A 57009-nucleotide genomic window follows, 5' to 3' on the forward strand; every position below is an offset into this window, starting at 1 on the left:
CACCCGGTAGGAGGCGGCGTCCTGTCCCTGGGGCTGCACGATCTCGAAATGGTCCCCGGGCACGGTCGCGCCCTCCGGGAACACGCCCCGGGCCTCACGCGCGGGCACCACCGCGTCCTCGGTGCCGCCGTACGCCTGGATGGGGATGCGCCACTGACTGTCGTTGTTGACCCCGGCCTGCACCACCGCCCGCAGGACGTTCCGCTGGGTCTCCAGCACCTCGCGCTGGTAAGGGCGCAGTTGCCGTTCCTGCGGACTGCGCGCGAAGAACATCAGGCGGCGCAGGGCGAGCAGGAAGTCGGAGCCGTTGTTGGGACAGCCGAACATGACGACGTGGTCGATCCGTGCGAGCGTCCTGCCGCGGGCCTCGCGCAGGGTCCGTACGAGGTAGCGCTGCACGATGAGACCGCCCTGGCTGTGCGTGACCAGAACGACGGGTCCCGCCTGGGGGATCTGCACCCGCAGGAAGGTGGCGAGCGAGTCGGCGATGTCGTCGTACTCGGCGATGGCCCGGTCCGGGCGCAGGCGTACTTTGCGGCTCTTGTAGCCGAAGCAGTGCGCCACCACTCCCTGGAGCTGCCGGTCGCCCGCCAGCAGTTTTCGAAACCTGTCCCACACGTCTGTATTCGAGTACAGCCCGTGCACGAAGACCACATGGACCGGCGTGCCGGTTCGCACGTCGACTGGTGCCGCCATCGAAGAGATCTCCCACCCGATCACATCACGCGCCGGGCCCGCGGCCCCGCTCGTGGTCGACGTGTACGGGCCTCCCTTTCGGCGCGGGCGACGGTCCGGCTCTGTCCCCTGTCACCGGCCGCTCCCGTCAACTTCCCTCAGCGGAACGGCCGTGAGGGCGGCAACCCTACCGGCAGATCAGGCAGGGTATGTGGTGGATAGCCTTTTCTGAGCGATTTCGTCCTGGATCACCCGCTGCCGCCAACTAGCGACCGGTTACGGGCCGATTCCTTCACCTGAACGCGCCGATTTGTCGGGAGGAGTGCGCTTGCCAGCGGTGTTTCATCGACGCTCGGCTGTTCACAGCTGCTTGCGGGAGGTGGCACCGAGCTTGCCGAAGACGTTCCGCAGGTGCCACTCGACGGTGCGTGGGCTGAGAAAGAGCCGCGCACCGATGTCGGGGTTGGTGAGCCCCTCACGTACCAGCCTGACGATCTGGAGTTCTTTGGGTGTCAGATCGCTCCTGGCACGGTCGGAGTCCTCCGTGACATCTTCTCCCAGAGTCGTCAGTTCACGGGCGGCCCGGTGCGCGAAGCCCCGCATGTCCATCGACGTGAACAGGGCATGGGCGGTGCGCAGTTGGTCCCGGGCGTCCTGGCGGCGTCCGCCGCGGCTCAGCCACTCGCCGTAGACGAGGTGGGCGCGGGCCGACTCGCCACGCAAGCGGGTACGGCCGAGCGCTTCGAGTGCTTGCCGGTAATGCCTTTCGGCCTGCGCGTCGTCACTGAGCAGCGCGCGTGAGCGGGACTCGATGCCCGAAGCCCAGTCGGTTCCGCTCGCCCGGGTGGACTCGGCGAGGCGGTCGAACGCGTCGGCGGCCTGTTCGGCGGATCCGCTCCGGGCGGTGGCCTCCACGTATTCCGCGAGGGCCCACACCGGGATGCCCATCTCCAGTTGGCTGTACTCACGGCTGGCCATGTCGGCCGCCTCCGCCGCTTCCCCGTGCCGCCCGAGGCCGTTGTAGAGCAGGGCCCGAGCCCATCGGCTGACCACCGGTCCCACGCCCTCGCCGCGCAGTTCCGCGCCCTCGTCGGCCCGTGCGCTCAGTTCGACGCACTCCGTTTCCCGGCCCCGCCACGCGGCGACGAAGAGAGCGCCGTAGATCGGCGCGGCCGTGCCGACGGCCTCGGCGACGGTCTGCACCTCCTCCGCCAGTGAGTCGGCCTCGGCGAGTTCACCGTCGAGGACGTGCACCACGCACCGCATCGTCAGCGCGAAGGGCAGTGCCGTCGCCTGCCCGGCGTCGCGGGCGAGCTTGAGATGACGAGCGGCGAGCAGGGACATCGTTTCGTGGTCCCACAGCCCGACGGCGGTCACGCAGATCAGCCACAGCCAGCGCAGTCCCTCCTCCGGGGAGAGGCCGGGGTCCGCGAAGGCCCGCAGCGCCCGCCGCAGGCTGGGTACGGCAGTGGTGTGCCCGTCGAGGATGCGTACCGCGAGGCCGTCGAGCAACAGGTCGGCGGGGCGGGGCGGTTGCGGGGCCGGGAGGAGGCGGGCCGCCTTCGCCGCTTGCTGCTGACCCTCGTCATGGGCTTGCGGGCCGGCGAAGATGGCCGCGTTGACGACCTCCAGATAGGCGTCCCGCGCGAGGGCGGCATCGTGCGCCGCGAGCCTGGCGCCGGCTCGGAGCAGGAGGCCGGGAGCCTCGCTGCCCCGGTCGGAGATGAAGGCGATCCGGGCACGGGCCAGCTCCACTTCACCGCGCCGGAGGTCGTCGAGGACTCCGGCCTCGGCGAGGGACAGCAGCTTCAGGGCAAGTTCGGCGTTGCCTGCCTCGTGGGCGGCATGGGCGGCGGCCAGTGCCCGGTCCTGACGGCGGGCGGGGTCAGCGGTCAACTCAACGGCTCGGGCGAGGAGCGCCGCCGTCGCCGCGACCCCGCCGCGTGCCTCCGCCCGCCCTGCCGTGCGTTCGAGTTCGGCTGCGACGGACTCGTCGGGACCGGCCGCACCGTGCGCGGCGTGCCAGGCCCGGCGGTCGGGGTCGGCGGCGGGATCGGTGACGTCCGCCAGCACGCGGTGTGTCCTGCGCCGTTCCTCCGCCGAGGCCGCCCAGTAGACGGCCGAGCGGACCATCGGATGGAAGAACCGCACCCGGTCACCGATCTTGACCAGACCGGCCGCCTCCGCTTCCCCGGCGGCGTCGCCGTCGAGGCCGAGACGGTCCGTGGCGTGCCGGAGGAGCGCCGGATCACCGGTGGGTTCCACCGCGGCGGCGAGCAGGAACTCCCGGGCCCGGCGCGGCAGTCCACCGACTCTGCGCACATAGGCGCGCTCGATGCGCTCCTCAAGGGGTGAGGTGCTCGGCAGACCGAAGCCGCCCGCCAGGTCGACGGACCCGGCTGTCTTCGGCAGCTCAAGCAGGGCGAGCGGATTGCCCCTGGACTCGGCGACGAACCGTCTGATCACGCGCTCGTCCCACAGGCCCGGCAGTACGGAGCGCAACAAGGTTCGTGATTCCCGCTCGGGCAGCCCTTTGACGAGCAGCTCCGGGAGGCCGGCGAGTTCGGCGTCGCTCGACGCGTCCTCCTCCGGCGCCCGGACCGCGAAGACGAGGGCCACCGACTCGGCGTGCAGGCGCCGCGCCGCGAACGCCAGAGCCTGGATCGACGCGCGGTCCATCCACTGCGCGTCGTCCACCACACACAACAGGGGCCGGTCACGGGCGACTTCGGACAGCAGCCCGAGGACACCGAGCGCGACCAGGAAGCCGTTGGGCGTGTGCGTCGACCCCGGTCCCAGGGCTCCACCGACGGCGTCGTGCTGCCCGGGCGGAAGCCGGTCGAGCCGGTCCGTCATGGGCGCGCACAACTGATGCAGCCCCGCATACGGGAGTTCCATCCCGGACTGGACACTGGCGGCAAGGGCCACCCGGAACCCGCGCGCCCGGGATGTCACGTACTCCAGCAGCCTGGTCTTGCCCACTCCCGGTTCGCCGCGGAGCACCAACACCCGGCTCTCACCGCCGCGCGCGGCGTCCACCAGTGCGTCCAACGCCTCGCACTCGCGGCTTCGCCCCAGAATCAGTTCCCCAGTCATGAGCTGGCCGGCCCTTCCCTTCGGTCCCCCGCCGAACCGGCGCCGTGTTCGCCGGGCAGTCGCTGTCCGCGCCCACCCCTCCGAGGCACGGGGGACTCCATCCACGTACGCCACCGGTCGGTGCCGCCCGTGTGCACAGTGCCGTCCCGGCCGTCCCCCTGGCGCCTGAGGAACCCCGGGGCCACCCCCGGGTGTCCCGGGGGAACGGCCGGTGGCGCGGTGAACCGGTGGCGCGGTGAAGGGGCGCGGCGCGTCACATGGGGGACAGCGCGGCGCGGAGCTTGTTCCGCGACTTGACGTCGAGCTTGGTGAACACCTTGCTCAGGTGCCACTCGACGGTGCGGGGGCTGATGAACAGCGCGGCGCCGATCTCGGAGTTCGTCATTCCGTCGGCTGCCAGACGGGCGATCTGTCCTTCCTGGGCCGTGAGGACCTCACGCACGCCACCGACGTCGACAGGACGGGGCCGTAGCGTCTCGCCCGTCGCCACAAGCTCGCGCCGGGCGCGCTCGGCGAAGGCGACCGCTCCGAAACCCTGGAGCATCTCGTGGGCGGTGCGCAGGTGTTCCCGGGCGTCGACACGCCTGCCCTCGCGGCGAAGCCACTCGCCGTACAGGAGGTGGGTACGGGCGAGTTGGACAGCTATCCGGCTGCGTTCGAGCCGCTCGATGGCCTCGCGGTACAGCCGGTCGGCCGCCGGGCCCTCGCACAGCAGCGCTCTTGACCGGGCCAGCACGCCAAGTGCCCACTCCGTACCGCTCGCGCCGGCCCGTTCCTCCAGCCTGCGCAGTGCCGCCACGGCCGCCGCAGGGACACCGCTGCGAGTGGCGGACTCGACGACCTCGGCGAAAGCGAACCCGACGACCGACATGTCCTCGTACTCCATGGCCAGTTCACCGTGCGTCAGAGCGCTCTGGTACTGGCCCACGCCGTTGTAGAGGACCGTGAGCAGGTAGTGTCCGAGACCGATGGCCCGGCCCTCGCCCCAGGAACTCGCCTCCCCGATGCCTCCCTGGATCACCGCCTCCGCCCGGGGATCGCCACTCCACGCCATGAGCAGCAGCGCGGGGTACGACATCGGCGAGTAGCCGGTCACCTCGATGATGGAGTCGGCCTCGCCGATGAGCATCGACGCGAGGCCGAAGTCACCGGCGTGCACGTACATGGCGGCGCGGTAACCGAGTGCCACCGGAAGGAAGTTGAGGGCTCCGGTTTCGCGAGCCGAGCGCACGGCGTGCGTGGTCAGCTCATGCCATGTCTCGTCGTCCCACATGTCACCGGCGGCCAGCCACGTCAACCACAGCCAACGCATGGCATCGTCGCCGTCCGCGGAGACCCGCGTGAAAGCCTCCAACGCGGCTCTCAGCCGCGGCGCACCTTCCGCGCAGCCGTCGGCGAACCAGGTCACCAGACCGTCGAGAAGAAGATCCGAGGGCCGTGGAGGCCCCGCCGCGGGCGGTGCCGTGCGGGCGGCTTCGGCGACTTCCCGCACGTCGGCGTGTTCAGGCAGGCGCCCGGCGAAGACCGCCGATCCGATGGCATCGAGATAGGCCTCGCGCGCCTGCGTCCCGTCGACCTTCGCCAGCCGGTCGGCCGCGTCGAGCAACAGGGGAAGTGCCTCGCCGCCGCGTCTGCGGGCGAACACGATCTGGGCACGGAGCCAGGCCTGCCGGGCTCGCTGCACTTCGTCCAGCCGGCTCAACTGCGCGGCGGCGAGGAGTTCGAGCGCCGCGTCGGGAGAGCCGGCGGCGAACGCGGCCTGCGCGGCGGCCGCGGCCCGCGTCGCGCGCCGCTCGGAATCAGGTGTCAGCTCCGTCGCGCGTCGCAGGAACGCTGCCGCCGCCGCGATCCCCCCGCGGGCCTGGGCCCGGCCGGCCGATCGCTCCAACTCCTCTGCCAGCGCCTCGTCCGGGTCGACCGCCGCATGAGCCCGGTGCCACGCCTGACGGTCGGAGTCGAAGACGGAGTCGGTCGCCTCGGCCAACGCGCGATGCACGTCCCGGCGCACCGTCGGGTCGGCCCCGCGATAGGCGGCCGAGCGCACCAGCGGATGCCGGAACCGCACCCGCGTACCGAACTCGACGAGTCCCGCCGCCTCCACCGCGGCCGCGGCGTCGGAGGCGATGTCCAGCCGCTCGGCCACCCGCCTGAGCAGCGGCGCGTCACCCAGCGGCTCCGCGGCCGCCGCCAGCAGCAGCCGCTGCGCCGCTGCCGGAAGCGCCCCGATGCGCCGCAGATAGCTCTCCTCGATCTGGCTCGCAAGCGGACGCGCGTCCGGACGCCCGAACCCGCCGGCGAGTTCCGCCGCGCTCAGCCCCCGCGTCAGTTCCAGCAGCGCCAGCGGGTTGCCCCGGGTCTCGGAGACGATGCGGTCCCGGACGTTCTCGTCCAGCCGCCCGGGAACCACCGACTCCAGCAGTGCCCGCGCATCGTCGTCGTGCAGCCCGTGGACCACGAGCTCGCGCAGCCCCCCGAAGTGGTCACCGGCCTCGGCGGACGTGGCCGTACGCACCACGAACACGAGCGCCACCCGCTCCGCCAGCAGTCGGCGTGCGACGAAGGCCAGCGTCTGGGCGGAGACCTGGTCGAGCCACTGGGCGTCGTCCACGACGCACACGGTCGGCTGCTCCTCGGACGCGTCCGCCAGCAGGCTGAGCACCGCCAGCCCGACGAGAAAACGATCCGGCGCGCTCCCCGCGCTCAGACCGAACGCGACCGACAGCGCAGCACGCTGCGGGCCGGGAATGCGGTCGAGGTTTCCCATCAGCGGCGCACACAGCTGATGAAGCCCGGCGAACGCCAGCTCCATCTCCGACTCGACGCCGACAGCCCGCAGGACCTGACACCCTGCCGCGCTCTCCACCAGATACTCCACCAGGGCGGACTTGCCGACCCCGGCCTCGCCGCGCAGCACGAGCACCTGCCCCTGGCCCGCCAGAGCGCCGGCAATCACCTGGTCCAGCGCTCCACGCTCACCACGCCGACCACGCAGCCCGCGCCGAGGAGCGCTGCTCGCCATCCACCACCACCATGCAGTTCAGGGTGCAGACCCTGATCAGCTCAGGTCGTGCCCATCATGCATCAATATGCGTGGGCTGAACAAATATTTGCAGGTCAGCGATCGATGGCCCCTCCGGGGTCTCGTCATCCGGCGGAACGCGCTGCCCGGTGCGCGGTCCGGCCCCCGCGCTACGCGTCGCCGAGGCCGGTACGCCTCATCCGGCCGGCGGGCCGTCTCCGCCGTCGTTCCGCAGGTAGCGGAGCAGCACCTGGTCGGCGCCCTCATCGGCGAGTGCCTCGACCGTGTGCCGGACGGTCTCGTGGATCAGCGGCATCCCTCGACGCAACGTTTCCCGCGCCGCGGGAGTGAGATGTACGTCGACGCTGCGCCGGTCATGGGCCGCGGCTGAGGTGGTGATCAGTGCGCGAGTCTCCAGCCGGGCCACCAGCCGACTCGTGGCCGACTGGCTCAGCCCGATCTCGGCGGCCAGGTCCTGCAGGTACAGCCAGCCGTGCGCCGTGGCGGTGCCCGCTTGCAGCACCGTCAGCGCCTGGAACTCGCGCAGGCTCAGCCCGAAGTCCTCATGGAGCCGTCGCTCCACGGCGTTCTCGATCCGGCCGTGGAGGCGGTCCAGCGCTCTCCAGCGTGCGATCAAGGTCGAACCCCGGTTCATCATCGCTCCTGGTTGCCTCACCGGGCCGGCACGTCCGCGGACCGTTCGCCGCGACGGGGGTTTCCATGAGCGACGAAGGCATCTCGTGGCCGCTGGACCGAGGCAAGGGAGACCACGTCTCTGCCGTACAGCGCGGCGGTGGCCCATACGGCGAGCACCCGGACCTTGCGCTCCCACGTGGGTATCGCCAGCACGTGGTAGCCACGGTGCATGAGCCAGGCCGGGAAGCCCTTGATCACCAGCCGCCGGTACTGGAAGATACCGCGCCCCAGGCCGAGGGTGGCGACCACGCCCAGACCGTGGTGCACGTAGTCCTTGGCGGCTCGCCCCCGCAGCGTCGCCAGGATGTTCCTCGCGAGCAGCTTGCCCTGGCGTACCGCGTGCTGGGCGTTGGGGACCGTGTGTGCTCCAGGCCGGTGCGCCGCGAGGTCGGGGACGGCGGCGTCGTCGCCCGCGGCCCATACGTCCTCCAGCGAGGCGTCCTCGGTACCCACCCGCAGATCAGCCCGCACGATCAGCGCACCGCGCTCGTCGACGGGGAGGTCCGTGTGGTTGTGCACGATGGGGTTGGCGGCGTTTCCGGCGGTCCACACGAGCAGGTGGGAGTCGAACTCCTCGCCGTCCGACAGCACGATGTGGCCGTGCTCCGCGGATACGAGCTGGGTGTTCAGGTGCACCTCGGCTCCGCGTTTCCGCAGCGCGCGCACCACCCAGTCGCCGGGCCCGTCGCCGACTTCCGGCAGGATGCGGCCCCGCGCTTCGACAAGGTGGAACCGCAGCTCCTCGGCTGAGAGTTCGGGGTAGTGCCGGAGGAGGGCGGTCGCCAGGGAGAGCAGTTCCCCGAACCCCTCCACGCCGGAGAAACCACCGCCGACGAACGTGACGGTGAGGAGCTTGCGACGCTCGGGCCCCGGCGGCAGCGTCGCCGCGTGGTCGAACGAGGTGAGCAGCCGGTCGCGGATGGCGACGGCCTCCTCGACGTGCTTGAGCCCGAACGCCTCCTCGTCGACGCCGGGTGTCGCGAACGTGCGGGTGACGGCCCCGGCCGTCACCACCAGGATGTCGTAGGACAGTTCGCGGTCCGGGCCGCTTTCCGGGCGGACGGTGACGGTGCGGTCCTGGTGGCGGATGTCCGTCACCGTTCCGGCGATCAGCCGCGTGTGATGCAGGTGTCGTCGTAGGGACACCGCCGCGTGGCGCGCCTCGATCGAGCCTGCCACGACCTCCGGCAGGAAGGGCTGGTACGTCATGTAGGGACGCGGGTCGACGACGGTGACCCGTGCCTCGCCCCGGCGCAGCTTTTTCTCCAGGCCCCACGCGGTATAGAAGCCCGCGTAACCGCCACCCACGATCAGGATCTCCCGCACAGCGTCCTCTGTTCTCTCGGATTCATCCTCAAGACCGGACGGGCGCCGCGGTTGTGACACCGGCCGGTGCGCAGTCGAGCAGTGCCTCGAGGGCGGCGATGACGGGATCCCGAGAACCGGTGCGACGGTGTCACAGCAAACGTGTGCGGGCTGTCTGCTAAGGGTGCGCATCGCCGGTGCCCGGTGGGTCATCGCTTCCGGGAGCCGACGGTCGCATGCCAGGCATACCGGCGCTCGGAGAGGGCATCGGATGCAAGCCCGATTGTCGATCACCAGCAGGACCACGACCCATGTCCTGAACTGTCCGAGCAGTTTCTGAAGTGTCTGAGCAGTTACCAGCCACCAGCGTTCGGCAGCAACGTCGCATGTGCTTGAGGACGCCTCGATCGCGGAGGCTCCCCGCCGGCGGCGTTGCCGGCCCGAGGAGTTTCACGTGACCAGCACAGTGCCCGACAAGTCAGGAGCCGGAGCGGCTCATCCCGAGCATCTCGGGCATGTCATCTTCATCGCGGCGGCGGCCGCGATGGGCGGGTTCCTCTTCGGCTACGACAGTGCCGTGATCAACGGGACCGTCGAAGCGATCCGGAGCCGGTACGACATCGGTTCGGCGGCGCTGGCCCAGGTCATCGCCATCGCGTTGATCGGCTGCGCGATCGGTGCGGCGACCGCGGGGCGGATCGCGGACCGTATCGGCCGTATCCGCTGCATGCAGATCTCGGCGGTCCTGTTCACGATCAGTGCGGTGGGGTCCTCGCTGCCCTTCGCCCTGTATGACCTGGCGTTCTGGCGGGTCATCGGCGGTTTCGCGATCGGTATGGCCTCCGTGATCGGCCCCGCCTACATCGCCGAGGTCGCGCCGCCCGCCTACCGCGGGCGTCTGGGCTCCTTCCAGCAGGCGGCGATCGTGGTCGGTATCGCGGTCTCGCAGCTGGTCAACTGGGGCATCCTGAACGCCGCGGACGGCGACCAGCGCGGGCAGCTGATGGGCCTGGAGGCCTGGCAGGTCATGCTCGGTGTGATGGTTATCCCGGCCGTTCTGTACGGTCTGCTCTCCTTCGCGATCCCCGAGTCGCCGCGTTTCCTGATCTCCGCGGGCCGTGACAAGCGCGCGCGTGAGGTGCTCAAGGAGGTCGAGGGCGACAGGATCGACCTTGATGCCCGGGTCGCCGAGATCGAGCACGCGATGAAGAGCGAGCACAAGTCGACCTTCAAGGACCTGCTCGGTGGCAGCTTCTTCTTCAAGCCGATCGTGTGGATCGGTATCGGTCTGTCGGTGTTCCAGCAGTTCGTCGGTATCAACGTCGCGTTCTACTACTCCTCGACGCTGTGGCAGTCGGTGGGTGTGGACCCGACGGAGTCGTTCTTCTACTCGTTCACCACGTCGATCATCAACATCATCGGCACCGTGATCGCGATGATCTTCGTCGACCGGATCGGGCGCCGTCCGCTGGCCCTGATCGGTTCGGTGGGTATGGTCATCGGTCTCGGTTTCGAGGCGTGGGCGTTCTCCTTCGACCTCGTCGACGGCAAGCTGCCGGCCACCCAGGGCTGGATCGCCCTGATCGCCGCCCACGTCTTCGTCCTCTTCTTCGCCCTGTCCTGGGGTGTCGTGGTGTGGGTCTTCCTCGGCGAGATGTTCCCCAACCGGATCCGCGCCGCCGCCCTGGGCGTCGCCGCCTCCGCGCAGTGGATCGCCAACTGGGCCATCACGGCGAGCTTCCCGTCCCTGGCCGACTGGAACCTCTCCGCGACCTACGTCATCTACACGGTCTTCGCCGCCCTCTCCATCCCCTTCGTCCTCAAGTACGTCAAGGAGACCAAGGGCAAAACACTGGAAGAGATGGGCTAGACCCCAACAGCCCGGGAGGAAGGGCCAAGTCCCCGCTGCCCTTCCTCCCGCTTCGTACCGTCGCCGCCATGGAGAGGTACTCGTATGAAGGTGATCGTCCTCGACGACGGCGGGCCCACTGCCGCGGAGACCGCGTGGCGGGTGAAGGACCACGGGCACGAGGTCGCCGTGTTCCCCCTGTCCACGGGCGCCGACGCTTCCACCGGTGTCGGACTGGCGGACGCGCTCATCGGCTGCTCGGTCGTGATCGACCTTTCGGGGCCGCCGTCCCTCGACGACGGCACCCTGACCGAGGAAGACGGCCTGGTGGTCGATGAGGACGCCGTGCTGGCACGGGTGAGCCGATCCACGGCCGGTCTCCTCGCCGCCGAAGCCGCGGCCGGCGTCGAGCACCATGTCTCGCTCTCCGTGGTGGGTGTGGACCGCGTGCGGGAGGAGGGAGCCTTTCGGGCGCTGCGGGCACAGGAAGAGATGATCAGGCGCTCCGGTATCTCGTACTCGATCGTCCGTGCCACGCAACTGTTCGAGTCGGTGGGGGAGATCGCGACCGCGGCTACCGAGGACTGGATCGTGTGGGTGCCGCCCGTCGAGGTACGGCCGGTCGCGGGTGCCGAAGTGGCCACGCTTCTCGCCCACACGGCGGCCTTCAGACCATTGAACGGTGTCCAGGAGATCGCCGGTCCCGACCAGTTCAGACTGGACACGTTCGTGCGCAAGGCCCTGGCCGCGGACCGGGACCAACGCCGTGTCTTCACCGACACGCGCAGCACTCTTTTCGGCACTCGCGTCCGGCACACGGAACTGCTGCCCGGCCCTGGCGCGCACATCGCGCGGCGGCGCTACGGGGACTGGCTGGCGAACCCCTGAGTATCCGGCCGGTGTCATCGTTCAGGTCGGAGAGTGTCAAACACTGGTACGCTGATCACAGTGTTGTGGGGCAACGTGGGATACCGACGGCCGTCCCGGAACGCACCCGCACCCGCACAGGGTGCGATGCCTCGGACGCCATCCGATCCCCCGCGGGTCGCGTCCGAGGCATGTCACATGTTCCCGGCCGGGCATGAGAAGGGCGCAACCCTGCCGCCCCGCACGTCACTTGGCGCGGTAGAGGCCCCGGCCGGCCCTGCGGATCCGTGAAGTGCCGACAAGCCGGTCGAGCGTGCTGCGGACGGCGTTGATGCTCCCGCTGTCGGTGTCACGGCCGAGCGCCGCGGCCACGTCGCGGGCCCGCATCTCCGCGTCGGGGGCTTGCTCGAAGTACTCGATGATCTGCTCGGTGAGCTGTCCGTACTTCTGCGGCTCGGGCGCCTTGGGCCGAGACGTACGAGAAGAGCGCTTCTCCCGGTCGCCCGTCGATCGGGCGGAGACAGAGCCCTCCACCGGCGGTTCCGCGACGGGGGAGGCACCGGCCTCCCGCACCGTCTCCCCAGCGGGGCGCCGATCGGTGTCGCCCGTCGCCGCGGACCGTGCCGCTTCGGCGGAGTCGGACATCAGGGCCGACAGGGCACTCAGAGCACGCTGGATCGAGTTGAGGTGCGCGACGACGGCGGCCAGTTCCCGCTCCAGCGACCGCTTCTGCACTTCCAGGCGGGCCAGATCCTCCTGGAGGCTCTCAGCGGTGGTTTCGACGTTGTGCGCCGCGCGAGTTGACGGGACCATGGCTTCCTCTCACCCTCACCCCGTTCGGCTCGGACACCGGGATGGGTACCTCATGACATCGTGTGGAGGAGCATACTCTTCACCGCAGACGCACCACCACGCCATGAATCGGAAGATGCAGTCATCGGTGCCACTGTCTTCCACGAGTCGCGGGGGAGAGACGCCGGAATGCCGTGCGGTCAGGGCCGGCAGGGAGTGACACGCTCCCGCTGCTCCTGGCATCGCCCGTTCCGACGGTGCCTGAGGGCGTCGGCCGCGGGCAGGCCGTCGGACTTCTCGTGCTCGTCGCCGACAGCCGTCCTGGGCGATTCCAGGCGACGCAGTTTCTCGGCCGTTTCCTGAATGCGCGCATCGACGTCGGTCAACTGCTGCCGAAGCATGCGCACCCGCTCCGTGAGCACGGCCGCTTCCGCCGCCAGGAACACGGTGGCGGCCGCGGGATCGTCGTCGTGATCGAAGTCGTGGCTCATCGGGTGTCCTTCCTCGCGGGCCGGGTCGGCTGGAGGGTTCGTGACATCAGTGCTTCCTTTCGCGCATGCGGGGAGGGCCACCGGATGCGCCCACCGCTCTGACCGAGCAGCAAGGGCCTCTGTGACAGACACCGTGAAGCCGGCCCTCCTAGCTAGCCAAGGGTGCTGTCCTGCGGTCCCGGCCTGCCGAGCGCGAGTTCGGTCCGGTTCCAGACGCGGAGCTTGTCGGGGTTGAGGACGGCCCAGATCTGGACCACGTGGGAGCCGGCGATGTCGAGGCTGATCACGGCCGCGACCTGGGTCCGGTGACGCACGACGAGGCCCGTTCGCCCGTTCACGGAGTGAGGGGTCGTCGTCGTGTGCGGGTGCCGGGCGAGCAGCGTGAGCAGAGCGCGGGCGACCTGCAGGTGGCCCTGGACCGGTCGGGCCAGGGCCCGTACCATCCCGCCGCCGTCGAAGAAGGCGCTGACGTCGGCCGCCAGCAGGGACGTCAGCCGGCCGGTGTCCTCGACGGCACACGCCTCACCCACCGCGCGGACCACGAGGTCGTGCTGCCGGGGCGTTGTGGGACGGGCTCGTCGGGCGCGCAGGCTGTGCCGGGCCCGCTCGGCGAGTTCGGCGCACTCCCGCTCGGTCTGTCCCCCGACGTCGGCGACCGCTCCGGGCGCCATACCGAACACGTCCCTGAGGACGAAGGCTGCCCGCTCGGCCGGTGAGAGGGCGTTCAGCGCGTCGGGAAGGACCTGACTCACCTCGTCATCGGGGGAGTCGGGAGGCGGGGACCGGACGCCGTGCCGCCGCGGGTCCGCGCCAGGGCGCCGCGGATCCGTGCCAAGGCGCTCGGGCAGTGCCAGGCGGGCCAGACAGACGGCCACCGCAGTTCCCGCGAGCCAGGACCGGGGTTCGGTCAGCCGCGCCCTGTCCGGCTCGGAGAGGGCGTACCACTGCCTATAGGTCTCGGTGACGACGCTCTCGGCCGCACGGCCCCTGCCCAGCATCCAGCAGGCGATATCCATAAGGTGGCGTCGCTCGTCGAGCAGTTCCGCGATCGGTATCGCGCCGCCGGCCTGATCCATCCTGATCCCTCCCTCGCGCGGGGAGTTCCGGCAACCGGGACCGCGATCGCTCGTCCGCCGGTGAGCCGGCCTCGGACGGCCCGGCCGTCCGGGTCCGAGGCGCCTCGACTTCCCCGTCGGCGCTCCTGACAGAGCTGACCGGACAGGCGGCGATGGTGTGACACGCCTCTCACCGTGCCGGTGACGCGTCCGTCGGGCACGGTCGACGGCACAAGGATCAGGGCAGCAGACTTCGCAGGGGAACCCCGGGGTCGGCCAGGTCGCTGTCGTCCGTCACGACCTCGGATTCGATCAACGCGCGGACGTCGTCGATGACGTCCCACACATTGACGCTCATCCCGGCCACGACGCGGCTGCCGGACATCCAGAAGGCGATGAAGCGCCGCTCGTCGGGTGCCCCGCGGAAGACGACGCGGTCGTAACCACCCGGCTCGGTGTAGCCGGTGTACTCCATTCCGAGGTCGTACTGATCCGTGTAGAAGTACGGCAGCCGGTCGTGGACCGCGTCCTCGCCGAGCATGCCCAGTGCCGCGACGCGCGGTTGACGCAGGGCGTTGGCCCAGTGCTCGACGCGCAGGTGCCGGCCGAACCTGGGGTGGTAGGCATTGGCGACGTCGCCGGCGGCGAAGACATCGGGGTCCGAGGTCCGCAGATGCGCGTCGGTGACGATGCCGTTGCTCACTTCGAGGCCAGCTGCTTCGGCGAGGCCGACATTGGGCGTGATGCCGACGCTCACCACGACGGCGTCCGCGGGCAGGTGACGGCCGTCGGCCAGGAGCACGCCGTCCGCCAGTGAGCCGCTGCCGGTGATGCGCTCGATCACCGCCCGGGGGTACAGCTCGACCCCGTGGTCGCGGTGCAAGGCGGCGAACACCTCGGCGGCCTCGCGGCCCAGTACCTTCAGCAGGGGCAGCTCGGAGTGTTCCAGGACCGTCACGTGTGCCCCCGCCGTGCGCGCGGCCGCGGCTGTCTCCAGGCCGATCCAGCCACCGCCGATGACGACGATCCGCGCGCCTTCGGTGAAGGCGGCCCTGAGCCGCTCGCTGTCGCCGACGCGCCTCAGGTACAGGACGTTGCCGAGGTCCGCACCGGGCACCGGCAACCGGCGCGGGGACGAACCGGTGGCCAGGAGGAGCTTGGCGTACCGCACTCGCCGTCCGTCGCTGAGCGCGATCTCCTTGGCCCGCACGTCGAGCGCCGTGACGGTCGTGCCGAGGATCAGCTCCACTCCATGGTCCTGATACCAGCCCTCGGGGTGTACGTGGATGGACTCGCGGTCCTCCTTGCCCAGCAGGTACCCCTTGGACAGCGGAGGGCGGATGTACGGCCGCTCGGGTTCGTCGCCGATGACCAGGACGGGGCCCTGGTGACCGGCCCGGCGCAGCTCCTCCGCGGTCTTGCCGGCGGCCAGGCCACCTCCGACGATCACGAGTGTGTTCTCACGTGACATGGTGTTCCCGTTTCAGCTCGTCAGCCGCGCACAGCGAAGTGTGTGTGCGGTCGTGCGACAGATCGCGTGGCGACGATCGGTGTGACATCGCCGGTCGAGGGGCGCCGGCACCTTCCCGGCGGGGGGAGTCTCAGGATTCCTGGCGCAGCGTCATCGCCAGGACGGCCGGGTCCTGGCGTGCGGATGACACGGTGAGTCCGTACCGCTCCAGGTCGGCGACGAGGTCCGAGCGCGTGGCGGGCCACATCCAGAACGTCTCGGTGTGCTGTCTCAGCAGCCCGTGCGTCCCGCGTACCCAGTAGTCGACGCGCGTACGGATTCGGGGCCCGGCCGCCGACATCACCATGCGTCCGCCGTATTCGTGCCGGCCTATCCGCTGCACCGGAAAGTCCCGATGACGTTCCCCGGAAGGCAGTTGGGCCGGAGGCAGCTGGAACAGCAACCTGCCTCCGGGGACGAGGGCGTCGTTGACGGACGCCCAGAGCGCCAGTCGGGCGCTCGGAGACAGGCATGCGACCGTGTTGTGGCAGACGACCAGGTCCGCGACGTTGTGCAGGGCCGCCTCGCCGAGTGAGTACGGGTGTACCGACACGCGCGCTCGCTGTGTCGCGGGCAGAGCGGCGAGACGGGTCATCAGTGCCGCGCGCATGGCGCGAGCGGGCTCGACGGCGTGCACGCCGACCTCGGACCGGGCCAGGCTCATCAAGGTCACCCGCCCTGTCCCGGCACCGACGTCGACCACACCCAGACGTGCCTCCGCCACCGCGGCTCCGTAAAGGCGCCGGACGCGCCTGTCGTCGTCGTGAGCCTGTAGGACGTCGTAGAACTCGGCGCTAACCGCATAGGGATCAGGCTGGGTGCGGGGGTTGGCGATGACGGAGTGCATGTCCAGCAAGACAGAACGTGCGTCACACATGTGACAACACCGGAGGTACCGGTCCGCCCGCCCGCGTCAGGGGGACGCATCGCGGGACCGGCAGCTTCGCTGCGGGGCGGGCGTCCGGGCTGCGGCATCTGGCGCCTGGGCCGGATCGCGCCGGGGACGTTCCCGGCGGTACGGCGCACGTCACATCTCGTTCGCCCACTCGGTCTCTACGCAGCAGCAGGGCCCGGAACCCGGCGGTGACCGGGGTGGCACATCGCCCGCCCGCGTCCCATGCCGTCGCACGCGTTCCGACCGCTGATGCCCTGTCACCAGGGTCCCGCGGACCGCGGTACAGCCCGCTTCCCGCCGTACAGGAGGAGTCATGACCCACGCAACGAACACCGACCGCAAGCCACCTGCCACCGTGTTGTCGGCACGGCCCGCGTACACCGACGGCTACGGCGAGGTACTGGCCGGTCTGGGGAGCGCCGCGCTGGCGGATGCCATGGGGCGCACCCACCGACACCGGGCGCACACGCTGCCGTTGGTCAGCCCCGACCCCACCCGCCCCCTCTTCGGACCGGCCGTGACGATGGCTTACACGCCGTGGCGCGACGATGTGCCGCAGGGGTCGGAGACCTTCGCCGACTTCTTCTACGAGGCGGTCGGCCCCGATCCGGCGGGCAAGGTACTCGTGCTCTCCAGCGGCGGGTACGCCCAGGCGTCCCACGCGGGCGGTACGAAACTCTCCAGGGTCGCCAACCACCGGATGGCCGGAGTGCTGGCCGATGGCCGACTGCGCGACTTCGACCAACTGCGGGGCCAGGACTTCGCCACGTGGTGCCAGGGAGAAACCGCTCGGTGGGGCGGGGACACGGTGATGCCGTACGCGGCGAACACCACCGTCGAGTTCGCGGGCGTCACCATCGTCCCGGGGGACTACATCTTCTGTGATGCCGCCGGTGCCCTGGTCATACCGGCCCGGAGTCTGTCCAGGGTGCTGGAGACCGCTTGGGCGGTCGACGCCGAAGACGCCCGGTTCGTTCAGCAGATCCGTGCCGAGGCCAACCCCTTGGCGGTACGGGCGATGTGACCGCACTCCGCCGCGGGATCGAGCGGCACAGCTCGGCCCGCCAGGGCCACAGGCCGCCTCCCCCTGTGACTCGTGTCATGGAATGTCACTCTTCACCACGCTTCTCGGTCTTACAGGGAGAAGGCGGTGAGTGAGACCGCCGCACCGGGCGCCCACGGCCCCCGGGTCCACAGACAGCCCGCGCATGCGACTCCGTTGGCCGTTCCCACTGACACACCCCTGTCGGCGACGACGACGCCACTCAGACCCGTGGGGCAGCGCCTCACCCACCGCCACGACGTAGCCCGACCGCTACACACCTCGAAAGGCACCCATCATGAACCCTTCGTCCCTCACACGCCGTGCCCGGACCCCGCTCACAGTCCTGGCCGGAGCCAGCATCGCCGCGGCCCTCATAGCCACGACCGTCGCCCCGGCGTCCGCGCACAAGGACACCGCCACTCAGCGGCCCAAGCCGACCGTCGTGCTGGTGCACGGCGCGTTCGCCGACTCCACCAGCTGGAACGGCGTCATCGAGGAGCTCCGGCACGACGGCTATCCCGTCGTCGCCGTCGCCAACCCCCTGCGGTCCCTCAGCGGGGACTCCGCCTACCTGAAGAGCGTCCTGGCGGGCATCGACGGCCCCGTGGTGCTCGCCGGCCACTCCTACGGCGGCTCCGTCATCAGCAGCGCCGCCACGGGCAACAAGAACGTCAAGGCGCTGGTGTACCTCGCCGCCTTCCTTCCGGAGAAGGGGGAGAGCGCGGTCGACCTGTCGGGCAAGTTCCCCGGCAGCACCCTCGGTGATGCCCTGCGCCCCGTGCCGTTCACCAACCCCGACGGCTCCCAGGGCACCGACCTCTACATCCAGGACGACAAGTTCCGGCATCAGTTCGCCGCCGACGTGCCCCGGAACCAGACCGACCTGATGGCTGTCACCCAGCGACCGGTGACCAACGCCGCCCTGGCCGAGGGTGCGGCCGAGCCCGCCTGGAAGACCATCCCGTCCTGGGTGCTGATCGCCACGCAGGACCTCAACATTCCGCCGAAGGCACAGCAGTTCATGGCCCAGCGGGCGGGCGCGCACACCACGAAGGTCCGCGCGTCCCACGCCGTGAGCGTCTCGCAACCCGGAAAGGTCACCGACGTCATCGAGGACGCCGCCCACTCGGTGCGTTGACGTCAGCAGGGTCCCGGAGCACACACGCTCTGGGACCCTCCCCGCGGGGCACAGAGCGTCAAGTGGGCGAGCACACTCTCCCCACAGTCGAAGCCGCGCTGCTCGTGGAGGACACCTGGCAGGACCGCGGGCTCGGAACCCGATTGCTGCGTCGCATGGGACCAGCCCCGCCCCTCGCCCGCGACGCGCCCTGTGGCGCACCGCCGGACGCGCCAGGGCCGATGATTCGAGGCCGAAAGCACTACGATGATCGATCTTTTCGAGCCGTCGGACGACGGCTCCCTTCATGAAGACAGCAGACGCGACGTCACACCGCGGAAGGAGTACGCCCTCCGCCACGACCTCACCGTACTGCTGCTGTCGGGAGACGAACGCGAGGCCTCCGAAGTCCGGCGGCTGCTGGCACCCCATCCGCTGACACAGCGCCTGAGCCGTCAGCACGGCCTCTCCGAGAGCCAACAGCTGCCATTCGTACCGAGCACACCCGTCTGCGTCATAGTCGGAAGGGCCCTCGGCGGACGATCCGCACTCGACATCGCCGCCCGGGTGCGCCACCGCGCCCCTCACGCGGCCGTCGTCCTCCTCTCGGGCGCGCCCGTCCGTGCGGCACGGGCCGGCGACTTCCCGGCACAGGTGGATCACCGTCGGACGACTCCCGACGAGTTCAGGCGCGAGATATGGCTGGCGCTGCGCCGCGCCCAACGGGACACGCGCCTGGCGACCGTGCGGGCGAACGTGGCGATCGCCCAGGACAACGCCTCCCTGGAAAGAGGACTGTTGCCTGACCTCGCGCTCGACGACGAAGGCTTCACCAGTGCCTCCTACTACGCCCCCAGTCGCTCCCACGCCCTGCTGGGCGGCGACTTCTGCGACATCGTCCAGAGCGAGGACCGCACCGTCCACGTCGTGATGGGGGACGTCTCGGGACACGGCGCGGCCGAGGCCGCCCTCGCCGTACATCTCCGGCTGGCCTGGCGCACCGCCGTGCTCTGCGGCCGGCCCGCCATGGAGAGACTGCGGTTGCTGGAACGCGTCCTGGTCGACCAGCGGCCGCACGAGGACACGTACGCGACGGTCGTCTCCGTGATCTTCCCGCCCCACGGGCGGTCCGTGCGGGTGATCAGCGCCGGTCACCCCGGCATGCTGCACCGGCACGCCGGGGGCGTCCGCCTGGTCGAGCACCGGCCGGGACTCGCGTTGGGGCTCTTCCCCGGACGGGGACAGTGGACGGAGAGCGAGCATGCCCTGGCCGATCAGGACAGCGTGGTGCTCTTCACCGACGGACTGTACGAGGGCCGGACTCCCTGCGGACGTCTGGGCGAAGAGGGACTGATGCGCCTCGCGGCTCGACACGCTCACCTGCCGGCCCAGCGTTTCGTCGACGCCCTGGTGCGAGGGGCCTCTGCGTCGGCCACGCCCGACGGCCGGCCGACGGATGACGTGACGGTCCTGCACCTGGGATGGACCCGGCATGGACCCGGGTGAGGCCGATGACGACGGCTGCCGACCGCGATCCCGCCGTCCGCGGTGCGGAGGCATGCGATGGTCCACTCCGCGGTAGATGTTGCGCCGCCCGCCGCCCGCCGCCCGCCGCCCGCCGCCCGCCGCCCGCCGCCCGACACCGGGCAGCGGGCGGCGGGCGGCGGGCGGGGGCCGGGCGGGTCAATGATCGAGCCCGTAGCGCCTGCGCGCCTGCGCGGTCGTCTCCGGGGTGACCTGACCGGATCGGGCCAGCCGGTCCAGGGCGGTCACGACGATCGACTCGGCGTCCACCCCGAAGTAACGGCGCACGGCCTCCCGGGTGTCGGACAGCCCGAAACCGTCGGTGCCCAGGGAGTAGTAGTCCTGCTCGACCCATTGGCTGATCTGGTCCGGTACCTGACGCATCCAGTCGCTGACCGCGAGCACCGGACCCGGCGCGTCCGCCAGCGCCTCGGTGACGTACGGCAGGCGGTGTTCGCCGCGCACGCGGGCGGCGTCGGCGTTCATCGCGTCCCGGCGCAGCTCCGTCCAGGACGTCACCGACCAGACGTCGGCGTGCACGTTCCACTCGGCGGCGAGAAGTTCCTGCGCCCGGAGCGCCCAGTGGATGGCCGTGCCGGAGGACAGCAGCTGGATGCGGGGTCCTGTCTCGGCGGAGTCGGCGGGCCGGAAACGGTAGATGCCCCGGACGATGCCCTTCTCGATGCCGGGGACCGACGGCATCGCCGGCTGGAGCTTCGGCTCGTTGTAGACCGTCAGGTAGTAGAAGACGTTCTCGGGTCGCTCGCCGTACATACGGCGCAGCCCGTCCCGCACGATGACCGCGATCTCGTAGGCGAAGGCCGGGTCGTAGCTGATCGCCGCCGGGTTGGTGGCGGCCAGCAGGTGCGAGTGTCCGTCTCCGTGCTGCAGTCCCTCACCGGTCATGCTGGTCCGCCCGGCGGTGCCGCCCACGACGAAGCCGCGGCCCATCTGGTCGGCGAGCGCCCAGAACTGGTCGCCGGTCCGCTGAAAACCGAACATGGAGTAGAAGATGTAGAACGGGATCATGGGTTCGCCGTGTGTGGCGTACGAGGTTGCCGCAGCGGCGAACTCCGCCACGGAACCGGCTTCCGTGATGCCCTCGATGATCAGCTGGCCTGTCCTGCTCTCCTTGTAGAAGAGCAGTTGGTCGGCGTCGACCGGATCGTAGGTCTGTCCGTGAGGCGAGTAGATGCCGGCCGTGGGGAACATCGACTCCATGCCGAAGGTGCGCGCCTCGTCGGGGATGATCGGGACCCAGCGTGCGCCGGTGTCCTTGTCCCGCATCAGCTCCTTGACCAGGCGGACCAACGCCATGGTGGTGGCCACCTCCTGACGGCCGAACCCCTTCTCAAGTGCCTCGAACGGCTTCGCGGCCGGCTGCGCCAACGGCCGGTCGACGACCCGTCGGGCGGGAACCGGGCCGCCCAGCGCGGCTCGTCGCTCGCGCAGGTACCGAACCTCGGGCGCGTCCTGCCCGGGATGCCAGTAGGGCACCTGGTCACCGGTGAGCGCGCTGTCGGGTATGGGCACCTCCAGCAGGTCGCGCATGTCACGGAACTGCCCCAGGGTGAGCTTCTTCATCTGGTGGTTGGCGTTGCGGGATTCGAACGCCGAGCCGAGGGTGTGCCCCTTGACCGTCTGCGCGAGGACCACCGTGGGTGCGCCCCTGTGCTCCACGGCGGCCCGGTAGGCGGCGTGGACCTTCAACGGTTCATGGCCCCCGCGGGAGTTCTCGAAGAGCTCGACCACCTGGGTGTCGCTCAGGGAGGCGGACACGGCGGAGAGCGCGTCGCCGGTGAAGAAGCTCTTGCGGATGTAGGCCGCGTCCCGTGCCGCCAGGGTCTGCAGCTGCGCGTCCGGTATCTCGCCCAGGCGCCGTACCAGGTCCCCGGTGGTGTCCTTGAGCAGCAGCGGGTCCCAGGCCTCGCCCCACAGCGTCTTGACCACATTCCAGCCGGCGCCCCGGAACCGGGCCTCCAGCTCCTGGACGATCTTGGAGTTGGAGCGCACCGGGCCGTCGAGCCGCTGGAGATTGCAGTTGACGACGAAGGTGAGGTTGTCGAGGTTCTCGCGGGACGCCAAGGTCAGCGCGGTCGTCGACTCCGGCTCGTCGATCTCGCCGTCGCCGAGGAACGCCCAGACCCGCGAGGCGGAGGTGTCCTTGATGCCGCGGGCTCGCAGGTACCGGTTGAACCGGGCCTGATAGATCGCGCCGAGGGGACCCAGGCCCATGGACACGGTGGGGAACTCCCACAGCCAGGGCAGGCGGCGGGGGTGAGGGTAGGACGGCAGGCCGTGACCCGTGGCCTCGCGCCGGAAGCCGTCCAGGTCCCGCGCGCTCAGCCGCCCTTCGAGGAACAACCGGGCGTAGATGCCCGGCGAGGCATGGCCCTGCACGAACAGCTGGTCGCCCGAGCCGTCCCCGTCCTTGCCGTGGAAGAAGTGGTGGAACCCGATCTCGTAGAGCCAGGCAGCCGAGGCGTACGTGGATATGTGGCCGCCCAGTCCCAGGGGCGCCGCACGGGTGACCATGGCCGCGGCGTTCCACCGGTTGAGCGCGGTGATTCTGGTCTCCATCGCCAGGTCGCCGTCGAACGCCGGCTGGGCCGGGGCGGGGACGGTGTTGATGTAGTCCGAGTTCAGCAGGCCGGGCAAGGACATTCCGGACCGGGCCGCGTGTGCGTGCACCCGTCGCATGAGGTACACCGCCCGGTCCGGCCCGGCGTTGCGCACGACCGCGTCGAGAGAGGCCAGCCACTCGGCGGTCTCCTCGCGGTCGCGGTCGGGCAGCTGGTCGAGCTCACTGATCTCGGGGGACTCAGCGGGCCGGGACGGGTCGTTCATGGCGGCCTTCCTGTCGCGGTCGGGGAAGAAGGGGCGGGCGCGGTGGCGAAGTCGTCGGCGGTCGGGGTACGGCCTGGGTCTCGCGGGTCGGCGAGGTGACCGGTCAGCGTTCCTTGAGCCACTGGGCGAAGGTGTGGTGGCCCAGGTGGGCGCCGGATCCGGGAAGCAGAGCCGTTTCGGAGAGCCGGGCGCCGAAGAACGGCGCACGCGCGTCGGCGATGACCTGTCCGGGCCGGTCGAGGGTGGCCATGAGATCGGAGACGAGGTCCGTGAGCCTGCGCTCCTCGGGCCCCGCGATCTCCAGGACTCCGAACTCGGGCACCCCGACGGCGACATGCGCGACCGTCGTGGTGACGTCGTCGACCGAGGCCGGCCGGAGCAGCAGGGGCGGCACGTGCACACCGTCGGGCCCGGTGCCGGCGGCGGCGACGGACTGGACGGTCTCGAAGAAGGGGGCGGCCCGCACGACCGAATACGGGATGGTGGAGCGGCGGACCAGTTGCTCCTGGACCGCCTTCGCCCGGAAGTAGCCCGAGTCGACCCGGTCGGCTCCCACCAGGGACAGCAGCACATAGTGCTCGACGCCGGCCGCGCCGGCCGCCCGCAGGAGGTTGCCGGTCGCGGCGGTGAAGAACTCCGTGCTCACCCGCTGATCGCGTGAGGGCGCGTCGGTGACGTCCACGATCACTTCGGCACCGCGCAGCGCCTGTTCGACGCCGTCCCCGGTGCTGAGGTCGACTCCCTCCGCACGAGAGACCGGCACGACCTCCACGCCGTGGTCCCGGAGCCGGGCGACGGTTCTCGACCCTGTGAGGCCGGTGGCACCTGCTACGACAACTCGCATGTGAATGTTCCTCCGTGAGGGGCGTCGGCCTGTCGGCCGTTCGTGACACCGCACGGCCGTCCGCACCGTGCTCACGCCACCTAGACAGGACGAACCGACTTGCTGTGACAACGTGCCTGTCGCCGACCACCGTGCGCTCGCAGTGTGACCAGTTGTCACAGATACGCCAACCACCCGGTCAGGAAGGCGTATCGGTCGCTCACGACCGGACCTTGCGAAGACGTGCCCGGCGGGGGAGTTGCCCCCACGGCACCGACAGGACTCACGGAAGGATCGACTCAGTGTCGGACAACACACAGGGTGCACACGCTCATGGACACGCCGGCCACGGCCACGGGGGCGGCACCGAGGACGGACCGAGTTGGACACGGGCCGCCACGATGCTCCAGGACGCCGCGCCGATCACCGTTCCCGAAGGTGCTTCGGCGATGACCATCCACGTCGCCTGGGAGCCCGGCGACCCCGGAACGCCGCCGCACCGGCACTCCGGCCCGGCCTTCGGCTACGTCATCGAGGGCGCCGTCCGTTTCGAACTGGAAGGTGAGCCGGAGCGCGTCGTCGAAGCCGGCGGAACGTTCTGGGAGCCGGGCGGCGACGCCATCCACTACCAGGACGGCAACGCCCTGAGCGATGCCAGGACCGAGTTCGTGGTCACCATGATGTGCGCTCCCGGCAAGCCCATGCTCGAACTGGTCGACGACGAGGAGCTGAAGCAGCGCGCCCACCTGCGTGCGCCGAGGCCCACTGTCTGACCGTGCCGGAGGCCCGGATGTCGGCCGCATCGACACTTTTCACAACGAACGCTCGACAGCCGGACGTGGAGCCGGCCGAGCCGAACACGGGAGAGCACCCATGGGTATTCCCAAGAACCCTCTGGCCAGCGTCACCGCGTGTCTCGCACTGACGGTCGGTGCCATAGGCGCCTTCACCGGCACCGCGTCCGCCTCCACCGGCGACGCGGGAACACTGGCCGACCGGATCACCGTCTGCCGGGACGCGTACGGACAGAACTGCGCACCCGGCGTCCCGACCACGGTGTCGGACGCTCTCAAGCAGGTCCGTCCCGAGATGCAGGACAGCATCTCGTCCATCCAGAACCCCACCTCCGTGACGATCTGCTTCTACGAACACAACAACTTCACCGGCCGCGCCGTGGCGATCCCGGGCTACACGAACGTCAACCACCTCGGGGGTGTCTACGTGGGCGGCTCAAGCATGAACGACGTGATCTCCTCCTGGCGGCCTCTCGGTGGAGGCGGCGGTACCCCGCCGGGCGTCTGCTGAGGAAGGTTCAAGGGGAATGACCATACGACAGGACCGCTGCCTCCTCGGAGGCAGCGGTCCTGTCGTATGTGGCGACGATGCGACGTCGCCGGACAGCCGGTGTGTCTACTCCACGAAGTAGGAGTCATGCCTGTCGAAGAACGCGGCCCGCTCCTCCTCCGAGGCGTGCGCGAGCTGGGACACCTGCTCGAAGTACTCCTCGCGGGGCGCACCGGGGGTGAACAGCAGGAGCATGTCGGCCGGGGCGTCGGAGTCGTTGCGGAAGGCGTGCAGGCCGCCCTGCGGCACATGCAGGAAGTCTCCCTTGCGTGCGTCGACCCACTGCACGCCGTCGAACACCCGGACCGTTCCGTCCAGGATGTAGAACGACTCCGAGATCCGCTTGTGGAAGTGGATCTTGGGACCGCCCGCCTTCGGCTCCATCTCCATCCGGTACAGCCCGAACTCTCCCCGGGTCGTCCCGGTGGTCGCCAGATAGTGGGTGGCGCTCTGCCCTGAGCCGCTGACGCCGAAGGCCGGCGGTGTGGCCGCGGGCCGGTAGACGGCGCTGGCCTCACCCTTCTCGCCCCAGTACTTCTGCTCGGGATAGGGATAGGACATGGCTGTGTTCCTTTCAATGCGGCTTGCGCTGGGCGGTGGAGGGGCCGAAGTGGCGGCCCCTCCACCTTCAGAAGACCGGTGGGCGCGCGTCGGTGTGACACCGGCCGAGACACCGGACGGGTCAGTCGGCGGTGCGGTGATGGGCGTAACGGGACAGCAACGGCGGCTCCATCAGCCAGCCGTGCGCCCGGCCGTACGAGCGGTGGGTGGCCACCGTGGTCCGCGGCAACAGTGTGAAAGCCACCAGGGCACCGGCGACCAGCAGCCCGGCACACAGTGGCATGGCCCGGCCGAACGACACGTCGAAGGCCGCGGCCGAACGGTAGGCGTCCGGACCCATACCGACCAGCAGGGGCAGTCCGGCGACGGCCACCAGCCCGGCGACCCGCGCGGCCGCGTTGTTGACACCGCTGGCCAGCCCGGCGTGCTCGGCGTCCACCGAGGAAAGCAGGGTCACGGTCAGCGGAGCGACCATGACGACCATGCCGCAGCCCATCACCACCAGGGCGGGCAGTACGTCGCGGAAGTAGGAGGCGGCGGGGCCGACGCGAAGCATCATCATCATGCCCGCGCCGCACACCAACGGGCCCAGCGTGAGCGGTGTGCGTGGCCCGAGCCGCTCGACCAGCGTGGCCGAGCGGGAGGAGAACAGCAGCATCAGCACCGTGTTCGGCAACATGGCCGCCCCTGCCGCGAGTGCCGAGTACCCGACGACGATCTGCAGTTCCAGCGCGGTGAGGAAGAAGAATCCCCCGGTTCCGGCGTAGACGCACAGGGTGATCACGTTGACGGCGCTGAACTGCCGGGACGAGAAGATCGACAACGGCACCATCGGATCGACGCCGCGCCGCTCGACGACCAGGAACGCCCAGCACGCCAGGACACTGCCGACGGCCGCGCCGAGGACCACCGGCACGCCGGCACGGGCCTCGGTCAGCGCGTACGTGGCCAGGGCGAGCGACAGAGCGCCCAGAGCGGCCCCGGTGACGTCGAATCCCGGCAGCCGGCGTCTCTCCTCGCCGAGTCGAGCGGTCTCAGGTCGGGATGCGCCCACCGACTCCGGCACGTGGCGCAGAGCCAGAGGTACGCACAGCAGAGCGGGCGCGATCGTCAGGAAGAAGGTCCAGCGCCAGCCCGGGCCGTCGACCAGCCAGCCGCCCACGAAGGGCCCGAGCCCCGCGCCGATGCCTCCGAAACCCGACCACAGGCCGATCGCGCGGGGCCGGTCGTCCGGATGGAACGAGGCTTCGATGATCGCCAGTGATCCCGGGGTGAGCAGTGCACCCCCGACTCCTTGCAGCGCTCGGGCAGCGATCAGCGTGTGGGGGTCGGGCGCGATCCCGCACAGCAGTGAGGCCGCCGCGAACCACAGGACGCCCAGAACGAAGACACGGCGTCTGCCGAATCGGTCGCCCAGCGCTCCGCCCAGGAGGATCAGCCCCGCCAGGGTGAGCATGTAGGCGTTCACGGTCCACTGGAGCACCGCGAGGTCGGCGTCGAAGTCGTCGCCGATCCGGGGCAGGGCCACGTTGGTGACGGTCGAGCCGAGCAGTACCACGCTGGAACCCATGACGGTGACCAGCAGGGTCCACCTGCCGCGGGCGTCGGCAAGGCGCAGGGCCGGTGAGGTGTCGTACGAGGGGGTGGGGTGCATGTGGGGTCCTGGTGTCAGCCGGTGTCGAGCGGCGCGTGTTCCCGCCGGAGTGCTCGCACGTCGCGTACGGCCTCGGCGAAGGCGTGCGGGCGTTCCTGCGGAAGGTTGTGGCCGGCACCGGCGACGTGCCGGTGCAGTCGGGGGCCGGTGAAGTGGTGGGCGCTCGACGCAGCGTCCGTCGCTGGGAAGTTCCCGTCGGCCGTGCCGTCCAGGGTGATCGCCGGGACCGCTATGCCGGGCAGCTCGGCCAGGCGGGCTTCCAGCTCCGCGTAGGGCTCGGCGCCCGGCGCGAAGCCCAGCCGGTGGCGGTAGGAGTGGATGACGACATCGGTGTAGTCGGGGTTGGTGAAGGCCCCCGCGGTGCGGGCCAGGTCGTCCCGGGTGAAGGGCCACTCGGGGGAGTTCCGTCTCCAGATGACCCGGGCGATGCCTTGGGGGTCGGCGGCGAGACCGGCCCGCCCCCGTTCGGTGAGGAAGTAGTAGAAGTACCAGAAGCCCGCTTCCAGTTCGGCTGCCACGGGCTTCGCCGCCGCGCCGATGTCCTGGATGAGATAGCTGTTGACCGAGACCAGCCCGAGGATTCGTTCGGACCACAGGGCCGCGGCGACGTTGGCGGCGCGGCCGCCCCAGTCGTATCCGGCGACGTAGGCCCGCTCGACACCGAGTGCGTCCAGGAGCGCGATGACGTCCGCCCCGAGAGCGGCCTGCTGCCCCGAGCGCGGGTGCGACGCGGACAGGAAGGTGGTGGGTCCGTGTCCGCGCAGGTAGGGAACGACGACACGGAACCCCTGCTCGGCCAGGAGCGGGGCCACGGCGTCGTACGCGTGGATGTCGTAGGGGAAGCCGTGCAGGAGCAGCACGGTGTCACCGTCGGCGGGGCCGGTCTCGTGGTAGCCGATGTCCAGCACATCGGTTCTCACCTGCCGCAGCTCGGCGGGATCGGAACGGTTCGTCATGTCGGTTCCTTCGGGTTCCGGGCCGGTCCCGCCCCCGGGGTGGACCACGGCGGCGAGGTGGCTGTGCCCGACATGACCGGTCCGTGCCGCGGTCTGTGACAGGCCGGACATGCCGACCCGGGTGGTGCACATGTGGGTCCATGATGGAAGCTGCTCACACGGTGAACGGGGCAACGCCCACTCAGGGAGATCCGGGCGACTGTGACACCGAATCCACACTGTTCTCAGCGGATACCATCGAAAGTGTGGACACGCAGGTCGGTCCTAGAAGCCGCGATTTCGTCGCGACGAACCTGGCAAGCAAACAAATCAGCGAACGAACCAAGGTGACCACCATGGCAGTCGAGAGCGTTCTGCATCCCAGCCTGATCGTGCCGGTCGGACACGTCGAGCCCGTACCGCGCCGCGTCCGGGGCCTGATCGGCGGCCGTGTCGCGTTCGACACCCGCCGCGCCCTGTACGTCTGGGAATGGCAGGCCTACCCGCAGTTCAGCATCCCCGTCGCGGACCTGGTCGACGGTGTGCTGCACGACGACAAGCACACGGAGCAGCTCGGCGCGGGACCCGCACACCGTCACACTCTTCAGGTCGGCGACGAGGTGCGTGCGGGGACGGCATGGGTGTGGGGTGAAGGCGCTCCGGGACCGCTGCACGACACCGTGCGCTTCGAATGGGACGCGCTGGACGCCTGGTTCGAGGAGGACGAGCCGGTCTTCGTCCATCCCAGAAGCCCGTACTCCCGTGTGGACGCCCTGCGTTCCTCCAGCGGCGTGCGGGTGGAGGTGGACGGCGAGGTGCTCGCGGAGGCTCCCGACTGCGTGAAGCTGTTCGAGACCGGTCTGCCCACCCGCTACTACCTCGACCGCACCCACATCGACTGGACCCGGCTGCGGCACTCGGACACCGTGAGCCGATGTCCCTACAAAGGCACGACAAGCAGCTACTGGTCGTTCGACGGAGCCACCGGACCGCATTCCGACATCGCCTGGACGTACGACTTCCCCACGATTCACGCCAACCGGATCGCGGGAATGACCGCGTTCTACAACGAACACGTGGATCTTTATGTCGACGGCGAATTGCTGCCGAGTCACTGAGACGCGGTGTGAACTCGAACAACTGACTCGGAAGGACGGCGCGGACGTCTTTTCAGGACGTCGTGTCACATACCGGCTCCCGGCCCGGTCTCATGAGGTGAACACCCCAGTTCCGCCTCTGCCGAAGGAGCACGCCGTGAGCGACATTGTTCTGGAACCCGCCGCCCAGGATTTCGCCGACGCGACCGCCAAGCCGCCGTTGCTGTACGAACTCGGAGTCGAGGGAGCGCGAAAGCTCCTCGACGACGTGCAGGCGCAGCCCGTCGAGAAGCCGGACGTGGACGAGAAGTGGATCACCCTTCCGGTCGGCGTCGGTGACGTGCGGGTGCGCATCGTGAAGCCGGCCGGTGCCACCGGAGTCCTGCCGGTGATCCTCTACATCCACGGCGGCGGCTGGATCCTCGGCAACGCGGGTACGCACGACCGTCTGGTCCGCGAGTTGTCCGTCGGTGCCAGGGCTGCCGTGGTCTTCGTGGAGTACGACCGCTCCCCTGAGGCCAAGTACCCCGTCGCCATCGAGCAGGCCTACGCCACCGCCCAGTGGATCACCACCGCGGGTGCCGTGGAGGGCCTGGACGGCTCTCGCCTCGTCGTCGCCGGGGACTCGGTCGGCGGCAACATGACCGCGGCCCTGACCCACATGGCCAAGCAGCGTGGTGACGTGAACTTCCTGCACCAGTCGCTGTACTACCCCGTGACCGACGCCGCCCAGGACACCGAGAGCTACCGGACCTTCGCGCACGGTCCCCACCTGACGGCGAAGGCGATGGAGTGGTTCTGGGACGCGTACACGAGCGACCCCGCCGAGCGCGCGCAGATCACCGCGTCCCCGCTGCAGGCCACGCTCGAAGACCTCCAGGGTCTGCCGCCGGCGCTGCTCATCGTCGACGAGAACGACGTGCTGCGCGACGAGGGTGAGGCCTATGCCCGCAAGCTGATCCAGGCGGGTGTGGCCACCACCAGCATCCGCTACAACGCGAGCCTGCACGACTTCATGATGCTGAACCCCGTCCGCGGAACGCAGGCATCGAGCGCGGCCGTCGAACAGGCCGTCCATGTCCTGCGCAAGGCGCTGGGCACCGACTGACGGGCTCCGCCTCCGTCTCCGCCTCCCCCTCCGCGGAGCACGCGCAGAGACCGGGCAGATTCTCGGACTTTGCGGCGACGGGTTCCCAGTGCGAGGAAGTCATCTTTCCAAAGCTCGAATGCGAGCTGATTCTCCGGCATGTCGAAAGGCCGATTCCATGAGTGAAAAGAAGCCCACTGTCGTCCTCGTCCACGGCGCGTTCGCGGATTCCTCCAGCTGGAACGGAGTCGTGGAAAAACTTCAGGCGCACGAATACCCGGTGGTGGCCGCGAGCAATCCGCTGCGGACACTCAGCGGGGACGCCGAGTACGTCCGACAGCTCGTCACCTCCATCGAGGGTCCGGTGGTACTCGTCGGGCACTCCTACGGCGGCTCCGTCATCAGCAACGCCGCAAAGGGACTCGGCAACGTCAAGGCGCTCGTGTTCGTCGCGGCCTTCCTGCCGGACGAGGGCGAGAGCGCCGTCACGCTGTCGGGCAAGTTCCCGGGCAGCACCCTCGGCGAGGCCCTTCGGCCGGTGCCCGTCACGCTCCCCGACGGCGGACGGGTCGCCGACCTGTACATCGACAAGGTGAAGTTCCACCAGCAGTTCGCCGCCGATGTCGCCGAGGAGACCACGGCCGTCATGGCGGCCACCCAGCGTCCCGTGACCGATGCCGCGCTGGGCGAGGGTGCCTCAGCACCGGCCTGGAGGGACATTCCCTCGTGGGTCCTGGTGGCACTGGAGGACAAGAACATCCCGGCGCAGGCGCAGACCTTCATGGCCGAGCGGGCGAACGCCACCGCGGTGAGCGTCTCCGCCTCGCACGCCGTCAGTGTCTCGCGCCCCGGTGATGTCGCTCGTCTGATCAACGAGGCGGCGCAGGCCGCCCGCTGAGATGCCGCGGCCGGGGACAACCGTGTACCGGTCGGCCGATCACGCGGGAGATCGGCCGGCCGGTCCCGGTGCCCGACGCCGCGCCACCCCTGGACCGGTGTCCGGGCCTGCGGACGGTGAGCGCGTCAGGGGGACCCTGCCGAAACGTCAACTTCGGAGACACGATGGATACGGACAAGCAGTCGACGGCCCGCGGCCTGATCGACATAGAGGCGTACCTGTACCGGGAGGCCCACCTCAGCGCGGCACGTCGGCGCCTGGCCGAATTCACGGCGCGGGCCACGGAGTTCAGCCCTGGCCAGAAGCGTGCCCTGGAGCGGTGGTACCTCGATGAGCAGCGGTACGTGGCGCGTATGGTCACCGATCATATTGCCGACAGCATCAGCGCGGTGGAGAAGGTGCACCGCGTCCGGTTCGGGCGGTGGCTGCGCGGAACACTGGTGGCGATGACACTGATAAGCGTGGTTCTGTTCGTGTGCGCGGCCCTGGTGGTGGGCGCGGTGGCCTGACCATCGGCCCGGCCGGTGAGAAGGCCGCCTGGTGGGCCCGACCTGGCGTGGGTGTCGCTGAAGCGTGCGACGGTGGTTTTCGGACACCGGGGGTGGGCGCGCCCAGTATCGTGGCAGCCGGGAGGCTGTCATGGTGCGGGACGGAGCGAGGACCGAACTCATCGGGCGGCGGTACGAGCGCCAGGTGCTGGACGGCCTCCTGGCCGCCGTAAGAACCGGGCGGAGCGAGGTCCTGGTCCTGCGGGGCGAGGCGGGCATCGGCAAGAGCGAACTCCTGAGATACCTGTTGGAACGGGCCGACGGATGCCGGGTGGTCCGGGCCGCCGGTGTGCAGTCGGAGATCGAACTCTCCTATGCCGGCCTGCACCAGCTGTGCGCGCCGTTGCTGGAGCACGTGGACGCTCTGCCGGAGCCACAGCGCAACGCACTGCGCACGGCGTTCGGGCTCCAGCTCGGCGACGTCCCCGACCGGTTCCTGGTCGGCCTGTCCGCTCTGAGTCTGCTCGCCGGTCATGTGGGCGACCAACCACTGTTGTGCATCGTCGACGACGCACAGTGGCTGGACAGTGTCTCTGCTCAGACACTGCAGTTCGTGGCGCGTCGACTGGCCGCGGAGTCGATCCTGCTCGTTCTGGCCGTGCGGGAGCCCAGTGCCCGCGAGGTCCTCCCGGGTCTGCCCGAGCTGGTGCTGAGAGGTCTGACGGAACGCGAGTCCCGCCGGCTGCTCGGCTCTGTGGTCACCGGTCCGATCGACCAGGGAGTCCGGGACCGCATCGTCGCCGAGACGCGGGGCAATCCGCTGGCCCTTCTGGAACTCCCGCGCGGACTGACCGATGCCGAACTGGCCGGAGGGTTCGCGGAGCCCGACGTCCGGCCGCTGTCCAGCCAGATCGAGAGCGGCTTCGTCCGTCGTATCGCCTCACTTCCCGAGGAGACCCGGCAGTTGCTCGTCCTCGCCGCTGTCGAGCCCGTGGGCGATGTGACCTTGATCCGGCGGGCGGGCGAACGACTGGACATCTCGGTGGACGACGCCGTCATGAACGCCGAAGCCGCTGGACTGATCACGTTCGGCACCTGGGCGCGCTTTCGGCATCCACTGGTCCGTTCCGCCGCGTATCGCGCGGTCGATGCGGCGGACCGACGGCGCGTGCACCAGGCCCTCGCGGACGTGATCGACGCGGAGGTGGATCCGGACCGCCGCGCATGGCATCTGGCAGGTGCGGTGGCGGGCCCGGATGAGGACGTGGCCGCCGAACTGGAGCGTTCGGCGGCTCGGGCACGGGCGCGTGGTGGCATCGCGGCCGCGGCGGCGTTCCTGGAGCGCTCCACGGAACTGACGTCCGACCCCGTGCGCCGCGGCGGCAGAGCTCTCGCCGCGGCGCGGGCCAAGTTCCAGGCAGGAGCCTTCGAGACAGCACGCGAACTGGTCGAGACGGCCGAGCTGAGCTGCCTCGACGAAGTCAGCGCCGCGCAGGCCACCCTGCTGCGCGGGCAGATCATGTCCGCGTCGAGGAGCGCAGGCGCCGGCCTGCCGCTGCTGCTGGAGGCGGCCAAGCGCCTGCAGCCCTTCGATCCCGGTCTTGCCCGCCAGACCCACCGTGACGCGATCTACGCGGCGCTCACCGCGGGCCGACTGGCCAACGGCGGGGTCCGTGACGTGGCGGAAGCCGTACTGAGCGCACCGAGTCACGCGGTCGCCACCACGCGGGAGGACGGTCTTCTGCTGGGCCTGTCACGGGTGATCACCGAGGGCTACGCGCAGGGGGCGCCGGCGCTCCGCCAGGCCGTGACCGCCTTCCGTACCGAGGAGCTCTCCCGGGAAGCCGGTCTGGGCTGGCTGCCACTGGTGTGCCGCATGGCGCACAACGTCTGGGACTTCGAGGCGTGGACCGTGCTGTCCGAGCGCCTGGTCGGTCTCGCACGGGAGGCGGGTGCACTCGCCGTCCTGTCCTCGGCCCTGCTTCTGCGCCTGTCCAACCGGGTGTTCGCCGGTGACCTTCAGGCCGCCGACTCTCTGGTGGCCGAGGCGCAGGCCATCGGAGAGGCGACCGGCAGCAGCTTCTTCGCCCACTACGGGGCACTGGTCGTGGAGCCGTTCAGGGGACGGGAGTCCGCGACCCGGGCAGCCATCGAGGCTGTCACCAAGGACCGGCTTCTTCGGGGCGAGGGGAAGGTTCTGACGGCCACGCAGTGGGCCGCGGCGGTTCTCTACAACGGACTGGGCCGCTACGAAGAGGCGTACGGGGCGGCCGTCCGCGGCTGTGAGAATCCCCAGGAACTCGGGCTCTCCCTGCAGTCGAGGGTGGAACTCGTCGAGGCGGCCGTCAGGCTCGGACGCCGGGCGGACGTGGTCCACGAGGCGCGGACGATCGCCGAGATGGCCCAGTCGAGCGGAACCCCCTGGGCCCTCGGTGTCGCCGCCAGTGTCCGTGCCCTGATGAGCGACGACCGACTCGCCGACGGCCGGCACCGAACGGCCATCGAACTGCTGGACACCACGCAGGTCCGTATGGACAGCGCCCGTGCCCGGCTCCGCTACGGCGAATGGCTGCGTGTCCGGGATCAGCCGGCGGACGCCCGTACCCAACTGAGCCAGGCACACGAGATGTTCACCGCTGCCGGAGCCGAGGCCTTCGCGGAACGGGCGCGCCGTGAACTCGAGGCGGCGGGCGCGAAGGTCGCCAGTCAGAGCGCGTCGGTGCCCAAGGTCCTGACCGCTCAGGAGGCGGAGATCGCGCGGCTCGCCCACGCTGGGCTCACCAACCCCGAGATCGGCGCTCGTCTGCTTCTGAGCCCGCACACGGTGGAGTGGCATCTGCGAAAGGTGTTCGCGAAGTTGGGCATCTCCTCCCGCAAGGAGATCAGCCTCGAACGGCTCGGTGAGGGAGCTCTCCCGTAGCCGCCCACCGCGTCCCGCCACCCCCGCACCCCGCGCTGGGCTCGGTTCGCACCGTGTGGCTCTCGATGCCGGCCCGGCCCGGCGGGCGGGCCGGGCCGGCGGGCGGGCCGGGCCGGCGGGCGGCGTCAGCGTGACTGGTCGGTGGGTCGTACGAGGATCTCGTTGACGGCGACATGAGCCGGCTGGGTGACCGCGTAGAGCACTGCCTCGGCGATGTCCTCGGGGTTCAGGGTGCGCATGGACGCGGCCATCTCCTTCGCCATGGTCTGTATGGCCGGGTCGGTGATGTGGCTGGTGAGCTCGGTCGAGACGAAGCCGGGCTCGATGACGACGACGCGTACGCCCTGCTCGGTGACCTCCTGGCGCAGTGCCTCGGAGAACGCGTTGATGCCGAACTTGGTGGCCGCGTACACCCCGCTCGCGGCGGACGCGGTGCGTCCCGAGGTGGAGGAGATCTGCACCACGGCTCCCTTGGACTCCAGCAGGTGCGGCAGCGCGGCGTGGACCGTGTACATCGAGCCCAGCAGGTTGGTGTCGATCATGCGGGTCCACTCGGTGGTGTCCGCGCCCAGGATGAAGCCGCTGAGCATGAGGCCCGCGTTGTTCACCACGATGTCGAGCGCACCGAACTGTTCGACCGTGCGGGCGACTGCGTTCTGTACGGACTCACGGTCGGTGACGTCCATCTCGACGATCAGTATCTCGCCGGGTGCCTCCTGTGCCACAGCCTGGAGCCGGTCCGTCCTGCGGGCGGCGACGGCGACCTTGGCTCCCGCCCTGGAGAGAGCGAGTGCCGTCGCCCGGCCTATGCCCGACGAAGCGCCGGTGACCAGGGCGACCTGCTGGTCGAGGGTGTTCATGAGTCCTCCAGGGTGCGGTACCGCCTGGCTCAGCGAGCCACAGCGCGAAGAAGAGCGCCGGTCATAAAAGTGACCGGCGGGTCATGTTAGGAGCCTAGCACCGAAGATGACCGGCGAGTCATCTTCGGTGCTAGGCTCCCGGTCACGGGAGGTGTCCATGACCGAGAGAGCGATCGCGCCCGGCGCCAGAGCCGACATGATCCGCAACCGCCGTCTGCTGCTCGCCGCCGCGACCGAGGCCTTCGCGGAAGGCGGCGTCGATGTCTCCATGGGTGAGATCGCCCAGCGGGCCGGGGTGGCCAAAGGAACCGTGTTCCGGCACTTCCCGACGAAGGACGACCTGCTCGCGGCGATCACCTTGCAACTGGTCGCTCAGCTCACCGGCGCCGCGGAGCGACTCCGCACCGCTGACGACCCCGTGACGGCTCTGCGGACCTTCATGACCAACGGCGTCGAGGTGCTCGCCGCCGATCGCGCCTTCTGCGAGGTCATCGGGCGGCCCTCGATGCAGCACGCGGAGGTCCGCGGTGCCATCGACCGGCTCTGCGGTGTCGTGGAAGTCCTCACGGTCCGGGCCAAGGAACAAGGAACCATCCGGACCGACGTCACCGGCACCGACATCGTGTTGCTGCTGGGCGGCATCCACCAGACGGCACTCCCGCTGCTGGAGCAGGATCCGCAGGCCTGGCGCCGCTACCTGGCTCTCGCGTTCGACGGGTTGTGCAGCACCGAAGCCGCCGTACTGCCTCGTCCGCCCTCCGCGCCGCTACGCGATGAACGCGACGTGCGTCGGTGAGAGAGCGTCGTCAGTTGGCGTCCGCGAGAAGGATGCGCTCCAGGTGGGTCAGGTCGCCGGTGCGTGCGGCACCGAGAAATGCCTGCACGAGGCGGCGGTGCGTGAAGGCGTCGACCTCCTGGCGCTGACGCCGGGTGCCCAGTCGTTGCTGCGCGCGTGCGACCTGCTGCCGTGAATTGACGATGCTGAGCTGGAGAAGCGCGGCGATCCGGTCGTACGAATAGCCGAAACCCTCTCGCAGTATGTAAGCCGCGCGCTGCTTGGGCGTCAGAGTCGCCAGCAGCAGGCCCACCGCCCCCTCGACGGCGTCCTGCCTCTCGGCGACCGCCTCCGGTGTCGCGTCGAGGTCGGCCGATTCGGGAAGCCAGGTGGTGGCGCTGAACTCCCGGCGCCGACGGGCCGACTGCACCACGTTCATCGCCAGCCGAGCGGTGATCGTCCGTAGCAGAGCGGACGGGTTGTGCACGACCGCCCGGTCGGTGCGCTGCAGCCGTAGCCACACCTCCTGGACGACGTCCTCGGCCTCGGCCGGGTTGCCGACGATGCGGTGGGCGATGTGCAGCAGGGAAGGGCGGGCCTGCGTGAACATGGTCGCGGCGTCGTGCAGGTTTCCGATGTCCGGGATCGTCTGCGTGCCGTGCTCGGTGGGCGGGCGTCTTGCGTCGATCAGGCTGGTGTCCACGATCTGCTCCTGCGATGGGTGGGCCGGTGGTTGTGAAACCAACCTCCCGCCCGGACAGGGGTGACCGCGCCTGTGGGAGTCCGTGGCAAGTACGTGGTGAACCCGTGGCCACGCACCGCGTGGTGGACGCGAGGAACCCGGGGGTCGGCGTCCTGGAGACCCGGGGGTCGGGGGTCGCACGTGGTCGGTCCGTAGGTGTGCGAGTGCCTACGGACCGACCACGCAGTGGCCCCGCCGCCGCCCACCCGGTGCCCCGGGTGAGCTGTCCGGAGCCGCCCGCGGGGGTGCGGGGGAGCACCGTGGCCGCTACGGGGGCCATCCCCGGGGGCTGCGCGGACCCGGTCCGTGGGCAGCCACGTCGCGCGGGAGTCAGAGTGACGTGTGCAGCTGGCGCCGGGAGGTGATGCCGAGCTTCGCGTACACCTTCCGCAGGTGCCACTCCACGGTGTGCGGGCTGAGGAACAGCTGCGCACCGATCTCTGAGTTCGTCAGCCCGTCACGGGCGAGCTGCGCGATCTGCTTCTCCTGAGCGGTCAGTGATGTCGGGGCGGCACCCGCGCGGGAGGCCACGGTCTCACCCGCCGCCCGCAGCTCACGGACGGCGCGTTCGGTGAACCCGTCGGCGCCGAACATGCCGAACATCGCGTGCGCGGTACGCAGGTGATGACGGGCGTCACCGCGCCGGTTCTCGCGGCGCAGCCATTCCCCGTACAGGAGATGCGCACGGGCGAGCTCCGAGTGGACCAGAGTGCGTTCGAGCCGCTCGACAGCCTCGCGGTACAGAGCCTCGGCTTCGGCGCCCTCGGCGAGCAGGGCGCGCGAGCGTGCCTGTACGCCGAGCGCCCAGTCCGTGCCGGCGGCGTCCGTGACCCGCGTCAGCAGGGTGAGTGCCGGCCCGGCGACCTCGCGGCGGCCGAGTCGTGCCGCGGCTTCCACGATCTCGACCCGCGCCCAGTTCGCCGCGATCAGGTTCTGTGGATCGCGGCTCGCCTCAAGAGCGGCGGCCAGAGCCTCCTCGTACATGCCCAGGCTGTTGTGGAGGACGGCCAGCGCTCGCTGCGCGATGGCCACGCCGAATCCCGTCTCCTCGCGGCCCGCGGCGCCGTCCATGCCGGCGCGGATCAGGTCGGCGGCGCCACGGTCACGGCCCTGCCACGCGGAGAGGGTCAGCGTGCCGTACGCCGTGAAGCTGCTGTCGGCCGCCTCCTCGATCGCGGCGATCTCCGCGGTGAGCATGGCGGCGGCCTCCAGTTCGCCCGCGCTCACGTGCACGAGGACCCGGGAGTTCAGCGCGAGCGGCAGCTCGGCCAGTGCGCCGACGGCACGGGCGGTCCGCACGTGCCGCGCCGACAGTTCGGTCCAGGCCCGGTCGTCCCACATCTCCGCCGCGAGTACGGAGGCCAACCACGACCAGCGCAGCACTTCCTCCGACCTGGTCTCCTGGCGGAGAGCCCGTACGGCGGCGCGTGAGATGTCGGCCGCGGCGCCGTACCCGTCGGTGGAACGGGTGGAAAGGGCGTCCAGCAGCAGATCGACGTGACGGGGCGGGTCCGACGCGGAGGGTTTCGTCTGCCGGGCGGCTGCCGCGACTTCGCGGACGTCGGTCCCGGAGGCGGGTCGTCCCGCGAACATGGCGGCCGAGATGGTGTCGAGAAATGTCTCCCGGGCCAGGTCCACATCCAGCGGGACCAGTCGCCGCGCGGCGGCGAGCAGTGCGGTCAGCGCCTGGGCGCCGTGACTGGAGGCGAAGGCGATGCGCGCGCGCAGGAGCGCCGCCTGGGCGCGACCTCGTTCGTCCGCGGCGGTGTTCTCGGCCAGAGCCAGCAGCTCGCGAGCCGCGGTGGGCGCACCGGCACGGAGCTTGGCCTCCGCGGCGGCGAGGGCCCGGGCGGCCTTGCGACGTGGCTGGGGAGTCAGGACCGCCGAGTGCGCGAGGAAGGCAGCCGCCGCGGCGACCCCGCCCCGCGACATCGCTCGTCCGGCCGCTGCCTCCAGGTCGGCCGCGATGGTCTCGTCGGGGCGTACGGTCGCCCGCGCCAGGTGCCATGCCCGGCGGTCCGGGTCGAGGGCGCGGTCGGTCACCTCCGCGAGTACGCGATGGGTCTCCCGTACGTCGGACAGTGAGGCCGAGCGGTAGATCGCCGAACGCAGTAGCGGATGCCGGAAGCGCACCAGCGCACCGATGTCGAGCAGCCCGGCGGCCACCGCCGGGCCGAACGCACCGGGGTCGATGTCACACTGCTCCGTCGCGCGACGGAGCAGTGTGACATCGCCGATCGGTTCAGCGGCGGCGATCAGCAGGAGGCGCTGGGTGTCGGCGGGGAGCGCGCGGACCCGGGCGAGATAGCTCCGCTCGATCCGGCCGGTCACCGGTCCCGGGTCGGGCAGGTCAAGCGCGCCGGCGGGCTCCGGGTCCCTACGGTCATGGGGCAGCTCCAGCAGAGCGAGCGGGTTGCCGCGTGCCTCGGCGAGGATCCGCTCGCGGATCTGTTCGTCCACCGGGTTGCCCGGCACCGAAGCCAGCAGGGCGCGGGCGTCGACGTTCGCGAGACCTTCAAGTGTCAGTTCGGGCAGGTCGGCGAATTCGTCCCGTCCCAGGGGCTCCCGGGTGGCGAACACCATCGCCAGAGGTTCGGCGAGCATGCGCCGCGCCACGAACGACATGGTCTGTGCGGAGACCTTGTCGAGCCATTGCGCATCGTCCACGAGGCAGAACAAGGGCTTCTCGGCAGCCGCGTCGGTCAGAAGTCCCAGTACGGCCAGACCGACCAGGAACCGGTCCGGAGGGGGTCCCGTACTGAGCCCGAAGGCCGTGGCGAGTGCTTCTCTCTGCGGGGCGGGGAGGTTGCTGGAGTGTTCGAGGAAGGGGGCGCAGAGCTGGTGCAACCCCGCGTACGGCAGCTCCATCTCCGATTCGGCGCCGGCCCCACGGGCGACTCGGTGGCCGGCCGCGCGGGCCGCCAAGTGGTCCAGGAGAGCGGACTTCCCTATCCCGGCCTCGCCGCGCAGGACGAGGACGGCGCTGCGGCCCGCCTCGACGGCGCGGACGACCGCGTCGAGCGCGCCACGCTCGCGCAGTCTGCCGCGCAGTGGCCTGCGGCCGTCGTCGTTCGTCCCGAGCCCGCGCACGCCGGGAGCATAACAACACGCGGGGGGTCCGAATCCGCGACGACGCATGGTGGACGTGGCTGTGTGCAGGGACGATGCGCACTCCATGCCGCAGTCGGGCGATGGCCGATGCGGGGCGGAGGGGGACGACGCACCGTGTCCCACTGTCTTCGCGGCCTCGGGGCCGATGTCACACCTCCGTCGATCGTTTGGTCTCAGGGGCATGAGACAGACACCGTATCCGCTCGTATCGCAGGAGGTGCTCCATGGACTGGCGTGAGCGGGCGCTCTGTCGGTACGGGGACCCTGACCTCTTCTTCCCGATCGGCACCGTCGACAGAGGCCTGGCGCTCCTCCAGGCGGACGAGGCGAAAGCCGTCTGCCGTCGGTGCCCCGTGACGCGGCGCTGTCTGGACTGGGCCCTGAAGGCCGGTCCCGTGGACGGCGTCTGGGGTGCCACCACGGAAGCGGAACGCCGTGCCCTGCGACGACGTGAGGCACGGAGCTCCGAATCCAGCGGGATGTCCGCGGCGTAGTCGCTTTCTTCGTCGGAGATCGGGCGGTTTCCCAGCCCGTCCGAAAACACCAGGTGTCACAAGGTGACGTGCCGACTGGTCGTCATGGAGGGAGCGACGCCGTCGACAGGACCGGGAAAGCCGGGCGACGCCGGTCAAGGACGCGTGCTGCCCACAGCGCTGGAACGAGTGAGGGACATGGACAACGACAAGCGGCCGACCGAAACGCGTCAGGCAGGCAGAGGCGAGCGGCTGGCCCACTGGGCCGATACCCGCCTGGGCACCCGGGGCCGTACCAGGGCTGTACTGCGCAAAGCGTTCCCGGACCACTGGTCCTTCATGCTGGGAGAGATCTGCCTGTACAGCTTCGTCGTCCTCGTCCTCACCGGCATCTACCTCACCTTCTACTTCCATCCCTCCTCCGCGCAGGTGGTGTACGACGGCAGCTACGGGCCGCTGCGAGGCCAACTGGTGTCCGAGGCGTTCGACTCCACCATGAACATCTCCTTCGACGTCAGGGGCGGACTGCTCATCAGGCAGGCCCACCACTGGGCGGCGCTGGTCTTCGTGGCCGCCATCCTGGCGCACCTGATGCGGGTCTTCTTCACCGGCGCGTTCCGCAAACCGCGCGAGCTCAACTGGGTGGTCGGCTTCCTGTTGTTGGTCCTCGGCATGTTCGCCGGCCTGACCGGCTACGACCTGCCGGACGACCTGCTGTCGGGGACCGGGCTCGCCGTCGTCAACGGGACGCTGCTGTCGGTTCCGATCGTCGGCACCTATCTGTCCATGTTCCTCTTCGGCGGGGCGTATCCGGGCGAGGACCTGATCGCCCGGTTCCACGTGCTCCACGTGCTACTCATCCCCGCCGTCATGCTCGCGCTGATCGTCGTCCACGCGGTCCTGTCCCTGGCGCACCGGCATACGCAGTTCCCGGGCCCTGGACGGACGGAGGGCAACGTGGTCGGGCGGCCGCTCGGGGTGCGCTTGGTGAAGTCGGCCGGCTACTTCTTCCTGGTCTCCGGGACCATTCTCGTCATGGCGGCCGTCGCCCAGATCAATCCGGTGTGGCGGTACGGCCCTTACCGGGCCGATCAGGTGTCCGCCGGTTCCCAGCCCGACTGGTACATGGGCGTGGCCGACGGCCTGCTGCGTGTGATGCCGGGCTGGGAGGTCTCCGCCTGGGGGCATACGCTCGCCCTTGACAACCTCATCCCTCTCACGATGGGTGTGGTCCTCTTCCTCGCCCTGGGCGCGTATCCGTTCCTTGAGGCGTGGGCCACGGGTGACCGGCGTCCGCACCACATCCTGGACCGGCCGCGCAACCGGCCGGTGCGGACCGCCCTGGGTGCCGCCTGGCTCAGCCTCTACACGGTGGCACTCGTCGGCGCCGCGAACGATGTGATCGCCCTGCGGTTCCACGTCTCCGTCAACGCGGTCACCTGGGCGGTGCGTGTCGGCCTGTTCGTCGTACCGGCCGTCGTCTTCGTCGTCGTCAAAAGGTGGGCGCTGGCCCTGCAGAGGCGCGACCGCGACGAAGTGCTTCACGGGCGGGAGACAGGCGTCATCAAGCGGCTGCCTCACGGGGAGTACGTAGAGGTCCACGAGCCGCTCGGCCAGGATCGGCTCCACGCGCTCGTCGCCCACGAACAGTACGAGCCCCTGGCGCTCACCGGGGCGGATGACGGCGAGGGCGGGGCCGAGGGCGTGGGACGGCTGCGGGCCATGCTGAGCCGGGGCCTGTACGGCCGGGGAACGCAGATACGGAAGCCCACGCCCGAGGAGTACAAGGAGATCAGTGGGAGGCAGCGGCACTGACCCATGGGACGGCGGCGTGACGGATGCCGGGGAGGGCGGGTGATCGAAGGATCACCCGCCCTCCCCGGCATCCGTCACGCCGCCAGAGCCTCGTCGAGCCTTACCGCCGAGATGTCCAGGGACAGCGTGACCTTGTCACTGATGAGGACGCCTCCGGTCTCCAGCGCCGTGTTCCAGGTCAGCCCCCAGTCCGAGCGCCGGAGTGCGGCCGTGCCTTCGAAGCCGATCCGATACTGGCCGAAGGCGTCCTCGCCGGCCCCTCCGAACGCGATGTCGAGGGCGAGAGGGAGCTCGATGTCCTTGATGCGCAGACGGCCGTCGAGCCGGAAGGTGCCGTCGCCGAGCGGGACGATGCCGGTACTGCGGAAAGCCATCAGCGGGAAGGTCGCCGAGTCGATGAATTCGGGTCCTTTCAGATGCGCGTCGCGTTCCTGGATTCCCGTGTCAAGACTGTCTGTCTGCACACTCACATAGGCCTCGGACCTGGCAGGGCTTGACCCGTCGATTTTGAAGAGGCCTTCATAGCGGGTGAACCTCCCTCGGACATTCGAGATCATCGCGTGCCTGACGGAGAAACCGATCGTGCTGTGGACCGGATCGATGGTGTAGGCGCCGGTCAGTTCCGCGTGGGAACTTGTTCCCTGGGACGCGGCCCGGCCGCTTCGTACGAACATGGTGGATGCCTTTCTGAGCTTTCTGAGCGCCTGTCGCTAAATGGAAGGGGCCCGCCGTTCCGCGGTGCGGAACGGCGGGCCCCGGCGCGGGTGAGGGCCGCAGCAGGCCCGTCACCCGACGATCACTGCTGCTTCGCGAGCCAGTCCGTGAAGCGGGTCTCCGCGATGTGGGCGTCCGGGCCGGGCAGCAGGGTGTCCTCCTGCAACTCCGCGCCGAAGTAGGGGGCGTGCACGTCCGTCACGACCTCACGGGGGTCGTTCTTGGCGGCGAGGCCCTTGCGGATCAGTTCGTCCAGCTGGAACGTGTCCGGGCCCGCCACCTCCACCACACCGGAGACCGGCGTGCCGACGGCCGTACGTCCCACGGTGGCGGCGACGTCGGCGGAGTGGACCGGGCGGATCCTGACCGGGGCCAGGCGCACGGTGCCGCCGTCGGTCGCCGCCTCGGCGATGCCCTTCATGAACTCGAAGAACTGCGTGGCATGGACGATGGAGTACGGGATCCCCGACGCCCGGATCAGCTCTTCCTGGGCCTGCTTGGCGCGGAAGTAACCGCTCTGCTGGAGCCGCTCGGTGCCCACCACCGAGAGGGCCACGTGATGGGTCACCCCGGCGTTCGCCTCCGCCTTGAGGAGGTTGGCGGTCGACGTACGGAAGAACTCCATGACCGCGTCGTCCTCGAACGAGGGGGAGTTGGACACGTCGACCACGACCGACGCTCCGGTCAGAACCTCGGCCAGCCCCTCGCCCGTGAGCGTGTTGACGCCGGTGTTGGGAGCGGCCGGCACCGCCTCATGGCCGTGCTCATTGAGCTTGGCGACCAGCTTCGAGCCTATGAGTCCGGTACCGCCGATGATGACGACCTTCATAATGGCAATCCTTTCGGGATGGTGTTGTCGGCTACAGAAAGAAGACCGGTTGCACGCGCTCTTTGTGACATTCGGTGGTCACATTCGGTGGCTGCTCTGTCCGCTGTCGGGTCAGGTCTGAGCGAGGGTTATTCGACGAGCTTTCCGTCGGTCGTCACGTCCTCCATGAGGGAGGCGATCTCGTCCGGAATATCGGCGATGCCCTCGCGTGTGATTCCGGTCCGGGGTGACCACACGAGGTTGACGCGCAGCGCGGGGTCCATGTCCGGGTAATCGCCGCGGTTGTGGCATCCGCGGGTCTCCCGGCGTTCCAGGGCCGCTTCCAGGGTGGCCCTGGCCGCCAGCGCCGCCGACTTCAGGTCGAAGGCGTGTGCGAGGTCCTGGAAACCGGCGATGTCCGGGTGCACCCCGACGTTGTCCATCCGCTTCTCGATCGTCTCCAGTTCGGCCAGTCCGGTACGCAGGCCCTCTTCGTCACGGACGACACCGGCGTACGCGGTCATGGTGTCGCGGACGGCTCGTTGCAGCGCGCGTACGTTCTCGGGTCCGTCCGCGGCCAGCAGGTCATCGACCTCCGCCCGAGCCTCGGCGACCGCGGAGGACGAGCGCGGCTGCGCGGTGAGCGACTCGGAGTAGGCGGCTGCCGCCTGCCCTGTGAGGCGGCCGTAGACCAGCAGCTCGATGAGGCTGTTGCCGCCGAGTCGGTTGGCGCCGTGCAGGCCGCTGGCCGCCTCCCCGATGGCGTACAGGCCGCGTACGTCCGTGCTGTGGTCCTCCGGTCGCACCCACACCCCGCCCATCGAGTAGTGCGCCGTGGGAGCGACCTCGATCGGGTCACGGGTGATGTCCAGCATCTGCAGGTCCAGAAGGGTCTGGTACACCCGGGGGAGCCGCTGCATGATCGTCTGCCGGGGGAGGTGCGACACGTCCAGCCACACCCCGCCGTTCGCGGTGCCGCGGCCCTCCTTGATCTCCGTGTAGGAGGCCAGGGCGACCCGGTCCCGGGTGGACAACTCCATGCGCGCCGGGTCGTAGCGGCTCATGTACCTCTCGCCCAGGGCGTTGCGCAGGACGCCGCCTTCGCCGCGGGCCGCCTCGCTGACGAGCGTGCCCGCGGCGTTCTCGGGCTCGATGATCCCCGACGGGTGGAACTGGACGAGTTCGGGGTCGCGCAGCCGGGCTCCGGCCTCCACGGCCAGCCGGAAGGAGTCGCCGGTGTTCTCGTCCCGCCGGGAAGAGGTGCGTCGCCAGATCCGTGTGTGGCCGCCGGCGGCGAGGATCACGGCATCGGCGTGGATGAGGTACCGCGTGCCGTTGGCCGGGTCGAATCCGTAGGCGCCGAAAACGGCTCCGTCATGGGTCAGGAGGCGGGTGATGTAGACGCTGTCGAGCACGGGTGTGTTCAGCTGCGTAGCGCGTCGGATGAGGGTCCGCTGGATCTCCAGGCCGGTGTAGTCGCCGGCGAAGGCGGTGCGGCGGAACTTGTGGGCGCCGAAGAAGCGCTGGGAGATGCGGCCGTCCTCCTCCCGGGCGAAGGCCATGCCGTAGCGCTCCAGGTCGTCGATGCCGAGTGCGGCGCCCTGGGTGACGATCTCCGCGGTGCGGGGGTCGCCGAGCAGGTAGCTCTCCTTGAGGGTGTCGGCGGCGTGCTGCTGCCAGCTGTCCTCGGGGTCCATCGTCGCCAGGGCGGCGTTGATCCCGCCGGCGGCGAGCGAGGTGTGGGTGTCCTCCTTGGGGCGTTTGCCCACGGCGATGACGTCGACGCCGGCTTCCGCCAGTTCGATCGCCGCACGCAGCCCCGCGCCGCCGGTACCGATCACCAGCACCATGGTGGAAAGACGTTGTTCGGTGACAACCACGACTGCTCCGATCGCTTGGGTGGGTCACTGGAAATGACCGGAGCGTGAGCCGGTTTGTGACATGAGCCCGCGTGTACGCGGGGAACTCACAGGTGAGGACAGATAGGCGCAGGTGAGGACAGATAGGCACGACAAGCGCCACGGTGTGCCGGCTCGGGTGCGCACGGCACACCCGTCGACTCGTACCCGTCCGGACGCGCATAGCATGGCTGACAGACAGGCCAGAAGGGACGATTCCAATGCGTGCTGGCGCCCCGTCCGACACGGACGACCGGAAGACCCGGGATTTCCTCGCGGTACGTCCGCAGCTCTTCGGCATCGCCTATCGCGTGCTCGGCAGCAGGACGGAGGCCGAGGACGTCGTGCAGGAGGCGTGGCTGCGCTGGCAGAACACCGATCACACGACGGTCAACGAACCCGCCGCCTTCCTGACCACGGTCGCCACCCGCCTGGCGATCAATGTCGCGCAGTCCGCACGGGTGCGCCGCGAGTCCTATGTCGGGCCCTGGCTTCCCGAGCCCGTGGACACCAGCCAGGATCCCCAACTGGGCGCCGAGCGCGCCGAGGCCGTTCAGATGGCGGTTCTGCTGCTCCTGGAGAAGCTGAATCCGGTCGAGCGTGCCGCCTATGTGCTGCGGGAGGCTTTCGACTACCCCTACCCGCGCATCGCCGACATCCTGGAGACCAGCGACGCCAACGGCCGGCAGCTGGTCAGCCGTGCTCGGCGGCATCTCGCCACCGAGCACAGGGAGAGCGTCAGCCCGGCCACTCACCGACGTCTGCTGGAGGTCTTCCTCTCCGCGGCGCGCACGGGTGACATGGCGGTTCTGGAGGACGTCCTGACAGCCGACGTCGTCAGCTACACGGACGGTGGCGGTATCCGGGGCGCGTCCAGGATCCCGGTCGACGGCCGTGCGCACGTCTCCCGCTACCTCGCGGCCTTCGCGCCCCGCTTCTGGCCGGGGACGGATGTCCGCTGGGTGGAGGCCAACGGGCGGCCGGCCGTTCTGGTCGAATCCGGTGGGAACCAGATCGCTCTGCTCTGCCTCGACGTCTCCTCGGAGGGCATCGAGCGGATCATGTGGGTGATGAATCCGGCGAAGCTCGCGTCCTACGTCGCGTCGCTGACGGCCGCCTGACCGGTTGCCGCCCGGCACGCACGAGGGGAACCACCGGCACCGGTGAGCGTCGGCAGTGACGGTCCACCGGGCACTCGATCACCCACGCTCGGTCCTCGATGTCGACGCGGGGCGGACGGGAACAGTCAGTCGGACAGGCAGGTTCCAGGGCGGCGGACAGCGGTGGCCGCCACGCGTCGTACGACCGTGACCGCGGCGCCTGTCACAGATGCTCCGGTAGCTCGGTCACCAGGACATGACGCTCACCGGAGAACGCACCACCGTGTCGGTCAGGACGACGCGCTTCGAGGCAACGGCGACGTGCGCGAGTGACCGGCTCCCGCGGGCTCGCGCCGGGCGGCGCGGCCCGGCAGCGCGCGTGCCCGGGGCGGCTCCGTCGCACGCGGCCTGAGGTGATCGACATGGACACCGCCGTTCTCGTCCCGCGCTGCCTGCTGACGCTGCTGTTCACGGTCGTGGCCGTCCATGGTCTGTGGCATGGACCGCGGCCGGCGGACTCGGGGTGGCGTGGCCGGGGCGATCGCCTCTTGCACGCTGCCATGGCCGTGGCGATGGCCGTCATGCCCTGGGGCTGGGGCCGGAGACTGCCCGTGGCGGCGATGACGGTCTTCTTCGTCGCGGCGGCGCTGTGGTTTCCGCTGGTCGCGATCGGGCGGAGTGGCGTCCGTGTGACCGCGATCGTCGGCCGGTCGCCGCACGCGGTCGGCATGGCGGCGATGGTGTGGATGCTGCATGCTCCCCATGCCGCTACGGGGCGGGTGCACGAGAACCCGGCCGGCGCCTCTCCGCCCACCGCGGGCCATTTCGCGGCGTCCGGGCACATGACAGGTTCCGCGGTGACAGGACAGGCGGTCACCGCTTCGCTGACGGCGTTTCTGCTGGGGTGTGCGTTGTGGTCGTTGACGCGGTCCATGCCACCTCTACGGCTGTCACCTCTACGACCGGTTGTCGGTGGCGCCGGGGCCGCCGCGGAGCCCTACCGTCAGGTCCGGGAGGGCGCGATGGCCCTGGGCACGGCCGTCATGCTAGTGATGCCGCACTGAACGCCGTACGCGTGAGGTGACCACAGTCGGTGGCCCGACGGTGACTTCGCCCCGAGCTCGCGGCTGTCCGAGTGGGATCAGGAGTTCCTGGCCCGCTCGGTGACATGGGCGCCGACATCTTCGCTGACGGCGGCGTCGAGGAGGGCCGAGAGCAAGCCGGGGAACCGGGTGTCGAGGGCGTCACGGCGTAGCGTGACGTAGCACCGTGTGCCTTCCTGGCGGGTCACTGTCACGCCTGCCTCGCGCAGCATCTTCAGATGGTGGCTGAGGGTGGATTTGGCGACGGGCGCGCACAGTTGCCCCCAGCCGCGCTCCGCGCCGTCCGAGAGTACGCGCACGATGCCGAGCCGTGTCGGGTCGCTGAGGATGCCGAGCAGTCGAGGCAGTGTCACCTCTGCGTCGGCCCGTGCCGGATGGTGGTCGGACATGTGGCCAGGTTAGGGCACGCGGTGACCAGGGCGAGCGGACGGATGACAATGTTGTGACTGTACTCTCGCGTGGCCCCCATGAATGGGCTCACGTTTGACTTAGTGGCACACGTTTGCACATCATGTTCGATGTTCAACGAACTTCGAACGATGAGGGCCTCATGACCATGAACTCGACCAGCCGAACCTTCTCCGGACACGTTGCGATCGTGACCGGGGCGGGATCGGGCATCGGACGCGCCACCGCCGTCGCGTTCGCGGAAGCCGGAGCACACGTGCTCGGCGTGGGCCGCCGCGAGGAACCGCTGAAGGAGACAGCGTCGATGAACCGTGGCATCGAGGTGCTGGCCGTCGATGTCTGCGAGGACGGGGCACCCGCCGAGATCGTCAGCACCGCCGTCCAGCGGTGGGGACGCCTCGACCATCTGATCAACAACGCCGGAGCGACAGCGGTCATGCCGCTGGCCGAGACGGACAAGCAGGTCGTCCTCAACCTCCTCGCGCTCAACGTCGTGGCTCCCAGCCTGCTCGCGCAGGCGGCCCTGCCGCACCTGCGGGAGACCTCCGGAACAATCATCAACCTCTCCAGTACCTACGGGCACCGCCCCATGGCCGGCGGCGCGCACTACGCGGCGACCAAGGCCGCCATCGAGCAGATGACACGCAGCTGGGCACTGGAGCTCGCGGGCGAAGGCGTCCGCGTCAACTCGGTCGCTCCCGGCCCGACCCGGACCGACGTCATGCTGCACGCCGGCCTCAGCCCCGAAGCCGCCAACGACATGTACGCCTACGAGCGTGAGCGCATCCCGACGCACCACGTCGCCGGCGCGGACGAGATGGCCCACTGGGTGCTGCGGCTTGCCGAACCCGCCGGACGGCACGCGACCGGCCAGGTGATCACGGTCGACGGCGGTCTCGAACTGATCTGACGCCACGCCGACTTCGCGACCGTTTGCCGTGATCGGAACGGACGGACGGAAGTGGGGCTCACCGCTCGTCACAAATCCCGCCGCATCCCGGTCAACCTGTTGAACCGGCCCGACCAACGCACCACCAGCACCGCGAGGATGGACAAACGCGCAGTTCACCAGGGTTCTCCGCCCCACACCCATGGGCCCCACCCCACGTCGTCCAGCGATCGTCCCGACAACCGCCGGGGCAGCGTCCGCCAAGTCTCCAGGAGTCGTGTCCCATGACCGCCAGCCCGCGTCTCGACCTGGTCGGCCGGCACCGTGAATGTGCGGCGCTCGACGAACTTCTGGTCGCCCTGCGCGCAGGTGAGTCCCGCGTACTGGTGTTCCGCGGCGAAGCGGGCATCGGGAAGTCGGTGCTTCTGGAGTACGCGGTGGCCCAGGCGGCCCAGGTGACGGTCACTCGGGCACAAGGCGTCGAAGCCGACATGGAGTTGCCCTACGCCAGCCTGCACCAGCTGTGCGCACCGTTCATGGGCCAGGTGGAAGGACTGCCCGGCCCACAGCGCGACGCGCTTCGCGTGGCCTTCGGGATGGCGGCCGGAGACCCGCCCGACCGGTTCCTGGTCGGCCTGGCCGTACTGACATTGCTCACCCGGGCTTCCGAGACGCGACCGGTGCTCGTCGTGGTCGACGACGCCCAGTGGCTGGACCAGGTGTCACTGCAGACCCTTGAGTTCGTGGCACGACGGTTGCTCGCCGAAGCGGTCGCGATGGTGTTCGCGGTACGCGACCCCGAGGGGCAGGCGGCACTCGTCGGTCTGCCGGAGACGCGGATCGACGGACTCGACGCCGCCGCGGCCGCGGAGCTTCTGGGGGCCACGATCGGCGGGCGGCTGGACAAGCGGGTCAGGGACCGCTTCGTGGCCGAGATGCACGGCAACCCGCTCGCGCTTCTCGAGTTCTCCCGCGGCCGCAGTGCCGCGGAGCTTGCCTATGGCCTGGACTCCTCCGCGTACAGCAGTGCCCAGGGAACGGTGTCGAGCCGTGTCGAACGGGATTTCGCCGATCGGCTCGGTTCGCTGCCGGGGCCGATCCGGACACTGCTGCTGATCGCCGCCGCGGAACCGGTCGGCGACGCCGGCCTGTTGGTGCGCGCGGCCGCCGCACTGGACATCACTCCCGACGTCGAGCCCGCCAAGGCGGCCGGCCTGATCGATTTCCGCGGGTCCATCCGATTCCGGCACCCGCTGGTCCGTTCGGCGGTCTATCACCAGGCCGACCCCGAGGAACGCCGGGCGGTGCACCGGGCACTGGCCGCGGCCACGGACCCGGCCGCGGACCCCGACCGGCGTGCCTGGCACGAGGCCCAAGCCGCCTCGGGACCCGACGAGGACGTGGCCGCGGGCCTGGAACAGGCGGCCGACCGTGCGCGGCAGCGCGGCGGTATCGCCGCCGAAGCGGTACTGCTGGAGCGGGCGGCCCAGTTGACGCCGGACGCCTGGGCGCGCGGGCGCCGAGCCGTCGCGGCGGCCGAGGCACACTTCTCCGCGGCCGCACCCGACCGCGCGACGGAGCAGGCGACGCTGGCCGAGCTGTGTCCCCTCAGCTCGCTCGACCGTGCGCGCCTGGCACGCCTGCGGGCCAGGATTCTCTTCGCCCGCAGCCGCAGTGACGAGGCCGCGCCGTTGCTCCTTGAGGCCGCCGCACAGTTCGCCGCCGTCCAATCGCCCCTGGCGCGCGAGACCTACCTCGAAGCGATCAGCGCGACGATCTTCGCGGGCAGGCTCCACGGTCCGACAGGTGCTCGCGCCGCGGCCGTCGCCGCCCGCGGCTCCGGAGCGCCTCCCTCGGGATCGCAGGCCGCCGACCTCCTCCTGGACGGCGTGGCCGCACTCCTCACCGACGGCTACGACACCGGCCTCACGGCGTTGCGTGGCGCCCTGGAACTCCTCGCGAACGAGGAACTCCCCACGCGCGAAGCCACGATGCGCTGGCTCCTGCTGGTGCCGGTCGCGCTGGAGGCCTTCATCCACTACGCGTGGGACCTGCGGGCGTGGGACATCCTGGCGACGCGCGCGGTGCGCCTGGCCCGCGATGTGGGAGCGCTCGGCGCGCTGCCGCCTGCGCTCATCTACGCCGGCGGAGTCCACATCCACTACGGCGACTTCGCCGAGGCCGCCCGGATGATCGACGAGGCCGACGCGATCGCCGCCGCGACGGGCCACGCCCCGCACAAGTACGCCACGCTCGTCCTGGCCGCGTGGCGGGGCGACACGGATGTCGCCGCGGCCATCATCGAAGACGCCAGGGCCAGTGCCGTGGAACGCGGCGAGGTGTCTCTGCTGGGCGCCATGGGCTATATCCAGGGCGTGCTGTTCAACGGGCTCGCACGCTATGAAGAGGCGCTGGTCGCCGCCCGCTCCGGCATCGAGCACGACGGATTCAACTTCACCGGCCTGTCCCTGGTCGAACACGTCGAGGCCGCGACCCGGTGCGGCAGGCTCGACCAGGCCCGTGCCTCGCTCGCCCGGCTGGTCGAACTGACCCGCGCCGCCGACTCCGGATGGGCCCGCGGCGCACGCGCTCGTAGCCAGGCGCTCCTCGCCGACGGCGACGAGGCCGACGGTCTCTACCGGACCGCGATCGAGGAGTTCGGCCGCGGCCGGGTGACCGTGGAGGTCGCACGTACGCACCTGCTGTACGGCGAGTGGCTGCGCCGAAGCCGCCGTCCCTCGCTGGCTCGTGAGCATCTTCGACAGGCGTACGAGATGTTCGACGGCATGCGGGCGAACGCCTTCGCCGAGCGCACCCGCCGTGAGCTGATCGCCACGGGAGAGCACGTCCGGACGCGCGTCACCAAGCTGGCTGCCGATCTGACCCCGCAGGAGTCGCAGATCGCGACCCTCGCCGCTGACGGCATGACGAACGCGAAGATCGGCGCCGAGCTGTTCATCAGCCCCCACACGGTGGAGTGGCACCTGCGCAAGGTGTACACGAAGCTCGGAATCAACTCACGCCGCGCACTGCCGGACGCTCTCGTGACCGCACCGGCCGTGGACACCAAGGAGCGCGGGAGCGAGGGAACCCGACAGGGCCGGCACGAGAGATCCCTGCGATCCCCCCGAACCCCCAGGCCGCGGTGACCTCCTCGGGGGCACAGGGCGGACAGCGGAGCAGTGGTCGTCGCTGTCCGCCCCGAGTACGCGCGTCGTCGGCTACGCGGCCGGGGCGAGTTCGGCGCGGCCGAACAGCAGGGCGTAGCCGGTGGGGAGTTGGTGGAGGACGCGGGTGATCAGGTCCGGGTCGGCGTAGGCGGCGACCGCGGAGAAGACGGAGCCGGTGTCCCAGCGGGTGGTGGCCAGGGAGCCGCCGGTGCGGGCGGCGAGGTCCTTGACGAAGGACCAGCCGGTCAGCGGCTGGGGGTCGGGGATCTGCGCCGTCAGTACGCGTGCGGCTTCCCAGGGCAGGCAGCGTGCCAGGTCGACGCGTTCGTCGCCTGTCAACTGGCGTCCCAGTCCGGCAAGAACCAGGTGGACGGCTTCGTCGGCTCTCTCGAGGGTGGGGTAGCCGCCCTCGTAGCGAACCTTCTCCAGCATCTGTGCGTATGCCGTCCCGTACGGCTGCTGGGACGGTGCGTGCCGGTCGGAGATCACGGGTTTGTCGCCTTTCTTGCTGTTGCCGGTGTTCGGGCACCGGGATACACCGGGGTGGGGGATGGTCAGGTGGGCTGGGGGCGGCCGAAGAGCAGGTCGTAGCCGACGGGGAGCTGGAGCAGGATCTGGCCCAGCAGGTCGTCGCCGACGGCGTCGGCGACGACCGACAGCACGGCGCTGACGTCCCACGCCGCCGTCTGCTCGGTGGCGCCTTCGATCCACGCGGCGGTCGCGCGCACGAACCGCTCCGGGGGCAGCGGCTCGGCGCTCTGCAGCGGGTTGAGCAGGATCAGGGCGAACGCCTCGGGCAGGCGCGCCGCCAGCTGGGCGCGGATGCCGCCGACCAGGTGCGCGCCGAGGAGTGCGAGTACCACGCGGGCGGCGCGCTCGGCTTCCTCCGAAGTGTCGTACGCGCCGCGGTCCTTCACGTGGCCGAGGAACGCTTCGTGTCGCAGGGTCATCTCGGCGGCCACCCCTTCTTCGTCTTCGGACTGTCCACGGTGGAGCGGAGAGCGGGTGAGGGGGAGATCAGGCACCCGCCCTCCGCAACCGTCCGGCCGGTGTCAGCCGGAGATCTCCTTGCGGCCGGATCCGACGCCGACGGAGATCTTGCGGGGCTTGGCGCGCTCGGCGATCGGGATGCGCAGGGTGAGTACGCCTGTGTCGTAGTCGGCCTTGATGTGCTCGGTGTCGAGGGTGTCGGCGAGCACGATCTGGCGGGAGAAGACACCCAGCGGCCGCTCGGACAGTTCCATCTGCACGCCGTCGGTCTTGGCCACCGGCCGCCGCTCGGCCTTGACGGTGAGCATGTTCCGCTCGACGTCGATGTCGATCGCGTCCGAGGCGACGCCCGGGAGATCGAAGGCCACCACGTACTCGTCGTTGTCGCGGTAGGCGTCCATCGGCATCACCGACGGGCGGGACCAGGTCCCCGGGCCCGTCAGCTGCTGCGCCAGCCGGTCCAGCTCACGGAAGGGGTCAGTGCGCATCAACATCGTGAAAACACCTCCAGCGGGTTCAGGCAGTTGCTGCCAATGCGCTTCACTGAGACCGTTGTAGCATGTCATCCAATGGATGACAAACGTGATGTCGTCGACGTGATGACGAAGGGAGTGAGGTGTCCGTGACCGCAGCCGACCAGCCGTCTCCGACCAGCATGAATGCCCAGAGCCCGGCATCGTTCCTCGCCGCCGCGGCGGCCCTGCACGCCATAGACGACGCCCTGCGCGACGCCAGGCGAGATTCCCCGGATGCCCTGGACGCCTCGGACACCCCGAATGCTCTGGATGCTCCGCCCGCTACCGGACCGGAGCAGGCGCTGGCCTCCCTGATGCTGCTGCGGCAGGTCCGCGAGCAGCTCGCCGGATGGGAGACCGGCCTGATCGAAACCGCCCGCGACGCCGGAGCCAGCTGGGCCGACCTCGCCCACCCCCTCGGCGTCGCCAGCCGCCAGGCCGCCGAACGCCGCTACCTGCGCGGTCGACCCGGCCCCGCCGGAACCACTGGCGAACAACGCGTCCAGGCCACCCGCGAACGCCGCGCCACCGAACGCACCAACGCCACCTGGGCCCGCCGCAACGCCGCCGACCTGCGCCGCATCGCCGGCCAGATCACCGCCCTCACCGACCTGCCCACCGCGGCCCGCCTCCCGCTCAACCGGCTCCACGCGGCCCTGGCCCACGACGACCCCGCCAAACTCATCCACCCCCTAAACGCCACCCGCCCCCACCTGACCACCACCCACCCCGACCTCGCCGCCCAACTCGACACCCTCACACAGCCCTGAACCGACCCGTTCCGGTTCTTCGTTCTGCTCCCTTCCGTTCGGGCTCGGGCCCCGGGGCGGGCTAGAACCCTGTCAGGAAGGGTTCGATGGCTGCCCAGGTCGCGGTCGGGGCTTCGAGGTGGGGGAGGTGGCCGGCTTCCGGGATCTCGACGAACTGCGCGCCGGGTACCGTGCGTGCGACGGCCCGTCCATATGTCGGTGTGGCGATCCGGTCGCTCTCGCCCCACACCACGAGGGTCGGAACGTTCACCGCGCTGAGTCGGCCGAGCAAGGTCGGGTCACTCATGCTCGCGCCGGCGATGGTGGCCATCGTGCGTCCGTTCGCCTGCTGGATCGCGCGCTGTTCGTCGGTGAAACCGGCCGGGTCGATGTAGCCGCGCTCCGGATCGTGCCAGGCGGCCTCGGCGAGTCCGCGGGCGTCGAGGGCGAAGAAGTCCGCTATGGGCTCGCCCTCCACCACCACACCGACCCCGTCGATGTCGACCACCGCCCCGATCAGCCCCGTACACCGCTCGTCGTGGGCAGCTTGCACCGCCATCTCCAGGGCGATCCACCCGCCGATCGAGGACCCGATCAACACGATGTCACGCTCTTTGTGTTCGAGCAGGCGTGCGAGGTAGGCGGTCGCGAGCTGGGCGACCGAGGTGATGGAGTCGGGGCGCGCCGTGCCGTCCCAGCCGGGATGCGTCGGCGCGAACGAGTGCATGGTGGCGGCGAGGTGGCCCACGATGGGCGCGACCGTCCGGGGCCCGCCGCCGCCGTGCAGCACGAGTGCCGTGCGTGAGTCGGGGGTGCCGGCCTGGATGACGGGAAGGTCCTGGGGAAGCGAGATGCTCATGGCGTGCTCCTTCATGTCTCATCGTGTCTCGTGGCTCGTTTCTCAACATGTTTATCTAAGGATGTTGATACAGTAGCACCATGAGTACCGACCTAGAAGCGCTCGGACAGGCGATCAAGCGTGCCCAGTACCGGAACCACCGCACGATGGATGCCGCGCTGCGCGAGATCGGGGTCAGCCTCGTCCAGTGGGACGCCCTGCGCGCCATCGAGCGGATGCCGGGGGCCTCCGGGCATGAACTCGCCGTCGCGACGTTCCAGAGCGATCAGGCGTTCGGTACCCTCGCCAACCGCTTGGTGTACCGCGAGCTCATCGTCCGGTCCGCAGGCCGCGGGCGACGCGTCGAGCACGTACTCACCGAGGCGGGGCGTACGGCACTCGCGGAAGGCCGGCGCCTGTCGAGCGGCGTGCTGCAAGACCTCTTCGCACCTCTCGACGAGGCGCAACGTACGGAACTGCTTCGATCACTCCGACGCCTCACTGAGGACACGTGATCGCGCAGGGGGGCTGAAAATTTCCGGTGTACTTCTCGTCCCATTGGTGATTCGACCTCTGTCGCGAAACCACCCGGCGCGGCGCGTGTGGTCCTGACGTCCTGTCAGGAACTCGGGGAAGATGCAGTCCGCGGAGGATGAGAGGAATGTGATGACTGCGCAGACAGAACCGGTCACGCTGGTGCCGACCGAAGGGCGTCGGGGCCGGGGCCAGGTGATCGTCTCCTGGATGACCACGACGGACCACAAGAAGATCGGCCACCTGTACCTGATCACGTCGTTCGGATTCTTTCTGATCGCCGGCGCGCTGGCCATGGCGATCCGGGCCGAACTGGCCCGCCCCGGCATGCAGTTCCTCTCCGCCGAGCAGTACAACCAGGCGTTCACGATGCACGGCACCGTGATGCTGCTGCTCTTCGCCACCCCGACCTTCGCCGGGTTCGCCAACGCGGTCATGCCGTTGCAGATCGGCTCCCCCGACGTGGCCTTCCCCCGGCTGAACATGCTCTCGTACTGGCTGTTCCTCTTCGGCGGCCTGATCGTCCTCAGCAGCTTCCTCACCCCCCAGGGCGCCGCGGACTTCGGCTGGACCGCGTACACCCCCCTCAGCGGGGCGGAACGCACCCCCTACATCGGCGGCGACCTGTGGATCATGGGGCTGGCGCTGTCCGGCTTCGGGACCATCCTCGGCGCGGTCAACTTCATCACCACGATCATCTGCATGCGCGCGCCCGGCATGACGATGTTCCGCATGCCGATCTTCACCTGGAACATCCTGCTCACCTCGGTCCTGGTCCTCCTGGCCTTCCCCGTCCTCGCGGCGGCGCTGCTCGTGCTGGAAGCGGACCGGCGCTTCGGCGCCCAGGTCTTCAACGCCGAGAACGGCGGCGCGGTCCTGTGGCAGCACCTGTTCTGGTTCTTCGGCCATCCCGAGGTGTACATCCTC

General features: G+C 70.0%; 48 protein-coding genes (2 of these 48 only partly in view). 22 read left to right on the plus strand and 26 right to left on the minus strand.

Going from position 1 to position 57009, the window contains the following annotated elements; all coding sequences use genetic code 11:
• The 5 genes from ACIP79_RS27905 to ACIP79_RS27925 all read right to left on the minus strand — a co-directional run.
• Positions 1-696, minus strand: the 5' end (the start) of a protein-coding gene (locus ACIP79_RS27905) for an alpha/beta fold hydrolase (RefSeq protein ID WP_401227510.1). It extends 2427 nt beyond the left edge of the window; the window shows 696 of its 3123 coding nt (coding positions 1-696); the start codon lies at positions 694-696; its stop codon lies off the left edge, out of view.
• A gap of 339 nt (positions 697-1035) precedes the next feature.
• A complete protein-coding gene (locus ACIP79_RS27910; protein WP_401227512.1) occupies positions 1036-3771 on the minus strand; it encodes an AAA family ATPase in 2736 nt (911 codons plus the stop codon).
• Between the two features lie 253 nt (positions 3772-4024).
• On the minus strand, positions 4025-6790 hold the full coding sequence (locus ACIP79_RS27915) for an AAA family ATPase (RefSeq protein ID WP_401227513.1): 2766 nt from the start codon (positions 6788-6790) through the stop codon (positions 4025-4027).
• Positions 6791-6986: 196 nt separating this feature from the next.
• On the minus strand, positions 6987-7445 hold the full coding sequence (locus ACIP79_RS27920) for a MarR family winged helix-turn-helix transcriptional regulator (protein WP_401227515.1): 459 nt from the start codon (positions 7443-7445) through the stop codon (positions 6987-6989).
• Between the two features lie 17 nt (positions 7446-7462).
• Complete coding sequence (locus tag ACIP79_RS27925) at positions 7463-8812, minus strand: NAD(P)/FAD-dependent oxidoreductase (protein ID WP_401227516.1); 1350 nt, start codon at positions 8810-8812, stop codon at positions 7463-7465.
• Between the two features lie 433 nt (positions 8813-9245).
• On the opposite strand from ACIP79_RS27925, the gene ACIP79_RS27930 reads away from it, so the two are divergent.
• Positions 9246-10661, plus strand: a complete 1416-nt coding sequence (locus tag ACIP79_RS27930; RefSeq protein WP_401227517.1) for a sugar porter family MFS transporter — start codon at positions 9246-9248, stop codon at positions 10659-10661.
• An 84-nt stretch (positions 10662-10745) separates the two neighbouring features.
• Positions 10746-11528 carry an SDR family oxidoreductase gene (locus ACIP79_RS27935; protein ID WP_401227518.1) on the plus strand — a complete coding sequence of 261 codons (783 nt, stop codon included), beginning with the start codon at positions 10746-10748 and terminating at the stop codon, positions 11526-11528.
• Positions 11529-11753: 225 nt separating this feature from the next.
• On the opposite strand, the gene ACIP79_RS27940 is transcribed toward ACIP79_RS27935, so the two are convergent.
• The 5 genes from ACIP79_RS27940 to ACIP79_RS27960 all read right to left on the minus strand — a co-directional run bounded on the left by ACIP79_RS27940 (position 11754) and on the right by ACIP79_RS27960 (position 16079).
• Positions 11754-12320: a hypothetical protein gene (locus ACIP79_RS27940; RefSeq protein WP_401227519.1), complete on the minus strand. Its 567-nt coding sequence runs from the start codon at positions 12318-12320 to the stop codon at positions 11754-11756.
• 179 nt (positions 12321-12499) lie between these two features.
• Positions 12500-12790 carry a hypothetical protein gene (locus tag ACIP79_RS27945; RefSeq protein WP_401227520.1) on the minus strand — a complete coding sequence of 97 codons (291 nt, stop codon included), beginning with the start codon at positions 12788-12790 and terminating at the stop codon, positions 12500-12502.
• Positions 12791-12942: 152 nt separating this feature from the next.
• A complete protein-coding gene (locus tag ACIP79_RS27950) occupies positions 12943-13866 on the minus strand; it encodes an RNA polymerase subunit sigma (RefSeq protein ID WP_401227522.1) in 924 nt (307 codons plus the stop codon).
• A gap of 217 nt (positions 13867-14083) precedes the next feature.
• On the minus strand, positions 14084-15316 hold the full coding sequence (locus ACIP79_RS27955; RefSeq protein ID WP_401227524.1) for an NAD(P)/FAD-dependent oxidoreductase: 1233 nt from the start codon (positions 15314-15316) through the stop codon (positions 14084-14086).
• A gap of 130 nt (positions 15317-15446) precedes the next feature.
• The gene (locus ACIP79_RS27960; RefSeq protein WP_401227526.1) at positions 15447-16079 is read right to left on the minus strand and encodes a class I SAM-dependent methyltransferase; all 633 of its coding nucleotides are present in this window, start codon (positions 16077-16079) and stop codon (positions 15447-15449) included.
• A gap of 484 nt (positions 16080-16563) precedes the next feature.
• On the opposite strand from ACIP79_RS27960, the gene ACIP79_RS27965 reads away from it, so the two are divergent.
• The 3 genes from ACIP79_RS27965 (at position 16564) to ACIP79_RS27975 (ending at position 19918) form a co-directional block, all read left to right on the plus strand.
• Positions 16564-17274: an RraA family protein gene (locus ACIP79_RS27965; RefSeq protein WP_401227528.1), complete on the plus strand. Its 711-nt coding sequence runs from the start codon at positions 16564-16566 to the stop codon at positions 17272-17274.
• Between the two features lie 316 nt (positions 17275-17590).
• Complete coding sequence (locus ACIP79_RS27970) at positions 17591-18433, plus strand: alpha/beta fold hydrolase (RefSeq protein ID WP_401227530.1); 843 nt, start codon at positions 17591-17593, stop codon at positions 18431-18433.
• Between the two features lie 246 nt (positions 18434-18679).
• Entirely contained in the window at positions 18680-19918 is a 1239-nt protein-coding gene (locus ACIP79_RS27975) for a PP2C family protein-serine/threonine phosphatase (protein WP_401227531.1), read from the plus strand.
• A gap of 177 nt (positions 19919-20095) precedes the next feature.
• Here ACIP79_RS27975 and aceE read toward each other — a convergent pair whose 3' ends face one another.
• Together aceE and ACIP79_RS27985 are read right to left on the minus strand one after the other, a co-directional pair.
• Positions 20096-22783 carry a pyruvate dehydrogenase (acetyl-transferring), homodimeric type gene (aceE, locus tag ACIP79_RS27980; protein ID WP_401227532.1) on the minus strand — a complete coding sequence of 896 codons (2688 nt, stop codon included), beginning with the start codon at positions 22781-22783 and terminating at the stop codon, positions 20096-20098.
• A 103-nt stretch (positions 22784-22886) separates the two neighbouring features.
• The gene (locus ACIP79_RS27985; RefSeq protein WP_401227534.1) at positions 22887-23627 is read right to left on the minus strand and encodes an SDR family oxidoreductase; all 741 of its coding nucleotides are present in this window, start codon (positions 23625-23627) and stop codon (positions 22887-22889) included.
• 281 nt (positions 23628-23908) lie between these two features.
• Between ACIP79_RS27985 and ACIP79_RS27990 the strand changes: the two genes are divergently transcribed.
• Together ACIP79_RS27990 and ACIP79_RS27995 are read left to right on the plus strand one after the other, a co-directional pair.
• Positions 23909-24379, plus strand: coding sequence for a cupin domain-containing protein (locus ACIP79_RS27990; RefSeq protein WP_401227535.1), 471 nt, complete (start codon positions 23909-23911; stop codon positions 24377-24379).
• Between the two features lie 100 nt (positions 24380-24479).
• A complete protein-coding gene (locus ACIP79_RS27995) occupies positions 24480-24911 on the plus strand; it encodes a peptidase inhibitor family I36 protein (RefSeq protein ID WP_401227537.1) in 432 nt (143 codons plus the stop codon).
• A 105-nt stretch (positions 24912-25016) separates the two neighbouring features.
• On the opposite strand, the gene ACIP79_RS28000 is transcribed toward ACIP79_RS27995, so the two are convergent.
• The 3 genes from ACIP79_RS28000 to ACIP79_RS28010 all read right to left on the minus strand — a co-directional run bounded on the left by ACIP79_RS28000 (position 25017) and on the right by ACIP79_RS28010 (position 28121).
• Complete coding sequence (locus ACIP79_RS28000) at positions 25017-25511, minus strand: cupin domain-containing protein (RefSeq protein ID WP_401227539.1); 495 nt, start codon at positions 25509-25511, stop codon at positions 25017-25019.
• Positions 25512-25632: 121 nt separating this feature from the next.
• Complete coding sequence (locus ACIP79_RS28005; protein WP_401227541.1) at positions 25633-27165, minus strand: MFS transporter; 1533 nt, start codon at positions 27163-27165, stop codon at positions 25633-25635.
• A 14-nt stretch (positions 27166-27179) separates the two neighbouring features.
• The gene (locus tag ACIP79_RS28010) at positions 27180-28121 is read right to left on the minus strand and encodes an alpha/beta fold hydrolase (RefSeq protein WP_401227543.1); all 942 of its coding nucleotides are present in this window, start codon (positions 28119-28121) and stop codon (positions 27180-27182) included.
• 335 nt (positions 28122-28456) lie between these two features.
• On the opposite strand from ACIP79_RS28010, the gene ACIP79_RS28015 reads away from it, so the two are divergent.
• From ACIP79_RS28015 to ACIP79_RS28035, 5 genes are all read left to right on the plus strand, one after another.
• Positions 28457-29218 (plus strand): DUF427 domain-containing protein, encoded by a 762-nt coding sequence (locus ACIP79_RS28015; RefSeq protein WP_401227545.1) that lies wholly within the window; start codon positions 28457-28459, stop codon positions 29216-29218.
• Positions 29219-29354: 136 nt separating this feature from the next.
• Positions 29355-30305 (plus strand): alpha/beta hydrolase, encoded by a 951-nt coding sequence (locus ACIP79_RS28020; protein ID WP_401227547.1) that lies wholly within the window; start codon positions 29355-29357, stop codon positions 30303-30305.
• A gap of 157 nt (positions 30306-30462) precedes the next feature.
• Positions 30463-31182, plus strand: coding sequence for an alpha/beta fold hydrolase (locus ACIP79_RS28025; RefSeq protein ID WP_401227549.1), 720 nt, complete (start codon positions 30463-30465; stop codon positions 31180-31182).
• Between the two features lie 164 nt (positions 31183-31346).
• Positions 31347-31691 carry a hypothetical protein gene (locus ACIP79_RS28030; protein WP_401227551.1) on the plus strand — a complete coding sequence of 115 codons (345 nt, stop codon included), beginning with the start codon at positions 31347-31349 and terminating at the stop codon, positions 31689-31691.
• A 130-nt stretch (positions 31692-31821) separates the two neighbouring features.
• A complete protein-coding gene (locus ACIP79_RS28035) occupies positions 31822-34590 on the plus strand; it encodes an AAA family ATPase (protein WP_401227552.1) in 2769 nt (922 codons plus the stop codon).
• 125 nt (positions 34591-34715) lie between these two features.
• On the opposite strand, the gene ACIP79_RS28040 is transcribed toward ACIP79_RS28035, so the two are convergent.
• A complete protein-coding gene (locus ACIP79_RS28040; RefSeq protein WP_401227554.1) occupies positions 34716-35450 on the minus strand; it encodes an SDR family NAD(P)-dependent oxidoreductase in 735 nt (244 codons plus the stop codon).
• Between the two features lie 157 nt (positions 35451-35607).
• Between ACIP79_RS28040 and ACIP79_RS28045 the strand changes: the two genes are divergently transcribed.
• Positions 35608-36246, plus strand: coding sequence for a TetR/AcrR family transcriptional regulator (locus ACIP79_RS28045; RefSeq protein ID WP_401227556.1), 639 nt, complete (start codon positions 35608-35610; stop codon positions 36244-36246).
• A gap of 10 nt (positions 36247-36256) precedes the next feature.
• Here the strand turns inward: ACIP79_RS28045 and ACIP79_RS28050 are convergent, their stop codons facing one another.
• Positions 36257-36928 carry a sigma-70 family RNA polymerase sigma factor gene (locus ACIP79_RS28050; RefSeq protein ID WP_401227557.1) on the minus strand — a complete coding sequence of 224 codons (672 nt, stop codon included), beginning with the start codon at positions 36926-36928 and terminating at the stop codon, positions 36257-36259.
• Between the two features lie 369 nt (positions 36929-37297).
• Complete coding sequence (locus ACIP79_RS28055) at positions 37298-40057, minus strand: AAA family ATPase (RefSeq protein WP_401227559.1); 2760 nt, start codon at positions 40055-40057, stop codon at positions 37298-37300.
• Positions 40058-40302: 245 nt separating this feature from the next.
• Between ACIP79_RS28055 and ACIP79_RS28060 the strand changes: the two genes are divergently transcribed.
• Positions 40303-40572, plus strand: coding sequence for a WhiB family transcriptional regulator (locus tag ACIP79_RS28060; RefSeq protein ID WP_401227560.1), 270 nt, complete (start codon positions 40303-40305; stop codon positions 40570-40572).
• Between the two features lie 177 nt (positions 40573-40749).
• Positions 40750-42366 carry a cytochrome bc complex cytochrome b subunit gene (locus ACIP79_RS28065; RefSeq protein WP_401227562.1) on the plus strand — a complete coding sequence of 539 codons (1617 nt, stop codon included), beginning with the start codon at positions 40750-40752 and terminating at the stop codon, positions 42364-42366.
• 74 nt (positions 42367-42440) lie between these two features.
• On the opposite strand, the gene ACIP79_RS28070 is transcribed toward ACIP79_RS28065, so the two are convergent.
• The 3 genes from ACIP79_RS28070 to ACIP79_RS28080 all read right to left on the minus strand — a co-directional run bounded on the left by ACIP79_RS28070 (position 42441) and on the right by ACIP79_RS28080 (position 45738).
• Positions 42441-43040: a YceI family protein gene (locus ACIP79_RS28070; RefSeq protein WP_401227563.1), complete on the minus strand. Its 600-nt coding sequence runs from the start codon at positions 43038-43040 to the stop codon at positions 42441-42443.
• Between the two features lie 122 nt (positions 43041-43162).
• A complete protein-coding gene (locus ACIP79_RS28075; protein ID WP_401227564.1) occupies positions 43163-43909 on the minus strand; it encodes an SDR family oxidoreductase in 747 nt (248 codons plus the stop codon).
• Between the two features lie 128 nt (positions 43910-44037).
• Complete coding sequence (locus ACIP79_RS28080) at positions 44038-45738, minus strand: L-aspartate oxidase (RefSeq protein WP_401227697.1); 1701 nt, start codon at positions 45736-45738, stop codon at positions 44038-44040.
• A gap of 269 nt (positions 45739-46007) precedes the next feature.
• Here ACIP79_RS28080 and ACIP79_RS28085 point away from each other — a divergent pair, with 269 nt between their 5' ends.
• Both ACIP79_RS28085 and ACIP79_RS28090 read left to right on the plus strand, forming a co-directional pair.
• Entirely contained in the window at positions 46008-46907 is a 900-nt protein-coding gene (locus tag ACIP79_RS28085; RefSeq protein ID WP_401227565.1) for an RNA polymerase sigma-70 factor, read from the plus strand.
• A gap of 401 nt (positions 46908-47308) precedes the next feature.
• Complete coding sequence (locus tag ACIP79_RS28090) at positions 47309-47950, plus strand: DUF5134 domain-containing protein (protein ID WP_401227566.1); 642 nt, start codon at positions 47309-47311, stop codon at positions 47948-47950.
• Positions 47951-48027: 77 nt separating this feature from the next.
• Here the strand turns inward: ACIP79_RS28090 and ACIP79_RS28095 are convergent, their stop codons facing one another.
• Positions 48028-48378, minus strand: a complete 351-nt coding sequence (locus ACIP79_RS28095; protein ID WP_401227568.1) for an ArsR/SmtB family transcription factor — start codon at positions 48376-48378, stop codon at positions 48028-48030.
• 161 nt (positions 48379-48539) lie between these two features.
• Between ACIP79_RS28095 and ACIP79_RS28100 the strand changes: the two genes are divergently transcribed.
• Positions 48540-49307, plus strand: a complete 768-nt coding sequence (locus ACIP79_RS28100; protein WP_401227569.1) for an SDR family NAD(P)-dependent oxidoreductase — start codon at positions 48540-48542, stop codon at positions 49305-49307.
• A gap of 263 nt (positions 49308-49570) precedes the next feature.
• Positions 49571-52435, plus strand: a complete 2865-nt coding sequence (locus ACIP79_RS28105; RefSeq protein ID WP_401227571.1) for an AAA family ATPase — start codon at positions 49571-49573, stop codon at positions 52433-52435.
• A gap of 72 nt (positions 52436-52507) precedes the next feature.
• Here ACIP79_RS28105 and ACIP79_RS28110 read toward each other — a convergent pair whose 3' ends face one another.
• The 3 genes from ACIP79_RS28110 to ACIP79_RS28120 all read right to left on the minus strand — a co-directional run bounded on the left by ACIP79_RS28110 (position 52508) and on the right by ACIP79_RS28120 (position 53940).
• Positions 52508-52945, minus strand: a complete 438-nt coding sequence (locus ACIP79_RS28110) for a DUF2267 domain-containing protein (protein WP_401227573.1) — start codon at positions 52943-52945, stop codon at positions 52508-52510.
• A 65-nt stretch (positions 52946-53010) separates the two neighbouring features.
• The gene (locus ACIP79_RS28115) at positions 53011-53406 is read right to left on the minus strand and encodes a DUF2267 domain-containing protein (RefSeq protein ID WP_401227574.1); all 396 of its coding nucleotides are present in this window, start codon (positions 53404-53406) and stop codon (positions 53011-53013) included.
• 102 nt (positions 53407-53508) lie between these two features.
• The gene (locus ACIP79_RS28120; protein WP_383686507.1) at positions 53509-53940 is read right to left on the minus strand and encodes an Hsp20/alpha crystallin family protein; all 432 of its coding nucleotides are present in this window, start codon (positions 53938-53940) and stop codon (positions 53509-53511) included.
• A 128-nt stretch (positions 53941-54068) separates the two neighbouring features.
• On the opposite strand from ACIP79_RS28120, the gene ACIP79_RS28125 reads away from it, so the two are divergent.
• Positions 54069-54731 carry a type III effector protein gene (locus ACIP79_RS28125; RefSeq protein ID WP_401227575.1) on the plus strand — a complete coding sequence of 221 codons (663 nt, stop codon included), beginning with the start codon at positions 54069-54071 and terminating at the stop codon, positions 54729-54731.
• A 61-nt stretch (positions 54732-54792) separates the two neighbouring features.
• On the opposite strand, the gene ACIP79_RS28130 is transcribed toward ACIP79_RS28125, so the two are convergent.
• Positions 54793-55569 carry an alpha/beta fold hydrolase gene (locus ACIP79_RS28130; RefSeq protein WP_401227576.1) on the minus strand — a complete coding sequence of 259 codons (777 nt, stop codon included), beginning with the start codon at positions 55567-55569 and terminating at the stop codon, positions 54793-54795.
• A gap of 80 nt (positions 55570-55649) precedes the next feature.
• On the opposite strand from ACIP79_RS28130, the gene ACIP79_RS28135 reads away from it, so the two are divergent.
• Positions 55650-56063 (plus strand): MarR family winged helix-turn-helix transcriptional regulator, encoded by a 414-nt coding sequence (locus ACIP79_RS28135; RefSeq protein WP_401227577.1) that lies wholly within the window; start codon positions 55650-55652, stop codon positions 56061-56063.
• Between the two features lie 151 nt (positions 56064-56214).
• Positions 56215-57009, plus strand: partial view of a cytochrome c oxidase subunit I gene (gene ctaD / locus ACIP79_RS28140; RefSeq protein ID WP_401227578.1) — the beginning only. Its footprint extends 915 nt past the window's final position; the window shows 795 of its 1710 coding nt (coding positions 1-795); the start codon lies at positions 56215-56217; its stop codon lies off the right edge, out of view.

Source organism: Streptomyces sp. NPDC088747 (assembly GCF_044751025.1).
In the GTDB taxonomy this organism is placed as follows: domain Bacteria; phylum Actinomycetota; class Actinomycetes; order Streptomycetales; family Streptomycetaceae; genus Streptomyces.

What these genes read in the sequence shown, in the direction of transcription:
- ACIP79_RS28085 (WP_401227565.1), top strand. Translation starts at nt 46,008, where the DNA reads ATGCGTGCTGGCGCCCCGTCCGACACGGACGACCGGAAGACCCGGGAT.
- ACIP79_RS27970 (WP_401227530.1), top strand. Translation starts at nt 17,591, where the DNA reads ATGAACCCTTCGTCCCTCACACGCCGTGCCCGGACCCCGCTCACAGTC.
- ACIP79_RS27935 (WP_401227518.1), top strand. Translation starts at nt 10,746, where the DNA reads ATGAAGGTGATCGTCCTCGACGACGGCGGGCCCACTGCCGCGGAGACC.
- ACIP79_RS28115 (WP_401227574.1), bottom strand. Translation starts at nt 53,406, where the DNA reads ATGACCCTGCGACACGAAGCGTTCCTCGGCCACGTGAAGGACCGCGGC.
- ACIP79_RS28010 (WP_401227543.1), bottom strand. Translation starts at nt 28,121, where the DNA reads ATGACGAACCGTTCCGATCCCGCCGAGCTGCGGCAGGTGAGAACCGAT.
- ACIP79_RS27940 (WP_401227519.1), bottom strand. Translation starts at nt 12,320, where the DNA reads ATGGTCCCGTCAACTCGCGCGGCGCACAACGTCGAAACCACCGCTGAG.
- ACIP79_RS28005 (WP_401227541.1), bottom strand. Translation starts at nt 27,165, where the DNA reads ATGCACCCCACCCCCTCGTACGACACCTCACCGGCCCTGCGCCTTGCC.
- ACIP79_RS28135 (WP_401227577.1), top strand. Translation starts at nt 55,650, where the DNA reads ATGAGTACCGACCTAGAAGCGCTCGGACAGGCGATCAAGCGTGCCCAG.
- ACIP79_RS28025 (WP_401227549.1), top strand. Translation starts at nt 30,463, where the DNA reads ATGAGTGAAAAGAAGCCCACTGTCGTCCTCGTCCACGGCGCGTTCGCG.
- ACIP79_RS28045 (WP_401227556.1), top strand. Translation starts at nt 35,608, where the DNA reads ATGACCGAGAGAGCGATCGCGCCCGGCGCCAGAGCCGACATGATCCGC.
- ACIP79_RS27955 (WP_401227524.1), bottom strand. Translation starts at nt 15,316, where the DNA reads ATGTCACGTGAGAACACACTCGTGATCGTCGGAGGTGGCCTGGCCGCC.
- ACIP79_RS28040 (WP_401227554.1), bottom strand. Translation starts at nt 35,450, where the DNA reads ATGAACACCCTCGACCAGCAGGTCGCCCTGGTCACCGGCGCTTCGTCG.
- ACIP79_RS28095 (WP_401227568.1), bottom strand. Translation starts at nt 48,378, where the DNA reads ATGTCCGACCACCATCCGGCACGGGCCGACGCAGAGGTGACACTGCCT.
- ACIP79_RS28075 (WP_401227564.1), bottom strand. Translation starts at nt 43,909, where the DNA reads ATGAAGGTCGTCATCATCGGCGGTACCGGACTCATAGGCTCGAAGCTG.
- ACIP79_RS27965 (WP_401227528.1), top strand. Translation starts at nt 16,564, where the DNA reads ATGACCCACGCAACGAACACCGACCGCAAGCCACCTGCCACCGTGTTG.
- aceE (WP_401227532.1), bottom strand. Translation starts at nt 22,783, where the DNA reads ATGAACGACCCGTCCCGGCCCGCTGAGTCCCCCGAGATCAGTGAGCTC.
- ACIP79_RS28060 (WP_401227560.1), top strand. Translation starts at nt 40,303, where the DNA reads ATGGACTGGCGTGAGCGGGCGCTCTGTCGGTACGGGGACCCTGACCTC.
- ACIP79_RS27995 (WP_401227537.1), top strand. Translation starts at nt 24,480, where the DNA reads ATGGGTATTCCCAAGAACCCTCTGGCCAGCGTCACCGCGTGTCTCGCA.
- ACIP79_RS28120 (WP_383686507.1), bottom strand. Translation starts at nt 53,940, where the DNA reads ATGTTGATGCGCACTGACCCCTTCCGTGAGCTGGACCGGCTGGCGCAG.
- ACIP79_RS27910 (WP_401227512.1), bottom strand. Translation starts at nt 3,771, where the DNA reads ATGACTGGGGAACTGATTCTGGGGCGAAGCCGCGAGTGCGAGGCGTTG.
- ACIP79_RS27945 (WP_401227520.1), bottom strand. Translation starts at nt 12,790, where the DNA reads ATGAGCCACGACTTCGATCACGACGACGATCCCGCGGCCGCCACCGTG.
- ACIP79_RS28070 (WP_401227563.1), bottom strand. Translation starts at nt 43,040, where the DNA reads ATGTTCGTACGAAGCGGCCGGGCCGCGTCCCAGGGAACAAGTTCCCAC.
- ACIP79_RS27915 (WP_401227513.1), bottom strand. Translation starts at nt 6,790, where the DNA reads ATGGCGAGCAGCGCTCCTCGGCGCGGGCTGCGTGGTCGGCGTGGTGAG.
- ACIP79_RS28065 (WP_401227562.1), top strand. Translation starts at nt 40,750, where the DNA reads ATGGACAACGACAAGCGGCCGACCGAAACGCGTCAGGCAGGCAGAGGC.
- ACIP79_RS28090 (WP_401227566.1), top strand. Translation starts at nt 47,309, where the DNA reads ATGGACACCGCCGTTCTCGTCCCGCGCTGCCTGCTGACGCTGCTGTTC.
- ACIP79_RS27975 (WP_401227531.1), top strand. Translation starts at nt 18,680, where the DNA reads ATGATCGATCTTTTCGAGCCGTCGGACGACGGCTCCCTTCATGAAGAC.
- ACIP79_RS27985 (WP_401227534.1), bottom strand. Translation starts at nt 23,627, where the DNA reads ATGCGAGTTGTCGTAGCAGGTGCCACCGGCCTCACAGGGTCGAGAACC.
- ACIP79_RS28035 (WP_401227552.1), top strand. Translation starts at nt 31,822, where the DNA reads ATGGTGCGGGACGGAGCGAGGACCGAACTCATCGGGCGGCGGTACGAG.
- ACIP79_RS28105 (WP_401227571.1), top strand. Translation starts at nt 49,571, where the DNA reads ATGACCGCCAGCCCGCGTCTCGACCTGGTCGGCCGGCACCGTGAATGT.
- ACIP79_RS28015 (WP_401227545.1), top strand. Translation starts at nt 28,457, where the DNA reads ATGGCAGTCGAGAGCGTTCTGCATCCCAGCCTGATCGTGCCGGTCGGA.
- ACIP79_RS28100 (WP_401227569.1), top strand. Translation starts at nt 48,540, where the DNA reads ATGACCATGAACTCGACCAGCCGAACCTTCTCCGGACACGTTGCGATC.
- ACIP79_RS27950 (WP_401227522.1), bottom strand. Translation starts at nt 13,866, where the DNA reads ATGGATCAGGCCGGCGGCGCGATACCGATCGCGGAACTGCTCGACGAG.
- ACIP79_RS28000 (WP_401227539.1), bottom strand. Translation starts at nt 25,511, where the DNA reads ATGTCCTATCCCTATCCCGAGCAGAAGTACTGGGGCGAGAAGGGTGAG.
- ACIP79_RS28130 (WP_401227576.1), bottom strand. Translation starts at nt 55,569, where the DNA reads ATGAGCATCTCGCTTCCCCAGGACCTTCCCGTCATCCAGGCCGGCACC.
- ACIP79_RS28080 (WP_401227697.1), bottom strand. Translation starts at nt 45,738, where the DNA reads ATGGTGCTGGTGATCGGTACCGGCGGCGCGGGGCTGCGTGCGGCGATC.
- ACIP79_RS28030 (WP_401227551.1), top strand. Translation starts at nt 31,347, where the DNA reads ATGGATACGGACAAGCAGTCGACGGCCCGCGGCCTGATCGACATAGAG.
- ACIP79_RS27920 (WP_401227515.1), bottom strand. Translation starts at nt 7,445, where the DNA reads ATGAACCGGGGTTCGACCTTGATCGCACGCTGGAGAGCGCTGGACCGC.